Raw genomic sequence first — 55,418 nt, forward strand, 5'->3', positions numbered from 1 at the left:
AACGAGACGACGAGGCGCAGGTTGGCCTCGAGCAGGTGGTTCTTGGCGCGGCGACCGTCGCCCGCGATCCACTCGAGCTCACGGCGAGCCTTGGGCGCCATGTCCGTGTCCGCAGCGAGGCGCTCCTCCGCGAAGAGGCCTGCTTCGATGCGCTTGGCGAGGTCGACCTCCTGCTCGGCGTTGAGGAGGGCGACCTTGCCGATCTGCTTGAGGTAGTCCTTGACCGGGTCCGCCGTGGCCCCCGCGGTGACGACCTGCTGCGCGGGTGCGTCGTCGTCGTCCGCGTCGGAGTAGACGAACCCCTTGTTCTCGTCGGTCTCCTCGACCTTCACGGGCTCGGCGTCGGCGTCGATCTCGTCCTTCGGGTCGACGGCGACGCCGTCGGGGACGTCCACCTTCGCCTTGGCGCGGCTTCGGGGAGCGGCAGCCTTGCGCGGGGCGCGCTTCTTGGGAGCGGCCTCCTCGGCCGCGGGTGCCTCAGCGGGCTCGTCGCCGGCAGGAGCGTCGGAGTCAGGAGCCTCGGCAGCCGCGAGTGCCGCTGCCTTCGCCACTGCGGCCTTGCTCGGGGCGCGCTTCTTCGGCGCGGGAGCGGCTGGCTCGGCCGCCGCGTCACCGTCGACGGGTGCGGCCGTCGCGGTCGCTGCCTTCTTCGGCGCGCGAGCGGTCGACGACGTGGCCCGGGCAGACGCGGCCGCGGCGACCTTCGTCACGGGGACGGGGAGGGCGACCTCGACACCGATCATCGTGAGCGCCCGGTACACGGCCTTGAGCCGCTTGGGGTCGTCGATGCTTGCCTCCTCGCACGCGAGCCGGAAGCTCTCCGCGTCGATGCTGCCGGCGCTCGCGCCACGGGAGGCGAGCTCCTGCAGTGCGGGGTGCTCGAACTCACGCGGGAGGGCGGGGTGGGAAGACGTGGACGCCACAGATGACCTTTCGGCAGTGCTCAGGAGGCGAGGGTCCGCTCGGGGCATGCACGAGCGGGATTCCTACCATTGTACTGGCGACCGGCGCGCTGACCGACGCCGGGCCTGCTCCGCGCGGCGCGAGCCGCAGGGACGAGGGCCCAACGTCGTCCAGGGGTCGGGCATTCCCGACAGGCCCGCACGCCTCAGCGCAGGTCGGGCTTGACCGCCAGCACCGGGCACGGGGAGTCGAGCAGGATCCGCTGGGCGTTGGAGCCAAGGATCAACTTGCCGACGGGGCTGCGCCGCCGCAGGCCGATCACGATGAGCAGCGCGCTGGTCTCCTCGGCGACGGCCACGAGGTCGTCGGCGACGTCCGAGGAGTCCCCCATGACGCGGACCTCGTACTCGAGCCCCGACGCGTCAAGCTCGGCGCGGACGGCGGCGACGTCGCTCTCGCGCTGACGCACCTGCTCCGCGCTCATGCGCGACGTGCGCTCGCTCACGACGACGACCAGCGGCGTCGAACGCAGCTGGGCCTCCTGGGTCGCGGCCCGCAGGGCCTCCTGCCCCTCGGGGGTTGCCAGGTAGCCGACGATGATCGCCATCGATTCCTCCTTCGACGCACCACGACCGGTCGACACCGGCCGTGTGCGACGCTACCGGAATCGAGCCAGGACGCCGAATGGAAGCGCAACCAGGCCCAGGCCCACGAGCCCTCAGTCCCGAGCGCGGCGGGAACGGACCCACCCGGGCGGCATCCCTGCGTCGACGGCCTGGCGCAGCAGCGCGGCGAGCCGGTAGTCCGGGTCCGCAGCCGCCGCGCGCTCGAGCCACGCGTCCGCCGCCGCTCCCGACCCCTCCCACCACGCGAGCAGCGCCAGGAGGGTCGGGGCAGCGGGTCGGCCCGCCCGGTGTGCCACGAGCTCGCTCAGGACGCGCCGCGCCGGGTGCACGAGCTCCGGGCTCGGCGCCACACCCACCACCGGGTCGACGATGCAGGAGATGGCCCACCCCGTGCGGTCCTCCGTGCCCTGCGCACCCGAACCGAGGAGGGACGCCTCAGGCAGGTCCCCGACCTCGCTCACCAGAGAGAGGAGCACCGCGTCGCGCACGACGACGTCGTCGAGCCCCGCGCACAGCCTGCCCAGCGCGGCCGCGCCCGGGGGCGTGCCGGGCTCGACCGCTGCGACGAGCGAACGCCAGGTACGCACCTGCGCCGAGCGCCACGACAGCAGGCCCGTCTCCCCTGCCTCGGCGACCGCCTCGGCGCGCGCCTGCCGGCTGCGGCGAGCGGCGCGTGCGGCCGTTCCTCGCCGCGCCGCGGGCGCCGGTGCTGGCGCGGCGAGCGAGGCGCGGTCTGGCACGACGGACGAACCGGTGAAGACCAGGTGCGCGGCGACGGCGCTCTCGGCGAGGTCACCGACCGGCGCCGCCGCGCCCACGTAGCCGTCCGGGTGCACCTCGGCGTAGGCGGTCGGGTCCACGACCCACACCTCGCGCAGGTCGAGGTGTGGGTCGCACGCCTCCTCGAACCGCAGGACCGCCCCCAGCAGCTCGTCGGGGAGGCGCTCCGTGACCGCCTCCGGAACGTAGAGGACGAGGACGGCCGCCGTAGCGCCGTCGGAGGCGAGATGGCTCACGAGCGTGCGCGACATCTGCGCACCGGTGCTGGGATCGACGAGGTCGGCGAGGTCGACCCTGGCGGCCAGGCCGACGCGCGCTCGCGGAGGCCGCAGGCTGAGCGCGACGGCGCTGCGCTCCGGGGCGAACCCGAGCTGGTGAGGGATGAGGGCGAGCAGGTCTCGGGGCTCGCGGGCCCGCAGCGTGGTCGTCATGGCCCCACCCCACCGCCAGGCCGCGCCGTCCACCGCGCGCGCTGCCGGTTGTGGAGGACATGCCGGTGGGCCCCGGGGTTGGGGAGGGCGCAGCACCGTGCGCACATAGGGTGTCGGGATGAACACGAGTGCCCTCGTCGACGTCGAGGACGTCCGGACCGGTGTCGACGCGCTGCTGCGCGACCACCTCGCCACGAGCCGCGCTGCCCTGGGCAGCGCCTACGGCGCGGATGCCCTGCCGCTGCTCGACGCGACCGATGTGCTGCTCAGCGGCGGCAAGCGGCTGCGGGCCGCGTTCGCCTACTGGGGCTGGCGCGCGCACGGCGGCAACCCTGCGGCGCCGACGCCGGCGCACCACGTGGGCGCCGCGCTCGAGCTCTTCCAGGCCGCCGCGCTCTTCCACGACGACGTCATGGACAACTCCGACACGAGGCGGGGCGCGCCCACCGCGCACCTGGCGTTCGCCGCGCGGCACCGTGCGGCGGGCTGGGTCGGATCGCCGGAGCAGTTCGGGCTCAGCGCGGCGATCCTCCTAGGCGACCTTGCGCTCGTGGCGAGCGAGGACCTGCTGCACCACGGGCTGCGCGACGTCCCCGACCCGACGACGCGCCGCCGCACCCGCGACATCTTCGCCCAGATGCGGACGGAGGTGACCGTCGGCCAGTACCTCGACATGCTCAGCCAGACCGTCCCGTGGGACGACGACCACGCGGGGGCCGAGCGCCGGGCCAGGCACGTGATCCGTGCGAAGTCGGCGCGCTACTCCGTCGAGCACCCGCTCACGATGGGCACCGCGCTCGCCGGGGGCTCGCCGGAGCAGATCGCGGCGATCGCCCGTGTCGGCCTTCCCCTGGGCGAGGCGTTCCAGCTCCGGGACGACGTGCTCGGCGTCTTCGGGGATCCTGCCGTCACCGGCAAGCCCGCCGGAGACGACCTGCGCGAGGGCAAGCGCACCGTCCTCGTGGTCCGCGCGGTCGCCGCGGCGACGCCCGCCGAGCGCGCGACAATCCACCGGGACCTCGGCCGGCTCGACCTCGACGACGCCGAGATCGACCGTCTGCGCGACATCATCGTCGGCACGGGCGCGCTGGCGAGCGTCGACGGTCTTGTGGACGAGCTGGCGACCAAAGCCCTCGCCGACCTCGACACGCTCGACCTCGACCCCGAGGCCCGCACCATGATCCGCAGGCTCGGCGGGGCTGCGGTCGCCCGCCACGCCTGACGGTCGGACGGCCGGACGGCCCGACGCTCAGCCCAGGAGCTGGGCGGCGCGCCGCACGGCCGACTTGCGCCCGGACCGCAGCGCCGCGGCCGGAGTCTCGCCGAGCATGTCGTCCGCGCTGAAGAACCAGTCGACGATCTCCTCGTCGGTGAGCCGGATGTCCGTCAGCAGGGTGAGGGTCCCGGGCAGCCCGGGCACGATCTCGACGCTCGCGACGGCCCTCCCCTGCTCCTGAGCCGCGGCCGCCCGCGCGGCGACTTCCGCCTCGGACAGCGGCACGAAGAACGCCGCGGGCACCCGCAGCACCGGACGCTCTCCCCGACGCAGGCCGACGACGTGGCGCTCCTGCACCAGCCGGCGCACCTTCCCCAGGTCCAGGCCCAGCCGGTCTGCCACGTCGGGCAGCGTCCACCACTCTTCCACCGCTTCGATCCCACTCATGGGAACACCGTAGACGCCGGAGCGTTCGAAACGAGACCGTGTCGATGCCGTGGCGGTCCAGCGAAGCCCACAAAACGGGCCGTAGACTCGCCTCCGTGGGTGCCACCATCACTGATCCGCTCGTCGGCCATCTCATCGACGGCCGCTACGAGGTCCTCTCGCGCCTGGCGCGCGGAGGCATGGCGACCGTCTATGTCGCCATGGACCGTCGGCTCGACCGCGAGGTCGCGCTCAAGGTGATGCACCCGCACCTGGCCGACGGGGCCGAGGGCGCAGACTTCGTCTCGCGCTTCCGCCGGGAGGCACGCGCCGCGGCGCGGCTGACCCATCCGGGCCTCGTGGCCGTCTACGACCAGGGCGTCGACGACGGCACCAGCTACCTGACGATGGAGTACGTCCAGGGCACGAACCTGCGGCTGCGCCTCCAGGAGGCCGGAGCCCTCAGCGTCCGGGACTCCCTCGAGATCCTCGAGGCCGTGCTGGACGCCCTGGCTGCCGCCCACCGCAACAACCTGGTGCACCGCGACATCAAGCCGGAGAACGTCCTGATCGCGCTCGACGGCCGGGTCAAGGTCGCCGACTTCGGTCTCGCCCGTGCGGTCACCGAGGTGACGTCGACGGCGACGGGCACGATCTTCGGCACCGTGGCGTACCTCGCGCCCGAGCTCATCCTGACGGGCGACTGCGACGCGCGCGCGGACGTCTACGCCGCCGGCGTCCTGCTGTTCGAGATGCTCACGGGCCGTCAGCCTTACACCGGGGACACCCCGATCCGCGTCGCGTACCGCCACGTGCACGAGGACCTCCCCGTGCCGTCCAGCCTCGAGGGTTGGATCCCCCAGGAGGTCGACGAGCTCGTGTGCGCACTGGCTGCGCGCGACCCGGAGAACCGCCCGCTGGACGCGAGCGCGGCCCTCGACCACCTGCGGCGCACCCGCACCGCGCTCGACGAGGCGGACCTCGACCAGCGTGCCGTGGTGCTGCGCCCCGTGCCGCCCCCGCCGGCGGACGAGCCGGACGACGACGACCGCGACGCCGACGACACCGACGACACCCGAGACGAAACCGCCGCGCCAGCCGGGGGCGCACGGACCGTCGACGAGGTCCCCGTCGACACCGGCGCGACCCAGGCCCTGTCGACGTCCTCGGCAGGTGGCACGATCGCGCTGCAGATCGGCGCCGACGACCTCGTCGCGACCGTCCCGCCGGAGCCGCCCCGCCCAGGTCGGCGCCGCCGCACGTCCATGATCATCGTGATCCTCGTCGCCATCGCGGCTCTCGTCGCCGGCGGGACGTACTGGTGGAGCAGCTACGGACCCGGCGCGTACACGACGGTGCCGTCCGGGCTCGTGGGGTCGGACACCGCGGCCGCCACGTCCGCGCTCACGACGTTCGGTCTGCGTCCGTCCGTCGTCGAGCGCTTCGACGACGCGATCCCGGCAGGCAAGGTCATCGAGACCAGCCCGGGCGAGGGTGAGCAGATCGCCAAGGAGGGCGTCGTCGAGGTCGTCGCGTCCAAGGGCATCGAGATGTTCACGGTGCCCGAGGAGCTCGTGGGCCTGGACCAGGAGGCCGCGACGACGACGCTCACGGACGCCGGCTTCACCGTCGGCGACCCGACGCTGATCTACGACGACACCGTTCCTGCGGGGCAGGTCATGGCCGTCTCCGAGGACGAGGGTGCGAGCGTCCCGCACTCCACGGTGATCACGCTCACGGTCTCGCAGGGCCCCCAGCCGGTCCGGATCCCCCAGGTCGTCAACTCGACCGAGGACGCCGCGACGGCCGCGCTCGAGAGCATCGGCCTCAAGGTCCAGGTCAAGCGCGCGTTCTCCGACGACGTCGCGAAGGGTCACGTCGTCCGGCAGTCCCCCGAGGCCTCGGCCGAGGGGTTCCGCACGGACACCGTGACCATCGTGGTGTCCAAGGGCCGTGAGCTCGTGAAGGTGCCCGACGTGCAGGGCATGGACACCGAGGCCGCGCACGCGGCGCTCGAGGACGCTGAGCTCGTGCCCGAGGACCAGTTCGCCTGGGGCGGCTTCCTGGGCAAGGTCCGGTTCCAGGACGTCGACCCGGGGACGGAGGTCCCCAAGGGGACCACGATCGTGCTCACGATCTTCTGAGCCGACCGCCCCGGGCGGTCAGCGGCGCTGCAGCATCTCCGCGACCTGAAAGGCCATCTCGAGCGACTGCTGGTGGTTGAGGCGCGGGTCGACGAGCGTCTCGTACCGCAGCGCGAGCCCGTCGTCGTCGATCTCCTCAGATCCGCCGAGCACCTCGGTGACGTCGTCCCCCGTGAGCTCGACGTGCAGTCCGCCCGGGACAGAGCCCTCGGCGTGGTGCACCTCGAAGAACCCGCGCACCTCGTCCAGCACGTCGTCGAACCGGCGGGTCTTGTAGCCCGACGCCGAGGTGATCGTGTTGCCGTGCATCGGGTCCGTCACCCACGTCACGGGCGCGCCGTGGGCGTGGACGGCCGCGACGAGCGGGGGCAGCGCGGTCCGGATCTGGGCGGCCCCCATGCGCGTGATGAACGTGAGCCGGCCGGGCGTCCCGGCCGGGTTCAGCCGGTCCATCAGGGCGAGGGCGTCGTCCGGGCTCGTCGTCGGGCCGAGCTTCACGCCGATCGGGTTCGCGACCCGGGCGAGGAAGTCGACGTGCGCGCCGTCGAGCTGGCGCGTGCGCTCCCCGATCCAGAGGAAGTGGCCCGAGGTGTCGTAGGCCCGCCCGGACCTCGTGTCGACCCTTGTCAGCGCGCGCTCGTAGTCGAGCAGCAGGGCCTCGTGGCTGACGAACATCTCGACCGACTGCAGGGCGTCGAAGTCGGCTCCGCACGCGGCCATGAACCGGATGGCGCGATCGATCTCGCGCGCGGTCCGCTCGTACCGCGCGTACGCGGGGTTGCGCGTGAACCCGCGGTTCCACTCGTGCACCCGGCGCAGATCTGCGCCGCCGCCAGCGGTGAAGGCACGCACGACGGCGAGGGTCGCGGCAGAGATCTCGTAGCCAGCGACGAGGCGCTCCGGGTCCGGCACGCGGTCCTCGCGCGTGAAGGCGTGGGCGTTCACCATGTCCCCGCGGTAGGCGGGCAGCGTCACGCCGTCGCGGGTCTCGGTGTCGGTGCTGCGCGGCTTGGCGTACTGCCCGGCCATCCGGCCCATCTTCACGACGGGCATGCTCGCGCCGTGCGTCAGCACGACCGCCATCTGGAGCAGCGTCCGGATCTTGTTGCGGATCCGGTCGGCCTGCGCCTCGGCGAAGGTCTCCGCGCAGTCACCGCCCTGCAGCAGGAAGGCCTCACCGCGACCGGCGGCCGCGAGCCGCGCGGTGAGCTGGTCCATCTCGCTCGGCACGACGAGCGGCGGCGCCGCAGCCAGCCGGGCGGTGACCCGGCCCAACGCCTCGGCGTCGGGCCAGGTCGGCTGCTGACGGGCAGCGAGGGCGCGGTAGTCGTCGAGACCCAGCGCGGCCTCGGTGTCCGTCGGCATCGTCATGACTTCGCAGGCACCAGCTTCTGGCCGACACCGGCGAGCAGGTCGCCGAACCACGACTGCGAGACGTCGAACGCCTTGCCGCCCGCGATGCGCGGGAACGCGATCGCCTTGAGCCGGTCGCCGTCCTCCTCGTCGTGCCCGACGACGCCGGACTCGCCGCGGAACGCCGCGTCCACGGCGAAGTCGGTCATCGACTTGATCAGGCGCAGGTCCTCGGGGTTCGCCGCCGCGGCACGCGAGTAGTAGCCGGACTTCTGGACCATGGTCTTCTCCGCCCCGAGCAGCTCCGCGAACTGCTTGGCGAACCACTGGCCCGGGTTGATGGTGTCGAGCTTGACGTGACCGAACGGGTCACGCTCGACCGTCTCCCCCGCCGCCTCCAGCTGCGCGACGATCTCGTGCATGCCGGCGCCCTCGGACAGGAAGATGTTGACGTTGCCGACCTCGTCCATGATCTTGCGCAGACGTGCGGCCTCGCCCTCGATGTCGAGCGCGAGCTCCGGGACGAAGACGGCGTGGATGTCCCAGCGCTCACGGGTCAGGCCGATGCTCGGGACCCACTCCTGGGTGTCGAGCCACTTGCGGTACTCCGCGGCCGAGGCCGCCGTGAGCCACCCGCAGTGCCGGCCCATGACCTCGTGCACGATCAGCATCCGGTTGCCCGAGCGGTGCTCGCCGATCACGTTCTGCGCGAACCCGGCGGCCTCCTCGGCCGCGGTCCAGGCACCCAGCGACTGCTTGATCGGGATGACGTCGTTGTCGATGGTCTTCGGCAGGCCCACGACGGTGAGCTCGTAGTCGTTCTCGTGCAGGTACGCCGCGAGGTCGGCTGCGGTGGTGTTGGTGTCGTCGCCGCCGATGGTGTGCAGGACGTCGACGCCGTCGGCCTTCAGCTGCTCGGCCGCCACCTGGAGCGGGTCCTGGCCCTCGGACACCAGGCCGCGCTTCACGCAGTCCTTGGCGTTCGTGAGCTTCACGCGGCTGTTGCCGATCGGGGAGCCGCCGAACCGGTGCAGGATGCCGGCCTTGGCGCGGGCCTCGTCGTCGATGACGATCTTGGTGCCGGTGAGCAGACCGTGGTAGCCGTGCTCGTAGGCGATGATCTCGACCTCGGGAGCGAGCTCGGTGTAACGCTCGATGAGCCCGCCGACTGCGGAGGACAGGCAAGGGGCGAAGCCGCCCGCGGTCAGGAGGGCAACGCGACGTACCGCCATCAGATGAAACCTCTCGTCGTGCCCGCCGCACCAGGGAGGTCAGCGGACGGATGGATCCGTGGTGTGCGCCGGCGCATGGCGCGGCACACCTGGCTCAGTCTACTGACGGGCCGTCCTCAGCCGGCGGCTGTGGCGGCTGCACGCCGTCGGGTGCCGGACGCCCGCCCGGGGCCTGCGCCCCGCCGGCCGGGTTCGCCTGTGTCTTTCGTCCCGAGGCCAGCCGTGCCTTCGCGGTGGCCGCGTACACGTCGACGTACTCCTGGCCCGACAGGCTCATCAGGGCGTACATGATCTCGTCGGTGACCGAGCGCAGGATGAAGCGGTCGTCGGCCATGCCGGCGTAGCGGCTGAAGTCGAGCGGCTCGCCGAACACGACCCCGACCCTGACCGGCTTGGGGATGACGCGTCCCAAGGGCTGCGCGACGTCTGTATTGATCATCGCGACCGGGATCACCGGGACCCCGGACTCGAGCGCGAGTCGCGCGACGCCGGTCTTGCCGCGGTACAGGCGGCCGTCCGGGCTGCGCGTGCCCTCGGGGTAGATGCCGAACAGCCCGCCCTCCTGGAGCCGACGCAGTCCCGTGCGCAGAGCCTGCTCGCTCGCGCGCCCGCCCGAGCGGTCCACGGGGATCGTGCCGACGCCGCGGAAGAACCCGGCCTTCAGCCGACCCTTGAGTCCCGTGCCAGTGAAGTACTCGGACTTGCCGATGAAGACGATCTCGCGGTCGAGCACGAGCGGCAGGACGAACGAGTCGATGACAGCGAGGTGGTTGCTCGCGAGGATCGCACCGCCGGTCTCCGGGACGTTCTCGACGCCGCGCGACCAGGGGCGGAACGCGAGCCGGATCCACGGGCCCGCGAACACCTTCTTCATCAACCAGTAGAACAACCTGCCTCCTCCTGCTGCCTACGCTCCGCGAGGGACACGTTGCGACTCTAGAGTGAACCCATGGCGAATCCTGACGCGGACGCGGGTCCACCGGAGCCCGACCTCCCAGACCGAGGCAGCCCGGGCCACGACCCCCATCCTGCCGCAGGGACCGAGGGCGAACCTACCGCACCGGCCGCGCCCGCACCCGGAACAGCCACCGACGCGGCGTTCGCCGAGATCGTCGCCGGGCTCGCCGACCTGGGCCAGCCGCCCCGGCGGGGGGCTCCCGCGCCGGACGAGCCGGGCTCCGCGATGCCGTTCGCCGTGGCCCCCTGGGTGCGCAGCAGCGGCCCACGTGACGCACCGCGGCCGTCCGACGACGTGGGCGACGACGTCGCGAGCCACTTCGAGCCTCCGGAACCCGCCCCGGTGCTCGGGCGCGACCCGCTGCTCACGCTCGGCTGGGGGGTGGTCGTGCTGGTGCCCCTCGGGATCATCGCGAGCCTCGTGCTGCGCCTGTCGGTGCCTCCCGTGGTGCTCCAGGTCGCGGGCGCCGTCGCTGTGCTGGCCCTCGTCCTGCTGTGGTGGCGCATGCCGTCCCACCGCGACGACGACGACCAGGGGGCCGTCGTCTAGGCAGGTCTGGACGACGCCCGTCAGAGGCGCGCGAGGTCGGCCGCGCCGACGATGCCCGCCTCGTTGCCGAGCTCGGCGATCTCGAGCCGCGCCTCGGGTCGACGACCGCCGGCGGAGAGCTGCGCCCGGAAACCTGCCCGAGCGGGCTCGAGCAGGACGTCACCGGCGGCGCTGACGCCGCCACCGATCGCGATCACCTGCGGGTCGCAGAATGCCGCAACGCTCGCCGCGCCCTCGCCCAGCCAGCGCCCGAGGCTCGCGAAGAGCTCGATCGCCAGGGGGTCGCCCTCGAACGCGGCAGCCGTCACGTGCGGCCCACGCAGGTCCTCGGCGCGACCGTCCACGAGGTCGAGCAGGCGGGCACCCCGGTCGGGGTAGGCGACGACGGCGGCGCGAGCGTCCGCGACGAGGGCGGAGCCGGACGCGTACTGCTCCCAGCAGCCGGCGTGGCCGCAGCCGCAGAAGCGGCCGTCGGGCACCATCCGCATGTGGCCCACCTCGGTCGCCACGCCATAGGCCCCGCGCACGAGGCGGCCGTCAATGACCGCCGCCCCGCCGAGGCCGGTGCCGACGGTGAGCATGAGCATGTCGGTCGTGCCGCGTCCGACGCCGAACCGGTACTCGGCCCAGCCGGCGGCGTTCGCGTCGTTCTCGACGACGACCCGCATGCCGCCCCCGACGAGGGTCGCGACGCGCTCGGCCAGCGGGTAGCCACGCCATGCCTCGATGTTCGGAGAGAACAGCACGCTCGTGCGGTCGGGGCTGCAGAAGCCCGCGGCGGCAAGACCGACCGCGCCGATCTCGTAGGAACCCGCGAGCTCGGTGTAGGCCTCGGCGATCGCCCGGTCGATGTTGGACGCGTCGTCCGGGTCCGTGGGGCGACGGACCTGGGCGAGGATCGCCCCCGTCTCGTCGACGACGCCGGCCGCGATCTTGGTCCCACCGATGTCGACTCCGAGCGCGTGCATGGTCCATCCCTGTGGTCGTCGTGTGCGTGTGCGCCTCAAGGGTGCCACAACGATGCGGCCTCGACGGGGGCCGTCCGACCCATGTGGCGCCAGGCCGTGGGAGCGCGACCACGGCGGCGCCGAAACCGCAGGTCAGGACGAATGTCACAGATTGGCCTCGGGTCGGTGCGGTAGTGCGGTCCTGCACCGTGCGAGGACGATGTGGCGCTAGTCTCATCCCACACGCCTACTGTCACTGGAGCCAGCATGAGCGAAGCCCGTACCCCTGTCCGCGTCGAGCCCGAGCGCACGTCGAACCTGAACGACCTGTTCGCTGCCCGCCTCGCGACGCTCGGCGACAAGCCCTTCATCGAGGTCAAGGGTGCCGACGGCGCACCGTGGACCCCGTACACCGCGCGCGAGTTCCACTCCGAGGCCACCGCAGTGGCCAAGGGGCTCGTCGCGATGGGCATCGAGCCCGGCCAGACGGTCGGCATCATGTCGCGCACCCGCTACGAGTGGACGCTGCTGGACTGGGCGTGCTGGGCTGCCGGCGCCGTGCCTGTCCCCCTGTACGAGACCTCGTCTGCCAAGCAGGTGCAGTGGATCCTCTCGGACTCCGACGTCCGCCTCCTCGTCGTCGAGAGCGCCGAGCACGCCGCGCTCGTCGAGGGCGTGCGCAAGAAGACCCCCTCGCTGGGCCGTGTCCTGACCATCGACGACGGCGCGATCGCGACGCTGATCGAGGCGGGCCGCGACGTCCCCGACGCGGAGGTCGAGCGCCGTCGGGGGCTCGCGAACATCGACGACGTCGCGACCATCATCTACACCTCGGGCACCACCGGTCGCCCCAAGGGCGCGGAGCTCACGCACGAGAACTTCTACGCGATCACGACCAACGCGGTGGCGGAGATCGACGAGATCGTCGGCGAGCCCGGCTCGCGCACGCTGCTGTTCATGCCGCTCGCGCACGTGTTCGCGCGATTCATCGAGGTGCTCGTCGTGCCGGCCGGGGCCGTCCTGGGCCACACGCCGGACACCAAGACGCTGCTGCCGGACCTCGCGGCGTTCAAGCCGACGTTCATCCTGTCGGTCCCGCGCGTGTTCGAGAAGGTCTACAACTCCTCGGAGCAGAAGGCCGTCGCGGGCGGCAAGGGCAAGATCTTCCACTGGGCCGCCGCGACCGCGATCGCGTACTCGCGCGGGCTCGACGCCGACGGCGGCCCCAAGCTCGGCCTCAAGATCCAGCACAAGCTCGCGGACGCGCTCGTGCTCAAGAAGATCCGCGCGGCGCTCGGCGGCCAGGCGCGCTGGGCGATCTCGGGCGGCGCAGCCCTCGGGGAACGCCTCGGCCACTTCTACCGCGGGGTGGGCCTGTCCGTCCTCGAAGGTTACGGCCTGACCGAGACGACCGCCCCGACGTCGGTCAACCTGCCGCGACACACGAAGATCGGCACCGTGGGCCCGCCGCTGCCGGGCTGCGCGATCCGCGTGGAGCCTGACGGTGAGATCCTCGTTCAGGGACCGCACGTGTTCCGCGGGTACCACAACAACGCCGAGGCGACCGCCGAGGCGTTCACGGACGGCTGGTTCCGCACGGGCGACCTCGGCTCGCTCGACCACGACGGGTTCCTGCGGATCACGGGCCGCAAGAAGGAGCTCATCGTGACCGCGGGCGGGAAGAACGTGGCCCCCGCGATCCTCGAGGACCGCGTCCGTGCGCACGCGCTCGTCTCCCAGTGCGTCGTGGTCGGTGACGCGCAGCCATTCATCGCGGCGCTGATCACGCTGGACGCGGAGGCGCTGCCGGGGTGGCTGTCCGCCCAGGGCAAGCCCGCCATGGAGGTGTCCGAGGCCCTGCACGACCCGGCGGTCCTCGCGTCGATCGACAAGGCGGTGACCCGGGCCAACAAGGCTGTGTCCCGCGCGGAGTCCATCCGCAAGTTCACGATCCTCGACTCGGACTTCACGGTCGAGAACGGGTACCTCACCCCGTCGCTCAAGGTGAAGCGGAACGTCGTGCTCGAGGACTTCGCGTCCCACGTCGACGCGCTGTACTCCGCCAACGGGGCCGCGGACGGCGCCCACGCCTGACAGCACGACGCCGAGGGCCGGGTCGGGGCACCGACCCGGCCCTCGGCATGTCGGTGGCTCGCGCTAGCGTTCCCGCCATGAGTCCACGCGCCTCCGTCGTCACCGGTCCGCGCTCCCCCGTGCCCGCGCTCTCGGCGCTGCGCGCCCCGACCACCGGGAGCACCGCCGTCCAGCCGACGCTCGACGAGGTCGGCACACCGCTGCACGAGGTCACGTTCGTCGTGGTCGACCTCGAGACCACCGGCGGCTCGCCCACGACGTCCGCGATCACCGAGATCGGAGCCGTGAAGGTCCGGGGTGGCGAGGTCCTGGGCGAGTTCCAGACGCTCGTCAACCCGGGGGGACCGGTCCCCGCGCAGATCACCGTCCTCACGGGCATCACCACGGCCATGGTGATCGACGCTCCGCGGATCACGGAGGTCCTGCCCAGCTTCCTCGAGTTCGCCCGGGGCGCCGTCCTGGTCGCGCACAACGCGCGCTTCGACGTGGGCTTCCTCAAGGCGGCCGCCAGCGCCATGGACCTCGCCTGGCCGAGCTTCACCGTCGTCGACACGGTGCCGCTGGCGCGTCGCGTGGTCCCGCGCGACGAGGCCCCCAACCACAAGCTCGGCACGCTCGCTGGCCTCTTCCACGCGAGCGTCACGCCGGACCACCGCGCGCTGTCCGACGCGCGCGCGACCGTCGACGTCCTGCACGCGCTGCTCGGCCGCCTCGCGCCGTGGGGCATCACCCATCTCGAGGACCTCGCGACGGCAGCGGACCCTGTGGCCCCGGCGGTCCGCGCCAAGCGCGCGCTCGCCGACGGGCTCCCTTCCGGCCCCGGGGTCTACCTGTTCCACGGCCCGGACGACGAGGTCCTCTACGTCGGGACGTCGCAGAACGTCCGGGGACGGGTGCGCTCCTACTTCACGGCTGCCGAGAAGCGCCGGGCAATCTCCGAGATGCTCCAGATCGCCCACCGCGTCTCCGCGATCAGCTGCGCGACGACCCTGGAGGCCCGGATCCGCGAGCTCCGGCTCATCGCGGGTCGCCGCCCCCGGTACAACCGGCGGTCCAAGTTCCCCGAGCGGATGCCCTGGGTGCGCCTCACCGCCGAGGCGCACCCCCGCCTCTCGGTCGTGTCCGCCGTCTCCCCCGCACCGCCGGGCTCGCTGGCCGCCGGCACGCCCGGCGGCGCTCCCGTGCACATCGGTCCCTTCTCGTCACGGCGGGCAGCGCTGCAGGCCGTGGAGGCCGTGCACGGCTCGTTCCTCATCCGACGCTGCACCCGACGCCTGCCGCGGCTCGCACCGGACGACGCCGTGGCCTGCCCGCTGGCCGAGCTCGGGCGGTGCGCCGCTCCGTGCCTGCCCGCCGGCGACGGCGCCGTTGGGTCGGCGATCGGCGCGCTCGCCCACGACGACGCCGTCGCCGGCGTCCGCACCGCCATGTCGCAGACCCCGGCCGTGCTCGTGGAGTCCCTGACGGCGCGCATCACGTCCCTGGCTGCGGACGAGCGGTTCGAGGAGGCTGCCACCGAGCGGGACCGGCTCGCCGCGTTCCTCGACGGCGCCTCGCGCGCCGAGCGCTTCGCCTCGCTCGCGCACTGCGCCGAGCTCGTGGCCGCGCGCGCGGACGACACCGGCGCCTGGGAGCTCGTCGTCGTCCGGTACGGGCGGATGGCTGCGACCGGCGTCGCTCCCCCCGGTACCGACCCGTACGTGACGATCGACGCCCTGGTGGCGACCGCCGAGGACGTGGCCCCACCCGTCCCGCCGGCGACGGGAGCACACCCCGAGGAGACCTCTCTCCTGCTCGCCTGGCTCGACGCGCCGGGGGTCCGGCTCGTGCGGACCACGGCCCCCGCGGCGCACCCCGTGCGCGGGGCGCAGTCGTTCGGCACCATGGCGGCCGCGATCCGGGCCGCTCGCGGGTCCCGTCCCGACTAGGATCGCCACCGAGGCAGGCACCCGCCGCCGCTGGGAGGACCCGAGATGCTCACCGCCATCGTCATGATCGACGCCACCCCGGCACAGATCCCGGAGGTCGCTGTGGCCGTCACCGCGATCCCCGGCGTGAGCGAGGTGTACTCGGTCACCGGGGACACCGACCTCATCGCGATCGTCCGCGTCAAGGACCACGAGGACCTCGCGTCGGTCGTGGCCGACGGCATCAACAAGATCCCCGGGATCCTGCGCACGCAGACGAACCTCGCCTTCCGCACGTACTCGCCCGCGGACCTCGACCAGGCGTTCGACCTCGGCCTCGGCGACTGACCCGCCAGGCTCAGCGCGCGGACGCCTCCGCCCACCGGCGCAGGACCTGCGCCGCGGCACCCGAGCCGATCGACTGCGCCGCATGGCCGTAGCCGGCGCGCAGGCGGTCGACGAGGCTGCCCTCGTCCGTGCCGGGCAGCGTGGCATCCGCCACCAGGGCGGCTGCCGCGTTCAGCTGTACCGTCTCCCGCACGGGTCCGGGCTCACCGTCGAGCAGTCGCCGGGCGACGTCGGCGTTGTGCTCCGCCGACGCGCCCCGCAGGTCCGCGACCGTGATGCGGGCCAGGTCGAGCTCCGACGCCAGGTCGAGCTCGTGCCGCGTGACGGCGCCGTCCTTGACCTCCCAGACGAGAGCGGGACCGGTGCCCGCAAGCTCGTCGAGCCCGTCGGCACCGCGGAAGACCAGCGCCGACGTGCCGCGCGAGGCGAACACCCCGGCCATCAGCGGGGCCATCGCGAGATCGGCGCACCCGACCGCCGTCGCCCGCGGCGCTGCGGGATTGGTGAGCGGGCCGAGGAAGTTGAACGCCGTCGCGATGCCCAGCTCACGGCGGGCCACAGCCGCGTGGCGCATCGACGGGTGGAACGTCTGGGCGAAGCAGAAGGTGATGCCGGCCTCGCTGTAGATGCGCGCCACGTCCTGGGGCGCGTGGTCGAGCCGGATGCCGAGCGCCTCGAGCACGTCGGCAGACCCCGAGGACGACGACGCTGCCCGGTTGCCGTGCTTGATCACCGGGATGCCGGCCCCCGCGATGACGATCGACGCCATGGTGGAGATGTTCACCGTGTGCGCGCGGTCGCCGCCGGTCCCGACGATGTCGACGGGTGCGCGCGACGGGCCTCCGGGCACCGTGGGCAGCGGGACCGCGTGCGACACCATCGCGTCGGCGAGGCCCGTGAGCTCGTCGACCGTCTGGCCCTTCGTGCGCAGCGCCACCAGGAACGCACCGACGACCACCGGGGACACGGACCCCTGCATCACCTGGTCCATCGCCCACGCGGTCTGCTCGCGGGTCAGGTCGCGGCGCGCGACGAGCACGCTCAGCAGGTCAGGCCAGGTCATGTCCACGGTGGGCTCCTTGTCAGTGCGGACGGACGGCACCCAGCTGCTGAGCCACCGTGCGCTGCACCTCGATCGCGTCGAGGGGGCGGGACACCGTCGCGTCGGCGAGCGACCAGGAGGCGAGCCAGGCGTCCTGGGGCCTACCGGTCAGCACGACGACGGGCGGGCACCCGTACACCTCGTCCTTCATCTGGCGGCACAGCCCCATCCCCCCGGACTTGTCCGCCTCGCCGTCGAGGATAACGAGGTCGAACGACGCCACGTCCGCCATGTCCATGACGCCCGCGTGGGTCGCGGCCTCGTGCCACGTGATCTCGGGAGCGCCGACCGCCAGGCGCGGTCCGACGGCAGTCCGCACGCGCTCCCGCACGGCCGGGTCGTCGCTGTGCAGCAGGATGCGGGGACCGGGCCGGCTGCCCTCGTCAGGAACGGTCGCGTCGTGGTGCGTGAGGGACATCGTCATCGCCTTCGCTGGTCGGGTGGTGCACTGCTCGGACGATCTTGTCACGCACCGCTGGACGGCGGCGAAACGACCCGCGTGCGGACTGACATTATTGGTGAAGCCGTCATCAAAGAGTGGCGGAATCCCGCCGCTCCCGCATGGTTCTGCGGTTCGCGGTCGACGGTGACGGCGATTGTGATGCACACAGCCACGCGCGGCATGGGTCTTTGGCCCCGAACGGCCGTCAGTTCGGCCATAATGGCTCTCGTGACGACTGCAACGGCTGCGACCAGCACACCTACGCACGCAAGCGTGAACCGCCCGAACCCGGTGTCCGTGGGCACCATCGTGTGGCTCGCGAGCGAGCTCATGTTCTTCGCCGGGCTCTTCGCGATGTACTTCACGCACCGCTCGGTGATGCCCGCCCAGGAGTGGTCCAGCCACTCGGACAACCTCGCGTTCTGGTTCGCCCTGGCGAACACGACCGTCCTGGTCCTGTCCTCGGTGACCTGCCAGATGGGCGTGTGGGCGGCCGAGCGCTTCCAGCCGACGCGGTCCGGATCGATCTTCCAGGTCTCCCGCTGGGGCATGAACGAGTGGATGACCCTCACGTTCATCATGGGTTCGGTGTTCGTCGCTGGGCAGGCGTACGAGTACGCGGAGCTCGTCCAGCACGGGGTCACGATCTCCTCGAGCCCGTACGGCTCGGTCTTCTACATCACCACCGGCTTCCACGCCATCCACGTCATCGGTGGGCTCATCGCCTTCCTGTTCGTGCTGGGCCGGTCGTTCGCGGCCAAGAAGTTCGGGCACCACGAGGCGACCACCGCGATCGTCACGTCGTACTACTGGCACTTCGTCGACGTCGTGTGGATCGCGCTGTTCATCGTCGTCTACGTCCTGCGCTGACGCACCGGACGCCCCGGCGTCCGCACCTGCTCCACCCCCGCTCCACCGACACCCGAGACGCGAGACGAGGATCATCCCGTGAAGGCACTCGCCGCCCGCCGGCACCACAGGCTGGCACCGGTCGTGCTGCTGTTCCTGGCGCTCCTGGCCATGGGCGGCGCCTACGCCGCCGTGGCCCCCGCCACAGCCAACGCCGAGACCATGACCGAAGACGACGTGGCCAAGGGCAAGCAGCTCTTCGAGGCCAACTGCGCGACCTGCCACGGCCCCGGCGCCACCGGGACGCAGGACGGCCCCTCGCTCGTCGGCGTCGGTAGCGCCGCCGTCCACTTCCAGGTCAGCACCGGTCGCATGCCGATGCAGATGAGCGGTCCGCAGGCGATGGCCAAGCCGCCGCAGTTCGACGAGGAGCAGACCCTCCAGCTCGCGGCGTACGTCGCGACGCTCGGCGCCGGCCCGTCCATCCCCACCGCTGAGATGGTCGACCCTGCCCTCGGCAACTCGGCCAACGGAGCCGCCCTGTTCCGCACCAACTGCGCGATGTGCCACAACGCCGTCGGCGCCGGCGGCGCCCTGACCGAGGGCAAGTACGCCCCGGCCCTGTGGGACACCACGCCCACGGCGCTCTACGAGGCGATGGCCACCGGTCCGCAGGCGATGCCCGTGTTCAACGACGCGAACCTGACCCCCGAGGAGAAGCGCGACGTGATCGCGTTCCTCGCTGAGCAGCGCGACGGATCGGTCGGCGGGCTCACGCTCGGCTCGCTCGGCCCCGTCAGCGAGGGCCTGTGGGTCTTCGTCGTCGGCCTCGGCCTGCTGATCGCCGCTTCTGTCTGGATCGGAGCCAAGTCCTCGTGACCACCCCAGAAAACCCGAACGACGTCGTCGCCTCCGGTACCCCCGGGACCGACCTCACGACCCACCCGGAGCGCTTCACCGACCCGGGCATGCCTGAGCACCAGCTGCGCTCCACGGACACGGACCCGCGCGCCGCCAAGCGCGCCGAGCGCACCGTCATCATCCTCTTCGTGCTGTCGATCCTCGGCGCGATCGGGACGATCGTCGCCTACGTCGCGCTGCCGCTCACCGACGACCCCTCGACCGTCAAGGCTGCGAACCTCGGCCTGGGCCTCGGTCTGACGATCAGCCTCCTCGGCATCGGCTTCGCCGCCGTGCACTGGGCCAAGACCCTCATGTCCGACCACGAGGTCGCCGAGAAGCGCAAGCCCGTGGCGAGCTCGCAGGAGGACCGCGTCGCCGCCGTCCAGGCGTTGAACGACGGCGTGCGCGACTCCGGCATCGGCCGTCGTGGCGTGCTCAAGGGCGCGATGATCTCCGCCCTGGCACTGTTCCCGCTGACGATCGCCGTCCCGCTGGTCGGCAACCTCGGCGGTGACTGGAAGGTCTCCAAGTTCCGTCACACGATCTGGAGCAAGGGCACGCGCCTCGCCCAGGACCCGTCGGGACGGCCCATCAAGGCCGCGGACGTCACCATCGGGTCGGTGTTCCACGTCATCCCGGACGGGCTTCGCGAGCACAGCCACTGGCTGGAGGAGAAGGCCAAGTCGATCGTCCTGCTCGTCCGGATCGACGAGCGCGAGCTCAAGACGACCGAGAAGACCAAGGACTGGCACTACAACGGCATCGTGGCCTACTCGAAGATCTGCACGCACGTCGGCTGCCCCGTGGCGCTGTACGAGCAGCAGACGCACCACCTGCTGTGCCCCTGCCACCAGTCCACCTTCGACGTCGCCGACGGCGCCAAGGTCGTCTTCGGCCCCGCCAAGCGCCCGCTGCCGCAGCTGCCGATCACCGTCGACGACGAGGGCTACCTCGTCGCGCAGGCAGACTTCGACGAGCCGGTCGGCCCGAGCTACTGGGAGCGCCTCAAGTGAGCACCACGACGCAGCAGCCCCGCGGCGCAGCAGCCGCGGACTTCCTCGACCAGCGCACCGGCGTGGGCTCCGCCGTCAAGGAGTTCGCCCGCAAGGTCTTCCCCGACCACTGGTCGTTCCTCCTCGGTGAGATCGCGCTCTACTCGTTCGTCGTCCTGATCCTCTCGGGCGCGTTCCTCACGATGTTCTTCGTCCCGAGCATGGGGCTGATCACCTACCCCACGGACGCGCTCCCGGTGAGCATGCAGGGCGTGGAGATGTCTGAGGCCTTCGCCTCGACGCTGCACATGTCGTTCGAGGTTCGCGGCGGTCTGCTCATGCGGCAGATCCACCACTGGGCCGCCCTGCTCTTCATGGCCTCGATCGTGGCGCACATGATGCGCGTGTTCTTCACGGGCGCGTTCCGCAAGCCGCGCGAGCTCAACTGGCTGGTCGGCTTCACCCTGATGATCCTGGGTCTCCTCGCCGGCTTCTCGGGGTACTCCCTGCCCGACGACGTGCTCTCGGGCAACGGCCTGCGGATCGCCGACGGTGTCGCCCGGTCGATCCCCGTGATTGGTTCGTACGCCTCGTACGCGCTCTTCGGCGGCGAGTTCCCGGGCGAGCAGATCATCCCGCGCCTGTTCACCGTGCACATCCTGCTGATCCCTGCGCTCATCCTCGCGCTGGTCGGTCTGCACCTGTTCATGGTCGTCCTACACAAGCACACGCAGTACCCGGGCGGCGGCCGGACCGACAAGAACGTCGTCGGCTACCCGCTGTTCCCCGTGTACGTCGCCAAGGCCGGTGGCTTCTTCTTCATCGTGTTCGGGGTGCTCGCCCTCATGGGCGCCACCATGGCGATCAACAACGTCTGGAACTACGGTCCGTACGACCCCTCACCGGTGTCCGCGGGCGCCCAGCCCGACTGGTACATGCTCTTCCTCGAGGGCGGCCTGCGCCTGATGCCCGGGTGGGAGTCGGAGATCTTCGGCTTCACCATCTCCTGGAACATCCTCGTTCCGGGCGTCGTGATCCCCGGTCTGCTGTTCACGTTCCTGGCGGTCTACCCGTTCCTCGAGGCCGCCGCTACCCGCGACAAGCGCGAGCACCACGTGCTCGACCGCCCGCGCAACGTGCCGACGCGCACGGCGCTCGGCATGGCGTTCCTCACGGCCTTCGGCATCCTCGTCCTCGCGGGCTCGAACGACCTCATCGCGACGCACTTCATGATGTCGATCAACCAGATCACCTGGGCGTTCCGCGTCCTGATCTTCGTCGGTCCGGTGATCGCGTTCTGGGCGACCAAGCGCATCTGCCTGAGCCTGCAGCGCAAGGACCGGGAGCTGGTACTCCACGGCCACGAGACCGGCCGGATCGTGCGGTTTGCCAACGGGGAGTACATCGAGGTGCACCGTCCCCTCGACGAGCAGGAGCGGTGGCTGCGTGTCGGCCACGACGTCCAGCGGCCCCTGGAGATCGACCCGCCCGAGGACGCCCGCGGCGTGCGCCGCAAGGGCTACCGGGCCGACAAGCGTGCGCAGCGTCTCTCCCGGTTCTTCTTCGAGGACCGCGTCGAGCCCGTCACCCCCGCGGAGCTCGCGGAGGCGCACTCGCACGAGGCGCATGCGGTCCCGGCCCAAGGTTCGCCCCACGCCGAGATCAGCGACGCATCCGGCCCCGACGAGCGGAATCACTGAGCACGCGGTTGAGTTGTCACAGACGGAGCCCTGGCGCCCTCCCGGGTGCCGGGGCTCCGTCATCGCACCAAATCACGGCGCCTGGCGCCACGACGATGGAGGCACAGCATGGCTGAGTACACCCTTCCCGACCTTCCCTACGACTACGCCGCACTCGCCCCGCACATCTCCGGGCGGATCATGGAGCTGCACCACTCCAAGCACCACGCGACGTACGTCGCCGGCGCCAACACGGCGCTCGAGAAGATGGCCGAGGCTCGGGAGAACGGCGCCTTCGAGACCGTGAACCTGCTCGAGAAGAACCTCGCGTTCAACCTCGGTGGGCACATCAACCACTCGGTCTTCTGGCAGAACCTCTCCCCCGAGGGTGGCGACAAGCCCACCGGCGAGCTCGCTGCGGCGATCGACGAGTTCTTCGGCTCGTTCGACAAGTTCCAGGCGCACTTCACCGCGAACGCCCTGGGCATCCAGGGGTCGGGCTGGTCGATCCTCGCGTGGGACTCGATCGGTGCCCGCCCCGTGATCGTGCAGCTCTACGACCAGCAGGGCAACGTGCCCGTGGGCCTGACCCCGCTGCTCATGCTCGACATGTGGGAGCACGCGTTCTACCTCGACTACGTCAACGTCAAGGCGGACTACGTCAAGGCCTTCTGGAACATCGTCAGCTGGGCCGACGTCACCGCGCGCTTCGAGCGCGCACGCACGCAGACGTCGGGGCTCCTGGTCGCTGGCTGACCACCGCCCACGTCAGGGGCGCCCCGCCGACCGCGCGGGGCGCCCCTTCGCGCATGTACGGGGGCCTGGCGGAGGACAGCCGTCGCCTATCCTGGAACTTGGTACGCACGACGGACTCCGCTGCTGGCGGGGCACGAAGGAGGAGGGCGCGTGGCGCGCAGGAAGACCCGGTGGGGCATGGCCCTCACGGAGAAGCTCACGCTCGTCCTGGGCCCGGCGCAGGTCGGGAACCCGGTCGCGCCGCTGCGCCCTGCCACCGTCGACGAGGCCGGCCGCGACAGCGCGCTGCGGACGGAGTTCCGTCGCGTCGTGGCACCGGACGGTTCCGTGCACCTCGAGCAGGTGCACATCGAGCCCTGAAGGTGCTCGACAGCGCTCAGGGTCCGATACCCCGCAACGCAGCAGGGCCCCGACCAGACGGTCGGGACCCTGCAGTGCCGTGGCGCGCGGCGGTCGGCCGCGCGCAGCTCAGTGCGCGTGCACCCCACGTGAGTACTCGAAGACCCAGCCGACCAGGCCGATGATCCCGAGCGCCGCGCCGATGTAGAACACCCACCACCCGACAGCAAGACCGAGGAAGCAGATCGCTCCGGTGCCAGCGAGCACCAGCGGCCACCAGCTCCAGGGCGCGTACACGCCCTGGTCCCCGGCACCCTGCTCGATCTCACCGTGCGCGTCGTCCTCGGGCCGAGCGTCGATGCGCGCGGCCGTCATCGCCAGGTAGGCACCGATCATCGCCGCCAGGCCGGCGACGAGCAGCAGGCACGCGGTGCCGACAGGCTCCCAGGAGCTCCAGAACCCGTAGACCACGCCGACGACGACGAAGAACGGGGCGAGGTAGATGAAGAGGCGTGTCTCGATCTTCACTTCCGGTCCTCCTGGTCGTCCTGGGGATCGATGATCTTGGTGGCCGACTTCTCCGGCTCGCCGTCGTTGCTGCCCGCGCGGGCCGCCGTGAGCGACTGCTCGCCGCGGCGGTCCGCCTCGCCCAGCACCTGGTCGAGCAGGTTGGGGTTCGGGTCCATGTGATCCATCGCCGCGACCTCGGGGTGGTGCAGGTCGAAGGCCGGACGCTCGGAGCGGATGCGCGGAAGGCTCACGAAGTTGTGGCGCGGCGGCGGGCAGGACGTCGCCCACTCGAGCGAGGAGCCGTAGCCCCACGGGTCGTCGACCGCCACGCGCGGCGCACGACGCCAGGTGATGTAGACGTTCCAGATGAACGGCAGGGTCGACGCTGCGAGCAGGAATGACCCCACGGTCGAGACCTGGTTCATCCAGGTGAAGCCCTCGGTCGCCATGTAGTCCGGGTAGCGCCGCGGCATGCCGCGCACGCCGAGGAAGTGCTGGATGAGGAAGGTTGCGTGGAAACCGAAGAACAGGGTCCAGAAGTGGATCTTGCCCAGCCGCTCGTTCAGCATCGTCCCGGTGAACTTGGGCCACCAGAAGTAGAAGCCGGCGAACATCGCGAAGACGACCGTGCCGAACACGACGTAGTGGAAGTGCGCGACCACGAAGTACGAGTCGGACAGGTGGAAGTCGAGTGCCGGGCTCGCGAGGATGATGCCCGTGAGACCACCGAAGAGGAAGGTCACGAGGAAACCGATCGACCACAGCATGGGCGTCTCGAAGGTGATCTTCCCTCGCCACATCGTGCCGATCCAGTTGAAGAACTTCACTCCGGTGGGCACCGCGATGAGCATCGTCATGAGTGCGAAGAACGGCAGGAGCACGGCGCCGGTGACGTACATGTGGTGGGCCCACACCGTGACCGACAGCGCGGCGATGGCGATCGTCGCGAACACGATGCCCTTGTAGCCGAAGAGCGGCTTGCGGCTGAAGACGGGGATGATCTCGGACACGATGCCGAAGAACGGCAACGCGATGATGTAGACCTCGGGGTGCCCGAAGAACCAGAACAGGTGCTGCCAGAGCAGCGCGCCACCGTTCTCAGGGTTGAAGATCTGCGCGCCCAGGCGCCGGTCGGCACCAAGGCCGAAGAGCGCGGCGGCCAGCGGGGGGAACGCCATCAGCACCAGGATGCTGGTGATGAGGGTGTTCCAGGTGAAGATCGCCATGCGGAACATGGTCATGCCCGGCGCACGCATCGTGATGATGGTCGTGATGAAGTTGACCGCTCCCAGGATGGTCCCGAAACCGGTCATCGCGAGGCCGAACACCCACAGGTCTCCACCGAGGCCCGGGCTGAACGTGGTGTTCGACAGCGGCGCATAGGCGAACCAGCCGAACGACGCGGCGCCCTGGGGCGTGAAGAAGCCGGCGCACGCGATGAGGCCGCCGAACAGGTACAGCCAGTAGGCGAACATGTTCAGGCGTGGGAACGCGACGTCGGGGGCGCCGATCTGCAGCGGCATGATGATGTTCGCGAAGCCCGCGAACAGCGGGGTGGCGAAGAGCAGCAGCATGATCGTGCCGTGCATCGTGAAGAGCTGGTTGTACTGCTCCTTGCTCTGCACCAGCTGGATCCCGGGCTCGAACAGCTCAGCTCGGATCACCAGCGCCATCAGGCCGCCGATGCAGAAGAACAGGAAAGACGTGATCAGGTACATGTACCCGATCGTCTTGTGGTCGGTGGAGGTCACCCACTTGACGACCGTGCTGCCCAGGTTCTGTCGCCGGGGGTTCAGACCGGGCGTGCCGGCTGCGGCGCTGCTCATTCGTTGGTCCCATCGATGATCGCGGCGTCCTCGTTGTTCGACCCGTCCTGGATCGGTGAGTCCGTCCCGCTGTAGCGGCGGTTGAGGTCGAGGCCGAGCTGGCCGGTCTGCCCCGCAGCGCGCAGCTCGTCCATCTTGGCGTCGTACTCGGCGCGCGGCACGATCGCCAGGTTGAAGAGCATGCCGGAGTGGTGCTCGCCGCAGAGCTCGGCGCACTTGCCGGCGTAGTAGCCGACGCGCTCGGGCACGAGCTGCATGACGTTGGTCCGGCCCGGGATCATGTCGAGCTTGTCGAGGAACGCCGGGACCCAGAAGGAGTGGATGACGTCACGGGCGTCGAGCACGAGCTCGACCTGCTCGCCGACCGGGAGGTACAGGGTCGGCAGCGACTCGTCCGTGCCGAGCGCACCGTCGAGGCTCGTGTCGCCGCCCAGGCTGCCGACGTCGGTCGCGTGGCGGCCTGTCTCGTAGACCCCGTCGTCTAGGTAGTTGAAGTCCCAGCTCCACTGCTTGCCGATGACCTGGATGGTGACGTCCGGCTCTGCGTCCGTCGCGCGGATCTCGGTCATGTCGCGCTGCGTGAAGAAGAACAGCACGCCGACCATGACGATCGGGATCGCGGTGTACATCATCTCGAGCGGCACGTGGTAGCGCGTCTGGATGGGGAGCACGCGGTCGTTCTTGCGCTTCCGGTAGGCCACGACGCACCACAGGATGAGGCCCCACGTCAGGAGCCCGACGGCCAGGGCGGCGATCCAGGCGCCGTTCCAGAGGCTCGTGATGCGGTCCGTGTGGTTGGTCACCGGCCCGTCCGAGTAGCCCGGGAGGTAGCCGCGCTGGGCGTCCTCCGAGCAGCCGGCGACGAGCAGCGCGACGGCGATGCTGGCGACGAAACCACGCAGCGCCGGTCGGCGTCGTGCGCGGGTGGGAGTCTGCGGGTGCAAGGGGGGCCTTTCGCGTCACGTCCCAGGTCGGGCTCGCGTCGTTCTCCGACGCGCGTCCTGGGACCTTGGTCCTCGACATGGAGAGCCTATCGCCTGGATCTGGCCCCGCTCGCCCCCAGGCCCCGGGGAGTCATGGCACTTCACTGCTTTTTGTCACCAACAGCACGAGCGTGGTCCGCCGAGGGCTCTGGCGACGACGCGCTAGCGTCAGCAGCATGAGCTCCTCTCCCCTGTCCCGCGTCGTCCTGGACACCTCGGCGGTGGCCCCGCCGCGCCCCGAGGTGCTCGAGGCCGCCCGGGAGGCCTGGCGCGAGGGCTGGTCGGAGCCGTCCGGCCTGCACAGCGAGGCACGCCAGGCAGCCGCGCTGCTGTCGGCCGCTCGCCAGGCGGTGGCCGAGGCGCTCGGAGCGCGCAGCGACGAGGTGCACTTCACGGCGACGCCGGTCACGGCCGCGCACGGCGCGGTCGCTGCCCTCGCGCACGGTCGGCGCCGGGTCGGCAGGCGCATCGTCGTGAGCGCGGTCGAGCGGGCAGCGGTCCTGGCCGCCGCGGACTTCGTCGCCGGGGACGACGTCACCATCGTGCCCGTCGATCAGCACGGGCGCGTGGACGCCGAGGCCATGGTTGACGCCCTGCGCGAGCCTGGCGTCGCCTTCGCCGCGCTCCAGCACGCCAACGGCGAGGTCGGGTCGCTGCAGCCGGTCGCCGAGGTGCACGCGGTCGCGCGCGCGCACGGCGTCCCCCTGCTCGTCGACGCCGGGGCCAGCCTCGGCCACGTCGCGGTCGGGCCGTCGTGGGACGTGCTCACGGCGAACCCGAGCGCGTGGGGCGGCCCGGTCGGCGTCGGGCTGCTGGTCGTGCGCACGGGCGTCCGCGCACTCCTGCCCGGGCCCGAGGACGCCGACCCGTTCGCGCCCGGCGGGGTGAGCGTGCCCACGGCCTTCGCCGCCGCAGTAGGGCTCCGAGCCGCGCTCGCTGCCCAGGACGCGTCGGACCGACGGCGGCGGGCGATCGTCGACCGGCTGCGCGCGCAGGTGCCGGCGACGGTCCCGGACGTCGACGTCGTCGGACACCCCGACGCCCGGCTCCCGCACGTGGTGACCTTCTCGTTCTTGTACGTCGACGGCGAGGCCCTGCTGGGTGAGCTCGACCGGGCGGGCTTCGCCGTCGGCTCCGGGTCGGCGTGCACGTCGCTGTCGCTCGAGCCGAGCCACGTGCTCGCCGCCATGGGCGCGCTGACGCACGGCAACATCAGGATCGCGCTGCACGACGGCGTCACCGACGACGACGTCGAGCGCTTCCTGGCCACGCTGCCTCGCGCCGTGGCCGCCGTGCGCGAACGGCTCGGGGTCTCAGGCCTGTGACCGGCGCGATCGTGGTCGACGCCCGCGGCCTGCGCTGCCCGCTCCCGGTGATCCGTCTTGCCGCCCGGGCGCGCGACCTGCCGCCCGGCAGCACCCTCGTGCTGCTCGCCGACGACCCCGCCGTGCGCAGCGACGTGCCCGCGTGGGCCCGGATGCGCGGGCACGCGATGGCGGACGTCGCCGAGCGCGACGGTCAGCTCACGCTGACGGTCGTCCTGGGCTGAGACCCGGACGACACGCCCCCCGGACGACCCGAGGGCCGGTCCGTGACGGACCGGCCCTCGGGCACGACGTGCGGCGCCGCAGCGCCTGCGACTCAGCTGAAGGAGTCTCCGCAGGCGCAGGACGAACCCGCGTTGGGGTTGTCGATCGTGAAGCCCTGCTTCTCGATCGTGTCCGCGAAGTCGATGGTGGCGCCCTCGAGGTAGGGGACGCTCATCTTGTCGAGGACGACCTCGACACCGTCGAAGTCGCGGACCGCGTCGCCGTCGAGCAGACGCTCGTCGAAGTACAGCTGGTAGATCAGGCCGGAGCAGCCGCCCGGCTGCACCGCGAGACGCAGGCGAAGGTCGTCGCGACCCTCCTGCTCCAGCAGGCTGCGGACCTTGGCGGCGGCGACGTCCGTCAGGGTCACTCCGTGGGTGGTGGTCTCGGTGGTCTCGCTCATGGAGGTCTCCGCTCGGCTGGAGGGGCGTCGGTCAGGTGGTCAACACCGCGTGACGCGAGGTTGTTCCCGTCCAGCCTAACGCCGCCCTACCGCGACCAGGTCCGCGCCACCCGAGGGACGACACCGAGCACGTCCGACGCTGCGGCGGACCGCCGAGGCTCCTCGTAGACCGCGCTGATGCCCGCGGCGGCCCACTCGCGCCTCCCGGCCACGCAGTGCCCCGCGACGACCACGACGGGGACGGCGACCTCCAGCGCGAGCTCGCCGACGAGGGCGACCGTGCCGTCGTGCATCTCGCCACCGTCGACGGCCGGCACGACGACGACGACGACGTCCGAGCCGTTGATGGCGGCGTCGAGACCTGCACGGTCCGCGACGACGCGCAGGCCAGGGGCGAGCCGCACGCCGAGGGCGTGCAGGACGAGCGCCGCACCGCCACCCGCGCCCGGCAGGGCGCCAAGCGCACGGACGCTGGCAGCGGGTCCGGAGCCCGCGAGGAGGTCGCGTCCCGCGAGACCAGCGAGCGCGGCGAGCGCGTGCGCGAGGTCGCCGAGGTTGTGCTCGAGAGCCTGCGCGACGACGGGGTCCAGCCGCCGCGCTTCGGCGAGCCCGGCGGCGAGCCCTGCGAGCCCGAGGACCGGGTCGCTCGAGCGGTAGGCGCCCACCACGTCCCGGGCGCCGAGCGCGCGTCGCAGCCGTGCGACGTCGGGCAGGTCCGTCGCGCGCACGCCACCGAGCCCGGCTCCGCCGGCGACCAGCCGATCACGCCCAGGGACCGGGACGCCGAGGACCTCGGCCAGTCCGACGAGCAGCCCCGCTCCCCCGTCGGCCCAGCCGTGCACCGGGGCGGGCCCGAGCCCGAGCGCGATGGTCCGCGCGTCGGTGGCGAGCGCGGCCCCGAGCATGCGCCCGAGCTCCAGGGACGTCCCGGCCACGAGGTCGGTCGTCCCCGCACCGGCCGGTCCCTCCGGCGCGAGCGCCGTCTCCAGCACGAGCAGCCCTGGGTCAGCGGCCATGAGCGGCCGCGCCACCTCCACGAAGCCGGGTCCGCCGTCCGCCAGGGCCTGGGCCACCACGGCGTCGCGGGGCGCCGCGGACGACCAGGCGCGCGCCGCCGCCCGAGCCACCTCCGGGGCTGCGGCTCGCCAGCCGCTGCCGGCCACCAGGAGGATTCGCATGCGGTCAGTGTGCCCGACGGCGCAGCCTGGGCACGACGTCCGAGGGTCCAGGCCGGGCGGTGTGGGAAGATCTCGACGTGACAGCACAGCAGCAGCAGACGCCCCAGATCTCCGACGCCGCCGGTGGCCCGCGCGCCGCCACGGCCTTCGCGGAGCCCGCCCCGTCGGCCCTCCTGCTCCTCGGCCAGGGCAGCGACCTCGACTCCGAGCGCGGCGTCGAGTGCGTCGGCGCCCTGCCTGCCGCGAGCGATCCCGACCTCGTCGCGCGCGCCCACGCCGCACGCGCCGCCCTCGGGTCCCGCGCCTTCGTGCTGGGCCACCACTACCAGCGCGACGAGGTCATCGACCTCGCCGACGTCACCGGCGACTCGTTCAAACTCGCGCGCGAGGCCGCGGCCCGCCCCGAGGCAGAGTTCATCATCTTCTGCGGCGTCCACTTCATGGCGGAGAGCGCCGACATCCTGACCTCGGACACGCAGCAGGTCATCCTGCCCGACCTCGCCGCTGGCTGCTCCATGGCGGACATGGCCGCGATCGGCCAGGTCGAGGAGGCCTGGGACGTCCTGGCCGACGCCGGCGTCGCGGACCAGACGGTTCCGGTCACGTACATGAACTCGTCCGCCGCGATCAAGGCGTTCACCGGTCGGCACGGCGGCACCATCTGCACGTCCTCGAACGCCCACGTGGCGCTCCGCTGGGCCTTCGACCAGGTGGGCGGCGTCGACGGCACGGGCAAGGTCCTGTTCATGCCGGACCAGCACCTGGGGCGCAACACCGCGGTCCGCGAGCTGGGCCTCAGCCTGGACGACTGCGTGGTCTTCGACCCGCGCAAGCCCGGCGGCGGGCTCACACCGGAGGCCCTGCACGCGGCCCGCATGATCCTGTGGCGCGGGCACTGCTCGGTCCACGGGCGCTTCTCGGTCCGCAACGTCACCGACATCCGTGCGGCCGTACCGGGAGTCACCGTGCTCGTGCACCCCGAGTGCCAGAACCCGGTCGTCGAGGCCGCGGACATGGTGGGCTCGACCGAGTACATCATCAAGGCGCTCGACGCCGCCGAGCCCGGCAGCAGCTGGGCGATCGGCACCGAGCTCAACCTCGTGCGGCGGCTCGCGAACGCCCACCCGGACAAGAACGTGCACTACCTGGACTCGACGGTGTGCTTCTGCTCGACGATGAACCGCATCGACCTGCCGCACCTGGTGTGGGCGATGGAGTCGCTCGTGGCGGGGAACGTCGTCAACCCCATCGTGGTCGACGCCGACGACGCGCACTGGGCGCGCGTCGCGCTCGACCAGATGCTCGCACTGCCCGGGTACTGAGCCTCTACCCTGCTCAGATGACCAGACGGACCCAGCTCGCCCTCGCCACGGCCCGTGCACGCAAGGCCGTGCCCGGGCAGCAGCTCCTCGACCCGTCGGTGACCACCATGCGGGTCACGCCGGGCGACCTCGACCTGTACCTGCACGTGAACAACGGTGTCTACCTGCAGATGATGGACGTCGGACGCGCGAACTTCATCGCCGACCTGGGCCTGGCGCGGGCGCTGCGCGAGCGTGGCTGGTACCCGGTGGTGGCCGCCTCGGCCATGACCTACCGACGCTCCCTCACCGTGGGCCAGCGCTTCCAGCTCGTCACGCGGGTGCTCGGCTGGGACCAGCGCGTCGTCTACCTCGAGCAGGCCTTCTGGCTCAGGGACGACCTGGTGGCGCGCGGGATCGTGGCCGGTCGCTTCCTGGCGCGCGGCGACGGCCGCGTGCCCGCCCCGGACGTCGCCGCGCTCGCCGGCTGGCACGCCCCCTCCCCGGACCTCCCCGCGGACGTCGCCGCCTGGGCGGCCGCCGTCGGGGTCGCGTACCGGCCGCGGTCCGAGTCACCCGGGCCGGTCGACTAACCTGGGAGCGTGTTCTCCAAGAAGACGTCCCGCGCCGACGAGATCCCCGCCCCTGCTGTCGCCCCCGAGCTCCAGCACGGCGGGAAGAAGGCCGGGCCGACCCCGAAGCGCAAGGAGCGGGAGGCGGCGAACCGCGTCCCGCTGGTTCCCGGTGACCGCCGCGCCGCGGCGAAGGTCGCGCGCGCGAAGATCCGCGAGGAGCGCGAGACCCAGTACCGCGCCCTGCAGACGGGCGACGAGCGCCACCTGCCCCCGCGCGACAAGGGCCCGGTGCGCCGCTACGTGCGCGACTTCGTGGACGCGCGCCGCAACCTCGGCGAGATCTTCCTGTTCGTCGCCGTCATCTTCATGGTGCTGGTGCTGTTCGTCCCCACGCAGGCCGCCGTGGTCGTCACGTCGCTGCTGTACGTCATCGTGCTGGGCACGATCCTCGACGGCTTCCTGATGTGGCGCTCGCTGAAGAAGCGCCTGCACGCGAAGTTCGGTGCTGAGAAGATCGACAAGTCGCTGCGCTGGTACGCCGTCATGCGGGCGTTCCAGATCCGCCGCGCCCGCCTGCCCAAGCCCCAGGTCAAGCACGGCGAGTACCCCGTCTGAGGCAGGCCGCGCGCGAGCGCGCCGCATCGACCGTAGATTTGCGGTCATGGTCAACTACCGACACCTGGGCCGCTCCGGCCTGAAGATCACCGAAATCATCTACGGCAACTGGCTCACGCACGGCTCGCAGGTCGAGAACGAGGTCGCCACGCAGTGCGTGCACGCCGCGCTCGACGCGGGGATCACCACGTTCGACACCGCCGACGTCTACGCCAACACCAAGGCCGAGCAGGTGCTCGGCGACGCGCTCAAGGGGCAGCGTCGCGAGTCGCTCGAGATCCTGACGAAGGTCTACTGGCCGACCGGGCCCGGCGGCGCGAACGACACCGGGCTCTCGCGCAAGCACATCATGGAATCGATCGCCGGCTCGCTGCGCCGCCTCGGCACGGACTACGTGGACGTCTACCAGGCGCACCGCTACGACCACCACACGCCGCTCGAGGAGACGATGCAGGCGTTCGCCGACATCGTGCACCAGGGCAAGGCGCACTACATCGGCGTCAGCGAGTGGACGGCCGACCAGATCCGCGCCGGCCACGCCCTCGCCAGCGACCTCGGCATCTCGCTCGTCTCGAGCCAGCCGCAGTACTCGATGCTGTGGCGCGTCATCGAGCCCGAGGTCGTGCCGACGTCGGCCGAGCTGGGCGTCAGCCAGATCGTGTGGTCGCCCATCGCGCAGGGCGTCCTGACCGGCAAGTACACGCCGGGCGGCGAGCTGCCCGCCGGCTCGCGCGCGACCGACCCGTCGGGCTCGAAGATGATCAGCCGGTTCATGCGTGACGAGGTCCTCGAGCGCGTGCAGGGCCTGCGCCCGGTCGCGGACGAGCTCGGCCTGTCCATGGCGCAGCTCGCCGTCGCCTGGGTGCTGCAGAACGAGAACGTCGCCGGCGCGATCATCGGGGCCTCGCGTCCCGAGCAGGTCGTGGAGAACGTCAAGGCCGCCGGGGTGCAGATCCCGGCCGAGCTGATGACGCGCATCGACGAGGTTCTCGGTGACGTCGTCGAGCGCGACGCGGGCAAGACCGCCGCCGAGCAGCCCACCAGCCGCTGACACCCCCCCGGGCCGGGGTCCGTCGAGCTCAGCTCCACGGGCCCTGGCCCGGGCGAGTCAGTGACCGGTGAGGTTTCGGGCGTCGGTGCGGCGAGAGCCCGGTCTCAGGCGGTCAGAGCCCGGTTGAGGCGCGAAGCCCACAACGGGCCCTCGTAGATGAACGCCGTGTAGCCCTGCACGAGGGTCGCACCCGCGTCGAGGTAGCGACGCGCGTCCTCGGCCGTCGTGATGCCGCCCGAGCCCAGGATGACCGGACCCGTGCCGAGCCGGGCCCGCAGGCGAGCGACGACCTCGACGCCTCGCTCGAGCAGCGGTGGGCCGGAGAGCCCGCCCGGGCCCAGGTCGTGGCCGATCGTCGTGTTCACGGCGGCGACGCCGTCGAGCCCCAGCTCGAGCGCGAGGTCCGCGACGGCGTCGACGTCGTCGTCGGCGAGGTCCGGGGCGATCTTCACCAGCAGCGGGACGCGCCGGTCCTCCGTGACGGCGTCGGCCGCCGCGCGCACCGCGCGCAGGATAGGGCGCAGCGAGTCCACCGACTGCAGGTCGCGCAGCCCGGGGGTGTTGGGCGAGGACACGTTGACCACGAGGTAGTCGGCGAACGGCGCGAGCAGGCGCGCGCTCGTCGCGTAGTCGGCCGCCGCCTCCTCGGGCGGGGTGACCTTCGTCTTGCCGATGTTCACGCCGATCACGGCGGCCCTGCCCCGGCGGGTCGCGCGCAGGCGGCGCAGCTCGTCAGCCGTCGCGACGGCGCCCGCGTTGTTGAAGCCCATCTGGTTGCGCAGCCCGCGGAGCCCGAGCTCGCGCCAGAGCCGCGGCGCGGGGTTGCCGGGTTGCGGCTGCGCCGTGACGGTGCCGATCTCGACGAACGCGAATCCCAGCATCGTCAGACCGCGCACGGCACGCGCGTGCTTGTCGAAGCCGCCGGCGAGCCCCAGCGGGCCGGGCAGCGTCCGGCCGAAGGCCTGCACCGTCCCACGGGCCCGCAGCAGCGGTCCGGCGACCTCGGGGACGAGCGGCAGGCGCCCGGCCGTGCGGATGGCGGCGTAGGCGACGTGGTGCGCCGTCTCCGGGTTCATGCGACGGAACACGAGGTCGAAGAGCAGCGGGTACACGGTCAGCTCCTGGGCTGGGGACGGGTGTGACGGAGCCACCACAGCCCCACGAAGGGCAGCACCAGGGGGACGTAGCCGTACCCCTCGCCCAGGTGGGACCAGACGGTCGCCTCGGGGAACAGGTCGGGGCGGAAGAACGAGAAGGCGCCGACGGCGAGGACACCGACGAGCTCGACGGTGACGGCGGTCCACGCCACCGTGCGCGAACCGCGACCCCGCCGCGCGAGGGACACGGTCGCGACGACGTAGACGGCCGCAGCGAACGCCGACAGCGCATAGGCGAGCGGCGCCTCGTGCCAGTCGCGGATCAGCTGGACGCCAGCGCGGGCGGTCGCGGCGACCGCGAACACCGCGTACACCAGGACGAGCACGCGGCCGAACCCCTGGCTCGTCGGTGCCGGGGCGCTCGCACCCGCCGTGGCGCTCATGCGACGGCCCAGATCTGCAGCATCCGGTACTCGAGGAACATCACGGTCGCGGCGGCCACGGCGAGCACCACCGAGCTCCACCGGGTGCGCTCCGCGAACGCCCACAGCGCGGCGAAGGGCAGGATCATCAGTGCCGTGACCTGATAGCCCCAGAACGTCACGCCGTCGGCCGCGTGCCGGCCCTGCGCGGCGAGCACGCCCGCGACGGCGATCTGCACCAGCAGCGCCGCCTCGACGACGCTCGCCCCCCACAGCTGACGCAGGACCACGGCACGGTCCCGGACCGCGAACCACACGGCCCACGCCAGCAGCGCGGCGCACAGCAGCAGGACGGTGACGGTGAGCGGGAGGAGCACGCCCGAAGACTACCCGCCCTGCCCGGGAGCCCGCCCCGAGCCAGGCGCGCCGGACAAGGGATAGCATCGAGGGCGTGGCTGAACTCACTCTCTCCGGTAAAGACCTGTCCAAGATCTCCGCGGACGCGCTCGTCGTCGGCGTGGCCTCGAGCGCCGAGGGGGTCCAGGTGGTCAGCGTGTCCGACCTGCCCGCCGGCCTCGTGGCGACCGTGCGCGCACACGCCGCCGCCCTCGGCGTGACCGGCGCGGCCGACGAGGTACGCCGCGTGCCGTCCGGTGGCGACCTCAACGCCCCCGTGCTGGCGCTGACGGGCCTCGGTGACGCCCGCGAGACGTACCCGGCCGAGGTGCTCCGCCGCGCCGCCGGCGCCGCGACCCGTGAGCTCGCGGGCGTGGCTCGCGTCGCGCTCGCGCTCCCGGCGACCTCGCTCGAGGAGCTCACGGCCGTGGCCGAGGGTGCCGCGATGGGCGCGTACGCCTTCAGCCGGTACCGCGCCGAGAAGGGCACGCTGACGTCGTCGCTCGAGGTCGTCACGCCCCTCGCCCGGACGGCGCAGGCCAAGCGCGCCGCCGAGCGCGCGGGCATCGTCGCCCGGTCCGTGCACCTGGTGCGGGACCTCGTCAACGCTGCTCCCAACGACCTGTTCCCGCAGGCGTTCGCCGACGTGGCGAAGGCGGAGGCCAAGGGCACCGGCGCCAAGGTCACCGTGCTGGACGACAAGGCTCTCGTGGCCGGCGGCTACGGCGGGCTCGTCAACGTCGGCAAGGGCTCGGCCCGCGGACCGCGCCTGGTGAAGGTCTCGTACTCCCCCACGCGCCCGGCGGCGAAGATCGCGCTCGTGGGCAAGGGCATCACCTTCGACTCCGGCGGCATCTCGATCAAGCCCGCCAAGGGCATGGAAGCCATGAAGTCCGACATGGCCGGTGCGGCCGCCGTCCTGGGCACCGTGCTCGCCGCTGCCCGGCTGCAGCTGCCCGTCGCCGTGACGGGCTGGCTTTGCCTGGCCGAGAACATGCCGTCCGGCACCGCCCAGCGTCCCTCGGACGTGATCACGATCCGCGGCGGCAAGACCGTCGAGGTGCTCAACACCGACGCCGAGGGCCGCCTGGTGCTCGCGGACGGCCTCGTGAGCGCGATCGAGGAGAAGCCCGACGTGGTCCTCGACATCGCCACCCTCACCGGCGCCCAGGTCGTCGCGCTCGGCGACCGCGTCAGCGCCGTCATGGGCGCCGACGACGTCCGCGACGAGGTCGTCGCCGCCGCCGCGGCGAGCGGCGAGCAGTTCTGGCCGATGCCCCTGCCGACCGAGTTGCGCGCGGGGCTGAAGTCGAAGGTCGCCGACATCGCCAACATCGGAGAGCGCGCGGGCGGCATGCTCAGCGCCGGGCTCTTCCTCCAGGAGTTCGTCGGCACCACGCCGTGGGCGCACCTGGACATCGCCGGCCCCGCGTTCAACGAGGGCGCGGCCCACGGCTACACCGGCGTCGGCGGCACGGGCGTGGGCGTCCGCACCCTGCTGGCCCTGATCGAGCAGCGCGGCTGACCTCGAGCACCGCCGACGACGACCCTCGCCCGACGGGCGGGGGTCGTCGTCGTTCAGGCCTGCGGGTCCTCGCTCGTCAGGCGGCGCCCGCGTGCCCGCGAGTTCCAGTCCCGCATCCGCTGCGGGTAGCCCGTGAACTCGACGTTGTAGACCGGGATGCCGAGCTGCTCGGCGGCCTTCCACGCGGAACGCTCATCGGGCGCCGGGCGCCGGGTCCACTCACCCGTGGTCGCCACGAGCAGCACCGTGGGCGGGGTGTCGCGGTTGGCAGGCTCGACGTATGCCTCGACGCCCACACGGGACGACACGAAGGCCTGCAGGTGCTCGAGCGTCGCGCGACGCCCGGGCACGTCACCGCCCTCAGCCCCTGCTCGCCCGAAGAGAGATCGCCACCATCGCATCGCTCCAGCCTAGGGTGTCTGCAGGCTCACACACGCGCCGGGGCGCGACCGGTGGGACCTTGGTCGGAAGAGATGACAAGATGGGAAGAGCGTTCTTCCCAGCGCGCCTTCTATCCGAATGCACCTAAGGAGCTGCACGTGGCCGACACCACCGGCACAGAATTCGACATCGTCGTCCTGGGTGGAGGCAGCGGCGGTTACGCCACCGCACTGCGCGCCGCCCAGCTCGGCCTCACCGTGGCGATCGTCGAGTCGGGCAAGCTCGGCGGCACGTGCCTGCACAACGGCTGCATCCCGACGAAGGCACTCCTGCACGCCGCGGAGCTCGCCGACAACGCCCGTGAGGGCGAGAAGCTCGGGGTGCACACCGAGCTCAAGGGCATCGACATGAGCGGCGTCAACGCGTACAAGGACGGTGTCATCTCCCGCCTGTACAAGGGCCTCCAGGGCCTCGTGAAGTCGCGCCAGATCACCTTCGTCGAGGGCCACGGCCGGCTCGTGGGCACCGACACCATCGAGGTCGGCGGCCAGCGGCTCAAGGGCAAGAACATCGTCCTGGCGACCGGCTCGTACGCCCGGTCCCTGCCCGGCCTCGAGATCGGCGGCCGCGTCCTCACGTCCGACCAGGCCCTCACCCTCGACTTCGTGCCGAAGTCCGTGGTGGTGCTCGGCGGCGGCGTGATCGGCGTCGAGTTCGCGTCCGTGTGGAAGTCGTTCGGCGCCGACGTCACGATCGTCGAAGGCCTGCCCCACCTGGTGCCCGCCGAGGACGAGGCGCTGTCCAAGGCGCTCGAGCGCACCTTCCGCAAGCGCGGGATCGGCTTCACGCTCGGCGACCGCTTCTCCGGAGTCTCCCAGGACGACAACGGCGTGCACGTCACGCTCGAGTCCGGCAAGACCTTCGACGCCGAGCTCCTGCTCGTCGCCGTCGGGCGCGGCCCCCGCACCGCGGACCTCGGTTACGAGGAGCAGGGCATCACGCTCGACCGCGGCTTCGTGATCGTCGACGAGAAGCTGCACACCGGCGTGGGAAACATCTACGCCGCGGGTGACATCGTCCCCGGCCTGCAGCTGGCCCACCGCGGGTTCGCGCAGGGCATCTTCGTGGCCGAGCAGATCGCCGGGCTCAACCCCGCGCCGATCATCGAGTCCGGCATCCCGCGCGTCACCTACAGCCACCCCGAGGTCGCGTCCGTCGGTCTCACCGAGGCCAAGGCCAAGGAGATCCACGGCGAGGACGCTGTCGAGACCCTCGAGTACAACCTGGGCGGCAACGGCAAGAGCCAGATCCTCGCGACCCAGGGCTTCATCAAGCTGGTCCGCCAGAAGGACGGCCCCGTGATCGGCGTCCACATGATCGGCGACCGCGTGGGCGAGCTCATCGGCGAGGGCCAGCTGATCGTCAATTGGGAGGCCTACCCGGAGGACGTCGCGGCGCTCGTGCACGCCCACCCCACCCAGAACGAGGCTCTCGGGGAGGCGCACCTCGCGCTCGCCGGCAAGCCGCTCCACGCCCACAACTGATCGCCCGGACGAGTCGAAGGAGAAGTCATGTCTGACTCCGTAAAGATGCCCGCCCTGGGCGAATCCGTCACCGAGGGAACCGTCACCCGCTGGCTCAAGCAGGTCGGTGACTCCGTGGAGCTCGACGAGCCCTTGCTCGAGGTCTCGACCGACAAGGTCGACACCGAGATCCCGTCGCCGTTCGCCGGCACGCTGGAGAAGATCCTCGTCGAGGAGGACGAGACCGTCGAGGTCGGCGCCGAGCTCGCTGTGATCGGCGACGGTTCCGGCTCGGGCGACCAGGGAGGCTCGCAGGACGAGACTCCCGCCGAGGCCCCGCAGGCCGAGGCCGAGCAGCCCGCCGAGCAGGCGCCCGCCGAGGAGCCCGCGGCCGAGCAGCAGACCGACACGACGGCGTCGGAGGCGACCGACGCTCCGGCCCCCCAGGAGGGCGGCTCGTCCGGCGGCGGCGAGCAGGTCGTCATGCCGGCTCTCGGCGAGTCGGTCACCGAGGGCACCGTCACCCGCTGGCTCAAGCAGGTCGGCGACACCGTCGAGGTCGACGAGCCGCTGCTCGAGGTCTCCACGGACAAGGTCGACACCGAGATCCCGTCCCCGGTGGCGGGAACGCTGCAGGAGATCCTCGTCCAGGAGGACGAGACCGTCGAGGTCGGCACCGCGCTCGCCGTCGTCGGCTCTGGCGCCGCCCCGGCGCAGGAGAAGAAGCCCGAGCCCGAGCCTGCGCAGGAGCCCGCCAAGCAGGAGACCCCGGTCGCGCAGCCGGAGCCGCAGAACCCCGAGCCCGCGGCCGAGTCCACGAAGCCTGCCGAGGCGAAGGACACGACCGTGCAGTCCTCGGCCGAGGCCTCCTCGTCGGCGCCCGCGTCGGCGAGCTCCGGCACGTCGTACCTGACCCCCCTGGTCCGCAAGCTCGCTGCCGAGAAGGGCGTGGACACCGCGACCCTCGAGGGCACCGGCGTGGGCGGCCGCATCCGCAAGGAGGACGTCCTCGCGGCCGCGGAGAAGGCGGCTGCGGAGAAGGCTGCCGCCGAGAAGCCGTCGGCACCGGCCGCGAGCGAGGGCGAGCCGTCGAAGGCACGCCGTGCTGCGGCCGCCGTCCCGGAGGTCTCGCCGCTGCGCGGGACGACCGAGAAGGCCAGCCGTCTGCGCAAGATCATCGCCGAGCGCATGGTCGAGGCGCTGCACTCCCAGGCCCAGCTGACCACCGTGGTCGAGGTCGACGTCACCAAGGTCGCGCGCCTGCGCGCCAAGGCCAAGGAGCAGTTCCGCGCCCGTGAGGGTGCGAACCTGACGTTCCTGCCGTTCTTCACGCTGGCGGCCGTCGAGGCGCTCAAGGCGTACCCCAAGGTCAACGGGGTGCTCGAGGGCGACACGATCACCTACCACGCGCAGGAGAACGTCGGCATCGCCGTCGACACCCCGCGCGGCCTCCTGGTGCCGGTCATCCGCGACGCGGGCGACCTGAACCTCGGCGGCATCGCCCGGAAGATCGCCGACCTCGCGACGCGCACGCGCGACAACAAGGTCACCCCCGACGAGCTCGGTGGCGCCACGTTCACCATCACGAACACCGGCTCGGGCGGCGCGCTCATCGACACGCCGATCGTGCCGGGCGGCACCTCCGCGATCCTCGGCACGGGCACGATCGTGAAGCGCCCCGCCGTGATCAAGGACGCCGACGGCGAGGAAGTCATCGCGATCCGCTCGATCTGCTACCTCTCGCTGTCGTACGACCACCGCCTGGTGGACGGGGCCGACGCCTCGCGCTACCTGACGGCGATCAAGAACCGCATCGAGGAAGGTGCGTTCGAGTCCGAGGTCGGTCTCTGACCTGACCGGCTCGCACCCACGGGGCCCGCACACCACCCGGTGTGCGGGCCCCGTTCGCGTCCACCGTCACTCGCGCGCCACGACGCCCGCGACCCGCCAGGCTCCGCCCTCGTCCGAGAGCCGGAGCAGTGCGACGCGCTCGTGCAGGCTCCCGTCCCTGGCGGCCATGGCGTAGACGACCTCGACCACCGGCTCCTCCCCCGCGACGGTGATCCGGGCGCTGCGCGCCTGGGCGGCGACGTGCTCGACGTCAGCGGCACCGTCGAGCAGGTCGGCGAGCAGCGCCGCGTCCGCCGCCGCGAGCTCGCTCCCCGGCGCGTGCACCTCGTCCAGCCCCGCCTGCAGCGCGGCGCGGACGGTGCCGTCCGGCAAGCCCTGGTCGCCGGCCTCATCGGCCTGCGCGAGCAACGCCACGCGCCGGGCGGTGAGCGTCTGCGCCGCCGATGCCGGGTCGCCGGGCCCGGCCGTTCCTCGCACGCTCGCCGCGTCGGCACCAGCACCCGGGGGCGTCGCCCGATCCGCCGCCGACGCCACGGGCCCTTCTCGCAGGGCGCGGCCGACCACGGCCCCGCCCAACGTCCCCACGAGCAACCCGGCTGCGACCACGCCCACGACGACCCGCCGCGGACGGCGCACGTGGTCGCGCCGCAGCGCAGCGAGATCGCTCCGCCGCGCAGCACGACGCGCGGGCCTCAGCGGCTCACCCTCGACGATGCCCGGCGGCCCGCTCACCCGCAGGCACGCGTGCACGAGCTCCTCGGGCACCCGGGGCGCGAGGCCGTCGAGCGCGGCCCACAACGCGGCAGCGGCCGGGTCGCCGTCGGGCGCCCGCGCCAGGAGCTCTCGAGCCCCACCGACGAGGGCACGCACGTCATCCTGGGCTGCCCCACCCAGCGCGACGGGCGACGGCACCCAGACGACCAGGTCGCCCTCCGCCGTCTGCACGACGTCACCCAGCTCCCAGACGCCCAGGCCGAGACCGGCCTCGTGCAGCGCCGTCGTCGCCCGGGCAGCCGCCACGAGCGCCGCCGCGACGATCCCTACACCCAGCACCGGGAACGTCCGCAGGCGCCGCCCCGCGAGCGGCGGGTGGACCAGGACCTCGTCGTCGCCCGCCGGCAGCACGTCGAGCACCGGGTGCAGGCAGCCGGCAGCGTCCGCCACGACGGACCGGCGCCCCGGGACCGTCCCCACCGCGAGGGAGACCAAGCGCTCGGCACCCGTCGCCGCGCGGACGGCCCAACCCGGGGTCGGGCCGGGTCCAGCGAGGCTCAGGCCTGCGTCTTCGAGCGCCTGGCGCACCCGCGGCGGCGGCACCCGGCGAAAGGTGTCGTCCTCGAGCACGGGCAGGGCATCGTCCATGCGTTCATCGAACACCCCGCCAGCGCGGTCCTACCTGTTGTCCACAGGCACGCGTGCGCCGGTCCGCGCGCTGACCCGGGCTGCGTCCAGTACCCGGGCGACGTGCAGCGCGTCCGCCGGGTCGACCGGCGGGGCGCCACCCGCGAGCCAGGCCGAGACCGCGCGGTAGAAGTCGGCGTGACCGCCGCTGGCGCGGGGCACCGCCTCCCGCTCGTCGCCCCGCACGAGCCAGCCCTCGCACCCCTCCGGCGCGGCGTCGTCGAGCGTGCTCAACGGCGAGGCCTCGCCCTCGAAGCTCGTGACGAGGTACGCCCCCCGGTCCCCGAGCACCCGAGTGCGTGGGCCGGGCGCCCCGGTCAGCGACCCCGCCTGCAGGTGCGAGACGACCTGCCCGCCGACGTGGACCAGCGACAGGAACACGTCGTCCTCGGTCGGCGTCGTCAGGGCACGCAGCTCTGCGTACACGCTCTCGACGGGGCCGAAGCACTGCACCGCGCTGTCGACGAGGTGGGTGCCGAGGTCGAGCAGCAGGCCGCCACCCACCGGGTCGTTCTCCTTCCAGCGGTCCCGCGGCTGCGGGCGCCAGCGCTCCCAGCGCCGCTCGAACCGGTGCACCGTGCCCAGCGCACCGTCGGCGAGCAGCGCGCGCAGCGTCAGCTGCTCAGGGTCGAGCCGCCGGTTGTGGAAAACGGTCCACGGCGTCCCGGTCCGTCGCCCGACGTCGAGCAGCCGCGCAACGCCGGCGGCGTCGGTCGCGGCCGGCTTGTCCACGACGCACGGGATGCCGGCCTCGAGCACCGCTGTCACCTGCTCCTCGTGCAGCCCGGACGGCGAGGCGAGGACCACGACGTCGTACCCACCGGCGGCCAGCAGCTCCTCGAGGGTCGCGTGCAGGGCGGCACCTGGCCAGTCCTCTCGCGCCTGGTCGCTGCGACCGGGGTCGCGCACCACGACGGCGGACACCGTCAGCCCGGCCTCGCGGATCAGCCGAGCGTGGATCCCCCGCCCGGCGCTGCCGTACCCGACCAGTGCGATGCGATGCGTCATGCGGGCCATTGTGCCGGGCCGGATAGCCTGACGCCATGGAGCTGATCACCCTCGACCTCGGGACGCGGCTGTGCGACTACGAACAGACGTGGGAGCTGCAGCGCCAGATCCACGCCGAGGTGCTCGCGGGCGAACGGCCCGACACCGTCCTCCTGCTCGAGCACGCCCCCGTCTACACCGCGGGTCGGCGCACCAACCGCGCAGACCGACCCGTCGACGGCACGCCGGTGGTCGACGTCGACCGCGGCGGCAAGATCACCTGGCACGGACCCGGACAGCTGGTCGCCTACCCGATCGTCCGCCTGCGCGAGCCGGTCGACGTCGTCGCCTACGTGCGCGCCCTCGAGGACGCCGTGCTCGGCCTGTGCGCGGACCTCGGCATCGCCGGGGAGCGCGTCGAGGGGCGCAGCGGCGTCTGGCTCCCGGGGCCTCCCGACGCCAAGCTCGCAGCGATCGGCTGCCGCGTCGCGAAGGGCGTGACCATGCACGGCGTCGCCCTGAACGCCAGCTGCGACACGGGCGCGTTCACGCGCATCGTGCCGTGCGGGCTGCCGGGGACCGTCGCCACCAGCCTCACGAGCCTGCTGGGCCGGCACGTCGGGCCCACCGACGTCGTCGACGCCTTCGCCGCGCACCTGCGGACGTCGCTCACGCCACATCTCGCGGCGGCCTCCGGTGCGTCGCCCGCCGCGGTCCGGGCATAGGCTGGACCCACACCGACGAGGGGAACGCCGCACGTGACGATCGCACCTGAAGGACGCCGGATGCTCCGGGTCGAGGCCCGCAACGCCGCGGTCCCGATCGAGAAGAAGCCCGAGTGGATCAAGACCCGGGCGACCATGGGCCCGGAGTACACCGAGCTCAAGGGCCTCGTGAAGACCGGCGGCCTGCACACGGTGTGCGAGGAAGCCGGCTGCCCCAACATCTTCGAGTGCTGGGAGGACCGCGAGGCGACGTTCCTCATCGGCGGCGACCAGTGCACGCGTCGGTGCGACTTCTGCCAGATCGACACGGGCAAGCCGGCGGACTTCGACGCCGACGAGCCGCGCCGCGTGGCCGAGTCGGTCCAGGCGATGGGTCTCAAGTACTCGACGATCACCGGCGTCGCGCGCGACGACCTCGCCGACGGCGGCGCCTGGCTGTACGCGGAGACGGTCCGGCAGATCCACGCGCTCAACCCCGGGACCGGTGTCGAGCTGCTGATCCCGGACTTCAACGCGATCCCCGAGCTCCTCGACGAGGTGTTCTCCTCGCGCCCCGAGGTGCTCGCGCACAACCTTGAGACCGTCCCCCGGATCTTCAAGCAGATCCGTCCCGGCTTCCGCTTCGAGCGCTCCCTGTCCGTGATCACCCAGGCGCGCGAGGCCGGGCTGGTCACCAAGTCGAACCTCATCCTCGGCATGGGCGAGACCATGGAGGAGGCCCGCGACGCCCTCGTCGACCTGCACGAGGCCGGGTGCGACCTGATCACCATCACGCAGTACCTGCGCCCCTCGGTGCGCCACCACCCGGTCGAGCGCTGGGTGCGCCCCGAGGAGTTCGTCGAGCTGTCCGACGCCGCCACGGAGATCGGGTTCCTCGGCGTCATGTCGGGCCCCCTCGTGCGTTCGTCCTACCGCGCCGGCCGGCTCTGGGGCCAGGCCATGCTGCGCCGCGGCCAGGAGATCCCCGCCGCGCTCGCCCACCTCGGCGAGCCGACCACCTCCCGCCAGGAGGCCTCCGCGCTGCTGCAGCCGCGCTGACGCGTGCTGGACTCAGGGCGCTCCGTCCGGCACTAGACTCATCTGTCATGGCCCGCAAGAACGACAAGAGCACCGGTATGAGCGACGACCGTCCCGCCAAGGTGAAGAAGGTCAAGAAGCGCCGGTGGTATCACCAGGTGTTCGACGCCTACAAGATGACCCGTCAGCAGGACCCTGCGGTCACCTGGTGGGTCCTGGCGACGTTCTTCGGCGTCCTCGCCATCGCCCTGGTGATCGGCCTCGCGTGGGGTCCGTGGGTCTACATGCTGATCCTCGGCCTGCCGACGGCCGCCCTCGCGGCGATGTTCGTGCTGGCGCGCCGCGCCGAGCGCGCCGCCTACGCCCGCATCGAGGGTGAGCCCGGAGCCTCCATGGCCGCGCTCGGCACGATCCGCCGCGGCTGGTCGTTCGACGAGAACCCCGTCGCGATGGACGCACGCAGCCGCACGCCCGTCTTCCGCGGCGTCGGCCGCCCCGGCGTCGTCCTCATCACTGAGGGCACCGGTCCCGTCGTGACCCGGCTTGCCGAGGCCGAGCGCAAGCGGACCGCCCGGGTGCTGCCCGACGTCCCGATCCACGTCATCCAGGTCGGCAACGCCACTGGCCAGGTGCCGCTCACCAAGCTGGTCAAGACGGTGCGCAAGCTCAAGCCGGTGCTCAACAAGCACGAGGTCGCCGTCGTCCTCAAGCGTCTGACGGCGCTGGGCGGCGCACGCCTGCCGATCCCCAAGGGCGTCGACCCCATGCGCGCGCGTCCGGACCGCAAGGGCATGCGCGGCGGCCGCTGAGCGACGCACCGCACGACGCCGCGCGCGGTAGCGCTCAGCGGCTGGGCTCAGCGTCGCACGATGATCGTGCCCGCGCCCTTGTCGTGCAGGCCCCGGCCGTCGGAGTCCCACACGACCGGCGGGATGACGAGGCAGAGCAGCAGCGCGCGCACGAACCCGCTCAGCAGACCGACGTAGGTGCGCCCGTCCGCGCGGACGACGCGCAGGCCCGCGACCCGGTGCCCGAGCGTGTACCCGAGCGTGCCGACGAGCAGCAGGTTCTCGAGGCCGAAGATCGCGAGCGTCGCCCACTGGTCGCCGTCAAACAGCGCGTACGACGCGCCGAGCGACGCGAACCAGTCGATCAGGATCCCGACCACGCGCCGCCCGAGGGGCGCCAACGAGCCGGGCCCCGCCGCGGGCAGGCCGAGCCTGCCGGGACCAGGGCGTTTCCCGCCGTCGAGCCAGCTTCCGAGATCTCTGCGCAGTGCCACGGGACAAGCCTAGGACGCGTCCGGAGCCGAGCGGACCAGGGCCGTGCGACCACATGTCACATGCGCGGGGGGTTCCGTAACACTCTCGAAACACGAGGTATACGGTCGAGAAACCCCCGCCCCCTAGCGTGGCTAGCGCCCGGGTTGAGGGCAACACCTACCAAGGAGCAACGGATGTTCAAGAACGCCGAGGAGGCCATCGCCTTCACGCAGAACGAGGGCGTCGAGTTCGTCGACGTACGTTTCTGCGACCTGCCGGGAGTGATGCAGCACTTCAACATCCCCATCTCGCAGTTCGAGGAGTCGGCCTTCACCGACGGGATGATGTTCGACGGCTCGTCCATCCGTGGCTTCCAGGCGATCCACGAGTCCGACATGAAGCTCGTCCCGGACGTCACGACCGCGTACCTGGACCCGTTCCGCAAGCGCAAGACGCTGATCGTGAACTTCTCGATCGTGGACCCGTTCACCGACGAGGCGTACTCGCGCGACCCCCGCAACATCGCCGCCAAGGCGGAGGCGTACCTGCGCAGCACGGGGATCGCGGACACCGCCTTCTTCGCCCCCGAGGCGGAGTTCTACATCTTCGACGACGTGCGCTTCGCCACCTCGCCGCACTCGAGCTTCTACCACCTGGACTCCAAGGAGGCCGCGTGGAACACCGGCCGCGAGGAGGAGGGCGGCAACCTCGGGTACAAGACGCGCTACAAGGGCGGGTACTTCCCCGTCTCCCCCAACGACCAGATGGCGGACCTGCGCGACGAGATGTGCGCGGTCCTCGGTGAGGTCGGCCTCGACGTCGAGCGCGCACACCACGAGGTGGGCACGGCCGGCCAGCAGGAGATCAACTACCGGTTCAACACCCTCACGGCCGCCGCGGACGACCTGATGAAGTTCAAGTACGTCATCAAGAACGTCGCGTGGGAGGCCAACAAGTCCGTCACGTTCATGCCAAAGCCGCTCTTCGGTGACAACGGCTCGGGCATGCACTCGCACCAGTCCCTGTGGAAGGACGGCAAGCCGCTCTTCTACGACGAGTCCGGTTACGGCGGCCTGTCCGACCTCGCGCGCTGGTACATCGGCGGTCTGCTCAAGCACGCGCCGGCGCTGCTCGCGTTCACCAACCCGTCGGTGAACTCCTACCACCGCCTGGTGCCCGGCTACGAGGCGCCCGTCAACCTGGTGTACTCGGCCCGCAACCGCTCGGCGTGCATCCGCATCCCGATCACCGGGTCGAACCCGAAGGCCAAGCGCGTGGAGTTCCGCGTCCCGGACCCGTCGGCCAACCCGTACCTCGCGTTCGCGGCGCAGCTGCTCGCGGGCATCGACGGGATCAAGAACCGGATCGAGCCGCCCGAGCCCATCGACAAGGACCTGTACGAGCTGCCCCCCGAGGAGCACGCACAGATCCAGCAGGTCCCTGGCTCGCTGCCCGAGGTCCTCGACGCGCTCGAGGCCGACTACGAGTTCCTCACCCAGGGCGACGTCTTCACGCCGGACCTGATCGAGACGTGGATCGAGTACAAGCGCACCAAGGAGGTGGACCCGATCCGCCTGCGTCCGCACCCGCACGAGTTCGAGCTCTACTACGACGTGTGAGTCGACTCGCACGACGACGTAGCGCCGCCCCGCCATAGGCGACGCACCAGCCCGCACGCTCCGCCAGCACCGGCGGGGCGTGCGGGCTCTGTCGTCCCCTCACGCCGTGGTGCAACCGCACCTCAGCACAGGAGCGCCGTGCGCCACACGCCCTCGTGTGCGCGTACGTACGACGCGGCTACGCTCCAGTGCTCCCCGTGGCCCTCCGCGTACATGGAGCCCCAGGGCTCGCGGCCGGACGCGTGCGAGTCCCGCAGGAGGGCGTGCATCGCCGCGGTGCGGTCAGCCATCGCGGTCGGGAGGGCCGCGCGCAGCTCGGGATCCGCCCCGTAGCCGTCCACGAGGGCTCGCAGACGTCGAGCGCTCACCGCGACGTCCTCGTCGGCCGCGAGCGTGAACGACTGCGCCGTGTACGCGAGGTCCCACAGCCGGGAGCTCGGCCCTGCTCCGTCCCAGTCGATGAAGACCCACCGGGCGCCGACGACGAGGTTCCACGGCGCGAGGTCGTTGTGGCAGATCAGGTCGGGTGCGGGCGCCGGCAGCAGCATCGGCTCGGGCCACGGCGGGGCGTCGGCGAGGCCGGGGCTCGCGTCGTGGATCGCACGCACGAGGCGCCCCACGCGGGCGAGGTCCTCGAGCGCGGTCAGCGGTCGCTCGAGCGCCAGCGTGCCGGGGACGTGCTCGAGCACCTGCCTGCCCCGCTCGTCCTGACCGTGCGTCTGCGGGACGTCGACGCCCGCTGCACGGACCGTCGCCATGTACGCGTGCACGGCAGGGGTGGCGGGCTGCCAGGGCTTGCGGACCGTGTCCCCTGCCCGCACCACGCTGGCGCTGGCGTTGCCGCCGCTGAGCGGCACCTCAGAGGTCGTCATGCCCCGAGCCTCCCACGGGACTACCGGTTGATCTCCCGCCGCCGCACGCCCCAGAGCCCGACGGCGATCCCGCCCGCCGCGAGCAACAGGAGCACGAGCGCGGGCACGAGCGCGAAGGACTCGACCGGCAGCTGGGCGAGATGGCTCAGCGGGGAGAGCGCCACCAGCGCCTCGGGCAGCTCGAGCAGCGACCCGAAGTTCCCCACGAACACGACCACGCCCACCGCGCTCCACGCGACGGGTGCGACCAGTCGTGGCGCCACGCCGGCGAGCGCCACCGCGAGGGCGACGACGACGAGGACGCCGGGTACGAGGTTGAGGTGCGCGGCGACCATGGTGCCGACGAGCGCCGCCTGCCCGGTCACGGCCGCCGCCGCCAGCCCCGCAGCCGCCCCGGCCAGCAGCAGCAGGACAACCACGCCGAGGACCGCCACCACGACGTGCGCGCCGAACCACGCCTGCCTGCTGGTCGGCGTCGCCAGGACCGTGTCCGCGCGTCCACGCAGCTCCTCGGTCCGGACGAGCAACACCGCGCTGACGCCGTAGGCGGCCGCAAGGTATCCGACGAAGAGCGCGATGAAGGCCAGGTAGCCGTCGAGCACCGCGTCGGCACCCAGCACGTCGCGGAAGGCCTCGGGCAGGCTGTCGCCCGCGTCGATCATCGCCTGCGCGAACGCGCCGTCCACCACACCGGCGAGCACCAGGCCGGCGCCCCAGCCCAGGAGATTCCCGCGCTGCAGCCGGAACGCCAGGCCCAGCGGCGTCCCAAGCCACCACGCGGCCTCAGCCCGGCCACGGCGCTCGCCGAGCACGCCCGCGCCGTGGTCGCGGCGCGCCTGCAGGACGTAGGCGAGAGCCACGAGGACCGCGGCGACCGCGCACGGGATCGCCAGCGGCCACCAACGGTCCAGCACGAACGGCGCCGTCTGCTGTGCCCAGGCCAGCGGCGAGAACCAAGACAGCGCAGTGCCGCCCTCGCGTGGGGTGTCACCGCCCGCGCGCACGAGAAAAGCAGCACCGAGGACGGCCCCGGAGAGGCCCGCCGCCGCCCGCGCGCTCGTGCTCACCTGGGCGGCGACGGCGGCGATGCCCGCGAAGGTCAGGCCGCCTGCCCCGACGCCCGCACCGAACAGCCAGGCACCTGCCGCCAGGTATCCGCTCGCCACCGCGGCCCCGGAGACGACCAGGGCGGCGAGCACGTTCGTCACGACGGCCAGGAGCAGCGTCGCCGTCAGCCCGGCATAGCGCCCCACGGCGCCAGCCCGCACCAGCTCGGACCGGCCGGTCTGCTCCTCCAGCCGGGTGTGGCGCACGACGAGCATGATGTTCATCAGCGCCGCGATGATCCCGAAGTACAGGCCGTAGCCGCTCGCGAAGAACCGCTCGTACGTCGGGGCCTCGAGGCCGTAGGCCGGTCCCGTGAGCATGCGACCGACCGGCAGCCGGAACAGCACCGCGGTGGTCTCCAAGTCCGACTCCTGCGGAGCGATCTGCGGGACGGCCGTAGACACGTAGGCGACGAACAGCCCGAGGCCGCCGACCCAGACCGGGAGCTTGACCCGGTCGCGGCGGGCCTGGAACGCGAGCAGGGTGCCCGTGCCCGCGAGCGCCCGGGTGGCCCGGCCCGTCGTCGGGCTCGCGACGACCGTCATCGGGTGCTCCGCGTCTCCGCGCCGTCGCCGTAGAAGCGCATCAGCAGCTGCTCGAGCGTCGGCGGGTGCGCCACGATCGTGCGGATGTCGAGGCCCGCGAGGATGCGCATGACCTCGCCCACGTGCTCGCCGTCGACCTCGAACGTCGTGCGCTCTTCCTCCCGGCGCAGGTCGTGCACAGCCGGGTGGTCGGCCAGCGCCCCCGACGGGTGCTCCGTCTCGACGTCGATCGTCGTCCGCGTCATGTGGCGCAGGTCGCGCAGCGTGCCGGACTCCACCACCCGCCCGGCGCGGACGATCGAGACGCGGTCCGCCAGAGCCTCGACCTGCCCCAGCAGGTGGCTCGAGAGCAGCACGGTGACGCCGCGCTGCGTCGTGTCCCGGATCGCGTCCTGGAAGGCGACCTCCATGAGGGGGTCCAGCCCGGCCGTCGGCTCGTCGAGGAGCAGGAGCTCGACGTCGGAGGCGAGCGCCGCGACGAGGGCCACCTTCTGGCGGTTGCCCTTGGAGTAGGTGCGCGCCTTCTTGGTCGGATCGAGGTCGAAGCGCTCGCACAGCTCGTCCCGCCGGCGCCGGTCGAGGCTGCCGCGCAGCCGGGCGAACAGGTCGATCGCCTCACCACCGGTGAGCGTCGGCCACAGCTCGACGTCGCCCGGGACGTAGGCGAGCCGCCGGTGCAGCGCCACGGCGTCAGCCCACGGGTCACCACCGAACAGGCGGGCCTGGCCGGCGTCGGCGCGGAGCAGGCCGAGCAGCATGCGCATGGTGGTGGACTTGCCCGCGCCGTTGGGGCCCAGGAACCCGTGCACCTCCCCGGGCGCGACGGTCAGGTCCAGCCCGTCGAGCGCCCGGGTCTCGCCGAAAGTCTTGACCAGCTGGACGGTCTCGATCACCGGTGTGCTCATCTGCGGGTCTCCTCTGCGCGCCTGCGTCGACGCTATCGGCCGGCGTGCTCGGGGTCTACGGACACGGCGGTCCCGACGCCCGCGCCGTGCGAGCCGGCGCGTGGCACGTGCGGTACTTTCAGCACCGGCACGTCACTCCCCTCGAAGGACCGGTCATGAGCAGCCTCACGCCTCACCCGCACTACTCGGTCCATCCCCCGCGCTGGCTGTGGCGCGCGCTCGTCATGACCGCGACGGTCGTCGTGGCGACGATCTTCATCTGGCGCACCATGGGCCTGCTCACCGGGCTCATCACGAACCTGGTGATCGCGCTGTTCATCTCGTTGACGATCGAGCCGATGGTGCGGTGGCTCGTGCAGCACGGGTGGAAGCGGGGCGCCGCCACGGGCGCGGTGATGTTCACGTCGCTCCTGGCGGTCGCCGGCATGTTCGCGATGTTCGGGAAGCTGTTCGTCGACCAGGCGATGGACCTCGTACGGTCCGCCCCGGACATCTACGAGAGCCTGCGTGAGTTCGCGCTCGAGCGGTTCAAGACCGAGCTGCCCGAGGAGTCCGAGCTGGTCAACCAGATCGTGCAAGAGTGGGGCACCGACGTCACGTCACGGGTGCTCGACCTCGGCTCGAGCGTGCTGGGCTTTATCTTCTCCGCCGCGATGATCGGCCTGGTCCTGTACTACCTGACGGCGGCCGGCCCCCGGTTCCGGGCGTCGATCTGCGGATGGCTCGCGCCGAAGAACCAGGCGGTCGTGCTCGAGCTCTGGGAGGTCACCCAGACCAAGGTCTCCGACTTCATCAACTCCCGGGTGGTCCTCGCCGGCCTGTCCGCCGCGTCCACGTTCGTGTTCTTCACGATCATCCAGGTCCCGTACGCGCTGCCGCTCGCCCTGTTCACCGGCATCGTCTCCCAGTTCGTGCCGACCATCGGCACGTACATCGGTGGCGCCCTGCCGATCCTCCTGACGCTGTCGGAGAGCACCGTCAAGGCGATCGCCGTACTCGTGTTCATCGTGCTGTACCAGCAGGTGGAGAACTACTGGTTCTCGCCCAAGATCTCCGAGCGCGCCCTGGCCATGAACCCCGCCGTCGCGTTCATCGTGGTGATCGGCTTCGGAGCGGTGTTCGGTCCCCTGGGCGCCTTCCTGGGTCTGCCCGTGGCGGCCACCATCCAGGCGATCGCGACGACGTACCTGCGCCGGCACGAGCTGATCGACTCGGCACTCCTGCGCGACGACGAGATGCGCGGCGACGAGGCCAAGAAGACCGCCGTGCGCGCGGCTCGCGACGGCGACACGGGCGACGGCTCGCCTCAGGACTCGTAGAAGACGCGCTCGACCACCTGGCGGGCACGCCGGCACGAGCGCAGGTAGTCCTCCTCGAACTCGGTCGTGCGCTCCGTCGGGTAGCCGAGGATCCGGGCCACGCCGGCCAGGTCGATGCGCGAGGCCGGCAGCACGTCGCCCGCAGGGCCGCCCACGCGTCCGGTCCACAGCACGAGCGCGTTGCGGATCCCGGAGCAGAGCAACCACGCCTCGCGCAGGACCTGCGCGTCGTCGGCGGTCACCAGGTCTGCCGACGTCAGGGCGTCGAGCGCGCCGAGGGTCGACGTCGTGCGCAGCTCGGGTACCTCGTGGGCGTGCTGGAGCTGGAGCAGCTGGACGGTCCACTCGACGTCCGCCAGCCCGCCGCGACCCAGCTTGACGTGACGGGCGGGGTCCGTGGCGCGCGGCAGGCGTTCGCTCTCGACCCGCGCCTTGATGCGCCGGATTTCCCGGACGTCGCCCTGCGCCAGGCCCGCCGGGTAGCGCACCGGGTCGACGAGCGCCACGAACCGCCGCGCGAGGTCGTCGTCGCCCGCGACGGGACGCGCACGCAGCAGCGCCTGGCTCTCCCACACGGCGGCCCACCGCGCGTAGTACTCCGCGTAGGAGTCCAGCGAGCGCACGAGCGGCCCCGCGCGGCCCTCGGGGCGCAGGTCGGCGTCGACCTGCAGCGGAGGCTCGGCTCCGACGGCGCCCAGCGAGGCGCGCAGGCGGGTCGCGACCGCGAGCGCATAGCGCTGCGCGGCCTCGGCCTCCGCTCCTTCGGTGGGCTCGTGCACGAACATGACGTCGGCGTCGGAGCCGTAACCCGCCTCGCGGCCGCCCAGGCGTCCCATCGCCACGACGAGCATCCGCGCCGGGGCCTCGTCGAGCTCGAGCTCCGCGCGCACGGCGGCCTCCGAGATCGCCAGCGCGCCGTCCAGCGTCACGTCCGTGACGTCGGAGATGGCCTCGGCAGCGACCACCGGGTCCGCGATCTGCAGCAGCTCGGCCGACGCCGTGCGGGCGAGCTCGCGACGACGGATCGCCCGGACCGTGAGCACGGCAGCCTCGGCGTTCGTGGCGCGGGCCCGCACGGCCTCGACCTCGGCGGCCAGGCGCGCCGCCGGACGCGGCGCGAGGTCGGCGTCCTCGGCGAGCCAGCGGACGGCCTCGGGCGACCGGCGCAGGGCGTCCGTCACGAAGCGCGACGTCGCGAGCAGCAGTGCCAGACGGTAGGCGGCCGAACCCGAGTCGCGCAGCAGCTTGAGGTACCAGTGCGTGGTGCCCAGCTCTTCCGAGAGCGTGCGGAAGGCGAGCAGCCCGGCGTCGGGATCCGCCCCCTCGCCGAACCAGGCGATCATCACGGGCAGGAGCTGGCGCTGGATGGCAGCGCGGCGGCTCACGCCCTCGGTGAGCGAGGCCAGGTGCCGCTGGGCCCCGGCGGGGTCGCGGTAGCCGATCGCCGCGAGCCGCGCGCGCGCATCCCCAGGACGCAGCGCGGCCTCTCCCGGCGACAGCTGGGCGACCGCGGGCAGCAGCGGGCGGTAGAACAGCTGCTCGTGCATCGCGCGCACGTCGCGCCGCGTGGCCCGCCAGCGCTCGAGCAGCCCCTCGGCACCCTCGGTGCGCATCCCCACCGCCCGGGCCAGACGCCGCAGGTCGTCCTCCGCGACCGGCAGCAGGTGGGTGCGCCGCAGGTTGGCCAGCTGCAGGCGGTGCTCGAGCACGCGCAGGAACCGGTAGGCGGTCGCCATGCGCGCGGCGTCGTCGCGCGCGACGTACCCGCGGTCGGCGAGGGCCGCGAGCGCGGTGAGGGTGTGACCGCTGCGGATCTCGGGGTCGGTCCTGCCGTGCACGAGCTGGAGCAGCTGCACGGTGAACTCGACGTCGCGCAGCCCGCCGGTGCCGAGCTTGAGCTGACGGTCGGCCTCCGCTGCGGGCACGTTCTGCTCCACGCGTCGGCGCATCGCCTGGGAGTCCACCACGAAGTTCTCGCGGGACACCGCCTGCCACACGAGCGGGTGGATGACGTCGTGGTAGGCCTGCCCGACCGCGCGGTCCCCCGCCACGACCCGCGCCTTGAGGAGCGCCTGGAACTCCCACGTCTTGGCCCAGCGCTCGTAGTAGGCGAGGTGGCTCGCCACGGTGCGCACGATCGGACCGTCCTTGCCCTCGGGGCGCAGGGCGGCGTCGACCGGCCACAGTGGCGGCTCGGCCCCGGTGGCGCTGCAGGCGCGACCGATCCCGGCGGCGAGCCGCGCACCCACCTGGAGAGCCTCGGCCTCGTCGGTGCCCTCGCCGGGCTCGACGACGTAGATCACGTCGACGTCGCTGACGTAGTTGAGCTCGCGCCCGCCGCACTTGCCCATCCCCAGGACGGTGAGGCGGGCGCCGCGCCCCGCGTCGTCGACCTCCGCCCGGGCGATCGCGAGGGCGCCCTCGAGAGCCGCGGCCGCGAGGTCCGCGAGCGCCGCCCCCACGTCCTCGAGGAGCTCGAGCGCGTCGTCGGCGGTCAGGTCGGTCATCGCGATCCGCAGGAGCCGACGGCGGTACGCGCGCCGTAGGGCGTCCGTGGCACCGGCGGCGGTGGCGACGGGGACGGCGGCGTCCGGGTCTGCGCCCACGGCCTCGAGCAGCTCGGCGCGCACGCGGTCTGCGGGGACCCGCGTGCCGGGTGCTGGGTCGAGGACGACGTCGAGGAGCTCGGGCCGGCGCACCAGGTCGTCCCCCAGCGCCCGCGAGGCCCCCAGCACGGCCAGGAGCCTGCTCCGCGCGTCGTGCTCGGCACCCAGGATGCGGACGACGCTCCGAGCCGCCCCACCCTCGGCGGCGTCGGCGAGGCGGACCAGCGCGAGGAGCGCGAGGTCCGGGTCCGCGACCGCGCCCAGGGCGTCGACGAGGCTGTCCTTGTCGCCGTCCGCGAGGACGGGCCCCAGGGCGGCGTCGGCCAGCAGGTGCTCAGCGCGCGCGACGTCCAGGAATCCCGCACGCCGCAGGCGCGCGCCGGTGCTGACGGCGCGACCGGCGCCCGGGCCTGCTGGGAGGACCATCGCTTCGGGTCAGAGCACCGGCAGGAAGCGCTGGAGCTCGAACGGCGTGACCTGGGACCGGTAGGCGTCCCACTCCTGACGCTTGTTGCGGAGCACGAAGTTGAAGACGTGCTCGCCGAGGGTCTCGGCGACGAGCTCGGAGGACTCCATGAGCTCGATCGCGGCGTCGAGCGACTGGGGCAGCGGCTTGATGCCCATCGCCCGGCGCTCGGCGTCGGTCAGCTCCCAGACGTCGTCCTCGGAACCCTCGGGCAGCTCGTACCCTTCCTCGATGCCCTTGAGCCCCGCGCTGAGCATGAGCGCGAACGCGAGGTACGGGTTGGCCGCGGCGTCGAGCGCGCGGTACTCCACCCGGCTCGAGTTGCCCTTGCCCGGCTTGTACATGGGCACCCGGACCAGCGACGAGCGGTTGTTGTGACCCCAGC

General features: G+C 72.1%; 53 protein-coding genes (2 of these 53 only partly in view). 26 read left to right on the forward strand and 27 right to left on the reverse strand.

Translation table 11 applies throughout. The features are described from left to right. The 3 genes from BMZ30_RS13915 to BMZ30_RS07135 form a co-directional block, all read right to left on the reverse strand. A protein-coding gene (locus BMZ30_RS13915) for an RNA polymerase sigma factor (RefSeq protein WP_093376603.1) crosses the window boundary here: on the reverse strand, positions 1-923 show its 5' portion. Its footprint begins 670 nt before the window's first position; only the first 923 of its 1,593 coding nucleotides appear in the window; its start codon is at positions 921-923; its stop codon lies off the left edge, out of view. Between the two features lie 185 nt (positions 924-1,108). Further along, on the reverse strand, positions 1,109-1,510 hold the full coding sequence (locus tag BMZ30_RS07130; protein ID WP_093376606.1) for a universal stress protein: 402 nt from the start codon (positions 1,508-1,510) through the stop codon (positions 1,109-1,111). 111 nt (positions 1,511-1,621) lie between these two features. Next, positions 1,622-2,740: a DUF4192 domain-containing protein gene (locus BMZ30_RS07135; protein ID WP_093376608.1), complete on the reverse strand. Its 1,119-nt coding sequence runs from the start codon at positions 2,738-2,740 to the stop codon at positions 1,622-1,624. A gap of 118 nt (positions 2,741-2,858) precedes the next feature. On the opposite strand from BMZ30_RS07135, the gene BMZ30_RS07140 reads away from it, so the two are divergent. Next, the gene (locus BMZ30_RS07140) at positions 2,859-3,962 is read left to right on the forward strand and encodes a polyprenyl synthetase family protein (protein ID WP_093376610.1); all 1,104 of its coding nucleotides are present in this window, start codon (positions 2,859-2,861) and stop codon (positions 3,960-3,962) included. 27 nt (positions 3,963-3,989) lie between these two features. Here BMZ30_RS07140 and BMZ30_RS07145 read toward each other — a convergent pair whose 3' ends face one another. Continuing rightward, complete coding sequence (locus BMZ30_RS07145) at positions 3,990-4,403, reverse strand: Rv2175c family DNA-binding protein (protein ID WP_093376612.1); 414 nt, start codon at positions 4,401-4,403, stop codon at positions 3,990-3,992. A gap of 95 nt (positions 4,404-4,498) precedes the next feature. Here BMZ30_RS07145 and pknB point away from each other — a divergent pair, with 95 nt between their 5' ends. Beyond that, positions 4,499-6,526 (forward strand): Stk1 family PASTA domain-containing Ser/Thr kinase, encoded by a 2,028-nt coding sequence (gene pknB, locus BMZ30_RS07150; protein WP_229828524.1) that lies wholly within the window; start codon positions 4,499-4,501, stop codon positions 6,524-6,526. An 18-nt stretch (positions 6,527-6,544) separates the two neighbouring features. On the opposite strand, the gene BMZ30_RS07155 is transcribed toward pknB, so the two are convergent. The 3 genes from BMZ30_RS07155 to BMZ30_RS07165 form a co-directional block, all read right to left on the reverse strand. Further along, entirely contained in the window at positions 6,545-7,897 is a 1,353-nt protein-coding gene (locus tag BMZ30_RS07155; protein WP_093376615.1) for a class II 3-deoxy-7-phosphoheptulonate synthase, read from the reverse strand. Further along, complete coding sequence (locus BMZ30_RS07160) at positions 7,894-9,111, reverse strand: pyrophosphate--fructose-6-phosphate 1-phosphotransferase (RefSeq protein WP_093376617.1); 1,218 nt, start codon at positions 9,109-9,111, stop codon at positions 7,894-7,896. Before BMZ30_RS07160 ends, BMZ30_RS07155 begins: the two co-directional genes overlap by 4 nt. A gap of 94 nt (positions 9,112-9,205) precedes the next feature. After that, positions 9,206-10,000, reverse strand: a complete 795-nt coding sequence (locus BMZ30_RS07165) for a lysophospholipid acyltransferase family protein (protein ID WP_229828523.1) — start codon at positions 9,998-10,000, stop codon at positions 9,206-9,208. A 60-nt stretch (positions 10,001-10,060) separates the two neighbouring features. On the opposite strand from BMZ30_RS07165, the gene BMZ30_RS07170 reads away from it, so the two are divergent. Then, positions 10,061-10,618, forward strand: coding sequence for a hypothetical protein (locus BMZ30_RS07170; RefSeq protein WP_093376621.1), 558 nt, complete (start codon positions 10,061-10,063; stop codon positions 10,616-10,618). 20 nt (positions 10,619-10,638) lie between these two features. On the opposite strand, the gene BMZ30_RS07175 is transcribed toward BMZ30_RS07170, so the two are convergent. Beyond that, positions 10,639-11,586 (reverse strand): ROK family glucokinase, encoded by a 948-nt coding sequence (locus BMZ30_RS07175; RefSeq protein ID WP_093376624.1) that lies wholly within the window; start codon positions 11,584-11,586, stop codon positions 10,639-10,641. 246 nt (positions 11,587-11,832) lie between these two features. On the opposite strand from BMZ30_RS07175, the gene BMZ30_RS07180 reads away from it, so the two are divergent. The 3 genes from BMZ30_RS07180 to BMZ30_RS07190 all read left to right on the forward strand — a co-directional run bounded on the left by BMZ30_RS07180 (position 11,833) and on the right by BMZ30_RS07190 (position 15,914). Further along, on the forward strand, positions 11,833-13,659 hold the full coding sequence (locus BMZ30_RS07180; RefSeq protein ID WP_093376626.1) for an AMP-dependent synthetase/ligase: 1,827 nt from the start codon (positions 11,833-11,835) through the stop codon (positions 13,657-13,659). A gap of 77 nt (positions 13,660-13,736) precedes the next feature. Beyond that, complete coding sequence (locus tag BMZ30_RS07185; RefSeq protein WP_093376629.1) at positions 13,737-15,587, forward strand: DEDD exonuclease domain-containing protein; 1,851 nt, start codon at positions 13,737-13,739, stop codon at positions 15,585-15,587. Positions 15,588-15,632: 45 nt separating this feature from the next. Beyond that, entirely contained in the window at positions 15,633-15,914 is a 282-nt protein-coding gene (locus BMZ30_RS07190; protein ID WP_093376631.1) for an Lrp/AsnC family transcriptional regulator, read from the forward strand. 10 nt (positions 15,915-15,924) lie between these two features. Here the strand turns inward: BMZ30_RS07190 and trpD are convergent, their stop codons facing one another. Both trpD and BMZ30_RS07200 read right to left on the reverse strand, forming a co-directional pair. After that, positions 15,925-16,977, reverse strand: a complete 1,053-nt coding sequence (gene trpD / locus BMZ30_RS07195) for an anthranilate phosphoribosyltransferase (RefSeq protein ID WP_093377393.1) — start codon at positions 16,975-16,977, stop codon at positions 15,925-15,927. 19 nt (positions 16,978-16,996) lie between these two features. After that, positions 16,997-17,434 (reverse strand): response regulator, encoded by a 438-nt coding sequence (locus tag BMZ30_RS07200; protein ID WP_093377396.1) that lies wholly within the window; start codon positions 17,432-17,434, stop codon positions 16,997-16,999. Positions 17,435-17,677: 243 nt separating this feature from the next. On the opposite strand from BMZ30_RS07200, the gene ctaE reads away from it, so the two are divergent. The 6 genes from ctaE to BMZ30_RS07230 all read left to right on the forward strand — a co-directional run bounded on the left by ctaE (position 17,678) and on the right by BMZ30_RS07230 (position 22,997). After that, positions 17,678-18,328 (forward strand): aa3-type cytochrome oxidase subunit III, encoded by a 651-nt coding sequence (ctaE, locus tag BMZ30_RS07205; RefSeq protein ID WP_093376634.1) that lies wholly within the window; start codon positions 17,678-17,680, stop codon positions 18,326-18,328. A gap of 78 nt (positions 18,329-18,406) precedes the next feature. Then, a complete protein-coding gene (gene qcrC / locus BMZ30_RS07210; RefSeq protein ID WP_093376636.1) occupies positions 18,407-19,186 on the forward strand; it encodes a cytochrome bc1 complex diheme cytochrome c subunit in 780 nt (259 codons plus the stop codon). Then, on the forward strand, positions 19,183-20,223 hold the full coding sequence (gene qcrA / locus BMZ30_RS07215; protein ID WP_373296842.1) for a cytochrome bc1 complex Rieske iron-sulfur subunit: 1,041 nt from the start codon (positions 19,183-19,185) through the stop codon (positions 20,221-20,223). Before qcrC ends, qcrA begins: the two co-directional genes overlap by 4 nt. Beyond that, a complete protein-coding gene (gene qcrB / locus BMZ30_RS07220; RefSeq protein WP_093376639.1) occupies positions 20,220-21,902 on the forward strand; it encodes a cytochrome bc1 complex cytochrome b subunit in 1,683 nt (560 codons plus the stop codon). The genes qcrA and qcrB overlap by 4 nt, the downstream gene beginning before the upstream one ends. Before the next feature lie 108 nt (positions 21,903-22,010). Continuing rightward, positions 22,011-22,637, forward strand: a complete 627-nt coding sequence (locus BMZ30_RS07225; protein ID WP_093376642.1) for a superoxide dismutase — start codon at positions 22,011-22,013, stop codon at positions 22,635-22,637. A gap of 150 nt (positions 22,638-22,787) precedes the next feature. After that, the gene (locus BMZ30_RS07230; RefSeq protein WP_229828522.1) at positions 22,788-22,997 is read left to right on the forward strand and encodes a hypothetical protein; all 210 of its coding nucleotides are present in this window, start codon (positions 22,788-22,790) and stop codon (positions 22,995-22,997) included. 108 nt (positions 22,998-23,105) lie between these two features. On the opposite strand, the gene BMZ30_RS07235 is transcribed toward BMZ30_RS07230, so the two are convergent. The 3 genes from BMZ30_RS07235 to ctaC are packed head-to-tail and all read right to left on the reverse strand — an operon-like array spanning position 23,106 to position 26,256. After that, a complete protein-coding gene (locus BMZ30_RS07235; protein WP_093376647.1) occupies positions 23,106-23,504 on the reverse strand; it encodes a cytochrome c oxidase subunit 4 in 399 nt (132 codons plus the stop codon). Continuing rightward, the gene (gene ctaD, locus BMZ30_RS07240; protein ID WP_093376651.1) at positions 23,501-25,312 is read right to left on the reverse strand and encodes an aa3-type cytochrome oxidase subunit I; all 1,812 of its coding nucleotides are present in this window, start codon (positions 25,310-25,312) and stop codon (positions 23,501-23,503) included. The genes BMZ30_RS07235 and ctaD overlap by 4 nt, the downstream gene beginning before the upstream one ends. After that, entirely contained in the window at positions 25,309-26,256 is a 948-nt protein-coding gene (ctaC, locus tag BMZ30_RS07245) for an aa3-type cytochrome oxidase subunit II (RefSeq protein ID WP_093376653.1), read from the reverse strand. Before ctaC ends, ctaD begins: the two co-directional genes overlap by 4 nt. Before the next feature lie 215 nt (positions 26,257-26,471). On the opposite strand from ctaC, the gene BMZ30_RS07250 reads away from it, so the two are divergent. Together BMZ30_RS07250 and BMZ30_RS07255 are read left to right on the forward strand one after the other, a co-directional pair. Next, entirely contained in the window at positions 26,472-27,620 is a 1,149-nt protein-coding gene (locus BMZ30_RS07250; protein ID WP_093376656.1) for a cysteine desulfurase family protein, read from the forward strand. After that, on the forward strand, positions 27,617-27,844 hold the full coding sequence (locus BMZ30_RS07255) for a sulfurtransferase TusA family protein (RefSeq protein ID WP_093376658.1): 228 nt from the start codon (positions 27,617-27,619) through the stop codon (positions 27,842-27,844). The genes BMZ30_RS07250 and BMZ30_RS07255 overlap by 4 nt, the downstream gene beginning before the upstream one ends. Before the next feature lie 92 nt (positions 27,845-27,936). On the opposite strand, the gene BMZ30_RS07260 is transcribed toward BMZ30_RS07255, so the two are convergent. Together BMZ30_RS07260 and BMZ30_RS07265 are read right to left on the reverse strand one after the other, a co-directional pair. After that, positions 27,937-28,287 (reverse strand): HesB/IscA family protein, encoded by a 351-nt coding sequence (locus BMZ30_RS07260; RefSeq protein ID WP_093376661.1) that lies wholly within the window; start codon positions 28,285-28,287, stop codon positions 27,937-27,939. Positions 28,288-28,373: 86 nt separating this feature from the next. Next, positions 28,374-29,465, reverse strand: coding sequence for a glycerate kinase (locus tag BMZ30_RS07265; RefSeq protein WP_093376663.1), 1,092 nt, complete (start codon positions 29,463-29,465; stop codon positions 28,374-28,376). 107 nt (positions 29,466-29,572) lie between these two features. Here BMZ30_RS07265 and nadA point away from each other — a divergent pair, with 107 nt between their 5' ends. The 4 genes from nadA to BMZ30_RS07285 are packed head-to-tail and all read left to right on the forward strand — an operon-like array spanning position 29,573 to position 33,007. Beyond that, positions 29,573-30,787 carry a quinolinate synthase NadA gene (gene nadA / locus BMZ30_RS07270; RefSeq protein ID WP_177191319.1) on the forward strand — a complete coding sequence of 405 codons (1,215 nt, stop codon included), beginning with the start codon at positions 29,573-29,575 and terminating at the stop codon, positions 30,785-30,787. A 17-nt stretch (positions 30,788-30,804) separates the two neighbouring features. Beyond that, a complete protein-coding gene (locus tag BMZ30_RS07275; protein WP_093376666.1) occupies positions 30,805-31,359 on the forward strand; it encodes an acyl-CoA thioesterase in 555 nt (184 codons plus the stop codon). Positions 31,360-31,368: 9 nt separating this feature from the next. Further along, the gene (locus tag BMZ30_RS07280) at positions 31,369-31,956 is read left to right on the forward strand and encodes a DUF3043 domain-containing protein (protein WP_093376668.1); all 588 of its coding nucleotides are present in this window, start codon (positions 31,369-31,371) and stop codon (positions 31,954-31,956) included. Positions 31,957-32,002: 46 nt separating this feature from the next. Next, the gene (locus BMZ30_RS07285) at positions 32,003-33,007 is read left to right on the forward strand and encodes an aldo/keto reductase family protein (RefSeq protein WP_093376672.1); all 1,005 of its coding nucleotides are present in this window, start codon (positions 32,003-32,005) and stop codon (positions 33,005-33,007) included. Between the two features lie 104 nt (positions 33,008-33,111). Here BMZ30_RS07285 and BMZ30_RS07290 read toward each other — a convergent pair whose 3' ends face one another. Genes BMZ30_RS07290 through BMZ30_RS07300 form a run of 3 tightly spaced genes read right to left on the reverse strand, consistent with a single transcriptional unit; the run spans position 33,112 to position 34,903 of the window. Continuing rightward, positions 33,112-34,119: a quinone-dependent dihydroorotate dehydrogenase gene (locus BMZ30_RS07290; RefSeq protein WP_093376678.1), complete on the reverse strand. Its 1,008-nt coding sequence runs from the start codon at positions 34,117-34,119 to the stop codon at positions 33,112-33,114. A gap of 2 nt (positions 34,120-34,121) precedes the next feature. Further along, complete coding sequence (locus BMZ30_RS07295; RefSeq protein WP_093376680.1) at positions 34,122-34,547, reverse strand: hypothetical protein; 426 nt, start codon at positions 34,545-34,547, stop codon at positions 34,122-34,124. Continuing rightward, positions 34,544-34,903, reverse strand: coding sequence for a hypothetical protein (locus BMZ30_RS07300; protein WP_093376683.1), 360 nt, complete (start codon positions 34,901-34,903; stop codon positions 34,544-34,546). The genes BMZ30_RS07295 and BMZ30_RS07300 overlap by 4 nt, the downstream gene beginning before the upstream one ends. A gap of 74 nt (positions 34,904-34,977) precedes the next feature. Between BMZ30_RS07300 and BMZ30_RS07305 the strand changes: the two genes are divergently transcribed. Next, entirely contained in the window at positions 34,978-36,447 is a 1,470-nt protein-coding gene (locus BMZ30_RS07305; RefSeq protein WP_093376686.1) for a leucyl aminopeptidase, read from the forward strand. A gap of 53 nt (positions 36,448-36,500) precedes the next feature. Here BMZ30_RS07305 and BMZ30_RS07310 read toward each other — a convergent pair whose 3' ends face one another. Continuing rightward, entirely contained in the window at positions 36,501-36,848 is a 348-nt protein-coding gene (locus BMZ30_RS07310) for a BRCT domain-containing protein (protein ID WP_093376688.1), read from the reverse strand. 138 nt (positions 36,849-36,986) lie between these two features. Here BMZ30_RS07310 and lpdA point away from each other — a divergent pair, with 138 nt between their 5' ends. Together lpdA and sucB are read left to right on the forward strand one after the other, a co-directional pair. After that, positions 36,987-38,372 carry a dihydrolipoyl dehydrogenase gene (gene lpdA / locus BMZ30_RS07315; protein WP_093376692.1) on the forward strand — a complete coding sequence of 462 codons (1,386 nt, stop codon included), beginning with the start codon at positions 36,987-36,989 and terminating at the stop codon, positions 38,370-38,372. A 27-nt stretch (positions 38,373-38,399) separates the two neighbouring features. Next, on the forward strand, positions 38,400-40,202 hold the full coding sequence (gene sucB, locus BMZ30_RS07320) for a 2-oxoglutarate dehydrogenase, E2 component, dihydrolipoamide succinyltransferase (protein ID WP_093376695.1): 1,803 nt from the start codon (positions 38,400-38,402) through the stop codon (positions 40,200-40,202). 66 nt (positions 40,203-40,268) lie between these two features. Here sucB and BMZ30_RS07325 read toward each other — a convergent pair whose 3' ends face one another. Together BMZ30_RS07325 and BMZ30_RS07330 are read right to left on the reverse strand one after the other, a co-directional pair. Next, the gene (locus tag BMZ30_RS07325) at positions 40,269-41,564 is read right to left on the reverse strand and encodes a hypothetical protein (RefSeq protein WP_093376699.1); all 1,296 of its coding nucleotides are present in this window, start codon (positions 41,562-41,564) and stop codon (positions 40,269-40,271) included. 30 nt (positions 41,565-41,594) lie between these two features. Then, positions 41,595-42,611 carry a Gfo/Idh/MocA family protein gene (locus tag BMZ30_RS07330; protein WP_229828521.1) on the reverse strand — a complete coding sequence of 339 codons (1,017 nt, stop codon included), beginning with the start codon at positions 42,609-42,611 and terminating at the stop codon, positions 41,595-41,597. 35 nt (positions 42,612-42,646) lie between these two features. On the opposite strand from BMZ30_RS07330, the gene lipB reads away from it, so the two are divergent. Genes lipB through BMZ30_RS07345 form a run of 3 tightly spaced genes read left to right on the forward strand, consistent with a single transcriptional unit; the run spans position 42,647 to position 45,141 of the window. Continuing rightward, positions 42,647-43,315: a lipoyl(octanoyl) transferase LipB gene (lipB, locus tag BMZ30_RS07335; RefSeq protein ID WP_093376703.1), complete on the forward strand. Its 669-nt coding sequence runs from the start codon at positions 42,647-42,649 to the stop codon at positions 43,313-43,315. Positions 43,316-43,348: 33 nt separating this feature from the next. After that, on the forward strand, positions 43,349-44,353 hold the full coding sequence (lipA, locus tag BMZ30_RS07340; protein ID WP_093376706.1) for a lipoyl synthase: 1,005 nt from the start codon (positions 43,349-43,351) through the stop codon (positions 44,351-44,353). Between the two features lie 47 nt (positions 44,354-44,400). Next, entirely contained in the window at positions 44,401-45,141 is a 741-nt protein-coding gene (locus tag BMZ30_RS07345) for a DUF4191 domain-containing protein (protein ID WP_093376708.1), read from the forward strand. Between the two features lie 47 nt (positions 45,142-45,188). On the opposite strand, the gene BMZ30_RS07350 is transcribed toward BMZ30_RS07345, so the two are convergent. Continuing rightward, complete coding sequence (locus BMZ30_RS07350) at positions 45,189-45,614, reverse strand: RDD family protein (RefSeq protein WP_093376710.1); 426 nt, start codon at positions 45,612-45,614, stop codon at positions 45,189-45,191. Positions 45,615-45,788: 174 nt separating this feature from the next. Between BMZ30_RS07350 and glnA the strand changes: the two genes are divergently transcribed. Next, on the forward strand, positions 45,789-47,213 hold the full coding sequence (glnA, locus tag BMZ30_RS07355) for a type I glutamate--ammonia ligase (protein ID WP_093376713.1): 1,425 nt from the start codon (positions 45,789-45,791) through the stop codon (positions 47,211-47,213). Positions 47,214-47,335: 122 nt separating this feature from the next. Here glnA and BMZ30_RS07360 read toward each other — a convergent pair whose 3' ends face one another. From BMZ30_RS07360 to BMZ30_RS07370, 3 genes are read right to left on the reverse strand one after another with little or no spacing between them, the layout of a single operon-like run. Further along, on the reverse strand, positions 47,336-48,085 hold the full coding sequence (locus BMZ30_RS07360; protein ID WP_093376715.1) for a phosphotransferase: 750 nt from the start codon (positions 48,083-48,085) through the stop codon (positions 47,336-47,338). 20 nt (positions 48,086-48,105) lie between these two features. Continuing rightward, positions 48,106-49,737 carry an ABC transporter permease gene (locus BMZ30_RS07365; protein ID WP_093376718.1) on the reverse strand — a complete coding sequence of 544 codons (1,632 nt, stop codon included), beginning with the start codon at positions 49,735-49,737 and terminating at the stop codon, positions 48,106-48,108. After that, positions 49,734-50,642: an ABC transporter ATP-binding protein gene (locus tag BMZ30_RS07370; RefSeq protein WP_093376721.1), complete on the reverse strand. Its 909-nt coding sequence runs from the start codon at positions 50,640-50,642 to the stop codon at positions 49,734-49,736. The genes BMZ30_RS07365 and BMZ30_RS07370 overlap by 4 nt, the downstream gene beginning before the upstream one ends. Positions 50,643-50,797: 155 nt before the next feature. Between BMZ30_RS07370 and BMZ30_RS07375 the strand changes: the two genes are divergently transcribed. After that, entirely contained in the window at positions 50,798-51,961 is a 1,164-nt protein-coding gene (locus tag BMZ30_RS07375) for an AI-2E family transporter (protein WP_093377403.1), read from the forward strand. Here the strand turns inward: BMZ30_RS07375 and BMZ30_RS07380 are convergent. Beyond that, positions 51,949-54,993, reverse strand: a complete 3,045-nt coding sequence (locus BMZ30_RS07380; RefSeq protein WP_093376723.1) for a bifunctional [glutamine synthetase] adenylyltransferase/[glutamine synthetase]-adenylyl-L-tyrosine phosphorylase — start codon at positions 54,991-54,993, stop codon at positions 51,949-51,951. The genes BMZ30_RS07375 and BMZ30_RS07380 overlap by 13 nt on opposite strands. Positions 54,994-55,002: 9 nt before the next feature. After that, on the reverse strand, positions 55,003-55,418 hold the final stretch of the coding sequence (locus tag BMZ30_RS07385) for a glutamine synthetase family protein (protein ID WP_093376726.1). 919 nt of this gene lie beyond the right edge of the window; 416 of the gene's 1,335 nt are visible here — the last part of the coding sequence; its start codon lies beyond the right edge, outside the window — the gene reads right to left on this strand; it ends in the stop codon at positions 55,003-55,005.

Origin of the sequence: Flavimobilis marinus (assembly GCF_900113055.1) — a bacterium.
GTDB classification, from domain to species: domain Bacteria; phylum Actinomycetota; class Actinomycetes; order Actinomycetales; family Cellulomonadaceae; genus Flavimobilis; species Flavimobilis marinus.

Bases quoted from the DNA above. Each gene is read 5' to 3' on its own strand.
- BMZ30_RS07130 (WP_093376606.1), bottom strand. From the start codon at position 1,510: ATGGCGATCATCGTCGGCTACCTGGCAACCCCCGAGGGGCAGGAGGCC.
- BMZ30_RS07135 (WP_093376608.1), bottom strand. From the start codon at position 2,740: ATGACGACCACGCTGCGGGCCCGCGAGCCCCGAGACCTGCTCGCCCTC.
- BMZ30_RS07140 (WP_093376610.1), top strand. From the start codon at position 2,859: ATGAACACGAGTGCCCTCGTCGACGTCGAGGACGTCCGGACCGGTGTC.
- BMZ30_RS07145 (WP_093376612.1), bottom strand. From the start codon at position 4,403: ATGAGTGGGATCGAAGCGGTGGAAGAGTGGTGGACGCTGCCCGACGTG.
- BMZ30_RS07155 (WP_093376615.1), bottom strand. From the start codon at position 7,897: ATGACGATGCCGACGGACACCGAGGCCGCGCTGGGTCTCGACGACTAC.
- BMZ30_RS07160 (WP_093376617.1), bottom strand. From the start codon at position 9,111: ATGGCGGTACGTCGCGTTGCCCTCCTGACCGCGGGCGGCTTCGCCCCT.
- BMZ30_RS07170 (WP_093376621.1), top strand. From the start codon at position 10,061: ATGGCGAATCCTGACGCGGACGCGGGTCCACCGGAGCCCGACCTCCCA.
- BMZ30_RS07175 (WP_093376624.1), bottom strand. From the start codon at position 11,586: ATGCACGCGCTCGGAGTCGACATCGGTGGGACCAAGATCGCGGCCGGC.
- BMZ30_RS07180 (WP_093376626.1), top strand. From the start codon at position 11,833: ATGAGCGAAGCCCGTACCCCTGTCCGCGTCGAGCCCGAGCGCACGTCG.
- BMZ30_RS07185 (WP_093376629.1), top strand. From the start codon at position 13,737: ATGAGTCCACGCGCCTCCGTCGTCACCGGTCCGCGCTCCCCCGTGCCC.
- BMZ30_RS07190 (WP_093376631.1), top strand. From the start codon at position 15,633: ATGCTCACCGCCATCGTCATGATCGACGCCACCCCGGCACAGATCCCG.
- trpD (WP_093377393.1), bottom strand. From the start codon at position 16,977: ATGACCTGGCCTGACCTGCTGAGCGTGCTCGTCGCGCGCCGCGACCTG.
- BMZ30_RS07200 (WP_093377396.1), bottom strand. From the start codon at position 17,434: ATGTCCCTCACGCACCACGACGCGACCGTTCCTGACGAGGGCAGCCGG.
- ctaE (WP_093376634.1), top strand. From the start codon at position 17,678: ATGGCTCTCGTGACGACTGCAACGGCTGCGACCAGCACACCTACGCAC.
- BMZ30_RS07225 (WP_093376642.1), top strand. From the start codon at position 22,011: ATGGCTGAGTACACCCTTCCCGACCTTCCCTACGACTACGCCGCACTC.
- ctaD (WP_093376651.1), bottom strand. From the start codon at position 25,312: ATGAGCAGCGCCGCAGCCGGCACGCCCGGTCTGAACCCCCGGCGACAG.
- BMZ30_RS07250 (WP_093376656.1), top strand. From the start codon at position 26,472: ATGAGCTCCTCTCCCCTGTCCCGCGTCGTCCTGGACACCTCGGCGGTG.
- BMZ30_RS07260 (WP_093376661.1), bottom strand. From the start codon at position 28,287: ATGAGCGAGACCACCGAGACCACCACCCACGGAGTGACCCTGACGGAC.
- BMZ30_RS07265 (WP_093376663.1), bottom strand. From the start codon at position 29,465: ATGCGAATCCTCCTGGTGGCCGGCAGCGGCTGGCGAGCCGCAGCCCCG.
- BMZ30_RS07275 (WP_093376666.1), top strand. From the start codon at position 30,805: ATGACCAGACGGACCCAGCTCGCCCTCGCCACGGCCCGTGCACGCAAG.
- BMZ30_RS07285 (WP_093376672.1), top strand. From the start codon at position 32,003: ATGGTCAACTACCGACACCTGGGCCGCTCCGGCCTGAAGATCACCGAA.
- BMZ30_RS07295 (WP_093376680.1), bottom strand. From the start codon at position 34,547: ATGAGCGCCACGGCGGGTGCGAGCGCCCCGGCACCGACGAGCCAGGGG.
- BMZ30_RS07310 (WP_093376688.1), bottom strand. From the start codon at position 36,848: ATGCGATGGTGGCGATCTCTCTTCGGGCGAGCAGGGGCTGAGGGCGGT.
- sucB (WP_093376695.1), top strand. From the start codon at position 38,400: ATGTCTGACTCCGTAAAGATGCCCGCCCTGGGCGAATCCGTCACCGAG.
- BMZ30_RS07325 (WP_093376699.1), bottom strand. From the start codon at position 41,564: ATGGACGATGCCCTGCCCGTGCTCGAGGACGACACCTTTCGCCGGGTG.
- BMZ30_RS07330 (WP_229828521.1), bottom strand. From the start codon at position 42,611: ATGACGCATCGCATCGCACTGGTCGGGTACGGCAGCGCCGGGCGGGGG.
- lipB (WP_093376703.1), top strand. From the start codon at position 42,647: ATGGAGCTGATCACCCTCGACCTCGGGACGCGGCTGTGCGACTACGAA.
- BMZ30_RS07345 (WP_093376708.1), top strand. From the start codon at position 44,401: ATGGCCCGCAAGAACGACAAGAGCACCGGTATGAGCGACGACCGTCCC.
- glnA (WP_093376713.1), top strand. From the start codon at position 45,789: ATGTTCAAGAACGCCGAGGAGGCCATCGCCTTCACGCAGAACGAGGGC.
- BMZ30_RS07360 (WP_093376715.1), bottom strand. From the start codon at position 48,085: ATGACGACCTCTGAGGTGCCGCTCAGCGGCGGCAACGCCAGCGCCAGC.
- BMZ30_RS07365 (WP_093376718.1), bottom strand. From the start codon at position 49,737: ATGACGGTCGTCGCGAGCCCGACGACGGGCCGGGCCACCCGGGCGCTC.
- BMZ30_RS07370 (WP_093376721.1), bottom strand. From the start codon at position 50,642: ATGAGCACACCGGTGATCGAGACCGTCCAGCTGGTCAAGACTTTCGGC.
- BMZ30_RS07375 (WP_093377403.1), top strand. From the start codon at position 50,798: ATGAGCAGCCTCACGCCTCACCCGCACTACTCGGTCCATCCCCCGCGC.
- BMZ30_RS07380 (WP_093376723.1), bottom strand. From the start codon at position 54,993: ATGGTCCTCCCAGCAGGCCCGGGCGCCGGTCGCGCCGTCAGCACCGGC.